This window comes from Kitasatospora sp. NPDC059673 (assembly GCF_042734215.1).
Classification (GTDB): domain Bacteria; phylum Actinomycetota; class Actinomycetes; order Streptomycetales; family Streptomycetaceae; genus Kitasatospora.
The window spans coordinates 1-57,671 of sequence record NZ_JBHWEN010000034.1; the positions used below are offsets into that span (position 1 = coordinate 1).

Below are 57,671 nucleotides of genomic sequence, written 5' to 3' on the forward strand. Positions count from 1 at the left end.
TTACATTCCGAACCCGGAAGCTAAGCCTCACAGCGCCGATGGTACTGCAGGGGGGACCCTGTGGGAGAGTAGGACGCCGCCGAACAATTATTCAGGGAAAGCCCCCCGCCTCACGGCGGGGGGCTTTTTCGCATTTTCGGGTACCGGGCACCAGCCGGCAGGGTGGTGTTAGGTCCACCCGAAAGATGGGTGGCTGGGCCAATGTGCCGGCCTGGGGGTCGGAGAGAGACTGAGAGCGTTCTTGGGGACGGCGATCAACTCTCGGGGAGTAGGCCTTGGCGACGACAGCATGGTTCGACGGTGGGGCCGTCAGGTCCGTTGCGGTGGAGCGGGCGGGTGCGGGGGCGCGGGCCTTCGGGCAGGGCCTGGTGATGGCGGCGGCGGCCGTCGCAGGGCCGGTGGTCCCGGTGTTGGCGGCTGTGTTCACGGCATTGGCTGCGGTGCAGCTGTTCGACGGCGGGCCGTTGGCGCCGTTCGTGGCCGCGCCCAGTGCGATCGTGGTGGGGGCGTCGGCGCTGTACTGGTTCGTGCGGCACGGTGCGGGGTGGACGCGGCAGCGGGTGGAGCGGTCGTCGGGGGAGGCCTGGCGGGTGGCGTATTCGCCGCGGGAGGCGTTGGAGCAGGACGCGCGCGGGTTCTGGTGGACGGGGGTGTCGTACCACCGGAGGCTGGAGGTGGCGCGGCTGGTGCAGCTCGTGCAGTGGGCGGTGCGGGATCGACAGGTGCAGCGGGAGGGGCTGTGGCTGCTGGCGAACCCGGTGGGGGTCGTGGTGCTGCTGGGTGTGCCGATGGTGCTGGTGTGGGGCGGGCTGGTGTTCATGGCCTCGGCTACGGTCGACTCGCGGCACTTCTTCGGGCTCAACAACCACACGGTGAACCTGCTGTTCTCCGCGCTCATCGGCGGCGTCATCGCGGCGGCCGGCCTGCTCGCGATGCCGTGGGCGGTGCGGATGCACAACGAGTTGGCGTGCCGGGTGCTGGGCGGCGGGCCGCAGCAGAGCCGGGCCCAACTGACCGAGCGGGTGGCTCATTTGACGGAGACCCGGGCCGATGCGGTGGACGCCCAGGCGGCGGAGTTGCGGCGGATCGAGCGGGATCTGCACGACGGGGCGCAGGCGCGGCTGGTGGCGATCGGGCTGACGCTGGGGACGATCGAGCACCTGATGACGAGCGATCAGACGGCGGCCCGGGAATTGCTGGCGGAGGCGCGGGAGTCCTCGGCGAAGGCGTTGCAGGAGCTGCGGGATCTGGTCCGGGGCATTCATCCGCCGGTGCTGGCGGAGCGTGGACTGCCCGATGCGGTACGGGAGTTGGCGCTGACGGCGGTGGTGCCGACGGAGGTGACGGTGAGTCTGTCGGGGCGTCCGGAGGCGTCGTTGGAGACGGCGGTGTACTTCAGTGTCAGTGAGCTGCTGGCGAATGCGGCGAAGCACGCGCGGGCCCGGCAGGTGTGGGTGGATGTGCTGCACCGGGCGGGCCGGCTGCGGGTGGTGGTGACGGACGACGGGCACGGGGGTGCGCGGATGGAGACGGGCGGTGGATTGCGGGGGATCGAGAAGCGGTTGGGTACGTTCGACGGAGTGATCTCGCTCGACAGTCCTGCGGGCGGGCCGACCACCATCACGATGGAGCTGCCGTGCGCGTTGTCCTCGCCGAGGATCTCTACCTCCTTCGCCAAGGCCTGACACGGCTGTTGGAGGTCCACGGGTTCACCATTGCGGCCGCTGTGGAGACCGGGCCCGATCTGCTGGCCGCGCTGTTGTCGGAGCGGCCGGACGTCGCGGTGGTGGACGTCCGGCTGCCGCCGACGCTGACGGACGAGGGGCTGCAGGCGGCCTTGGCGGCGCGTCGGGAGATACCGGGGCTGCCGGTGCTGGTGCTGTCGCAGCACGTCCAGCAGTTGTACGCGCGGGAGTTGCTGGCGGACGGCACCGGCGGGGTGGGCTATCTGCTGAAGGACCGGGTGTTCAACGCGGACCAGTTCGTGGACGCGGTGCGTCGGGTGGCGGCCGGTGGAACGGCGATGGACCCGGACGTGATCGGTCGGCTGTTGCAGCACAACGCGGGTTCGGAGCCGTTGCAGCGGCTGTCGCCGCGCGAGCGGGAGGTGCTGGGGCTGATGGCGGAGGGCTGTTCGAACTCGGCGATCGGTGCGCGGCTGACGATCAGTGACGGCGCGGTGGCCAAGCACATCGCCAACATCTTCGGGAAGTTGGAGCTGGTACCGACGGAGGACGGCAACCGCCGGGTGCTGGCCGTGCTGGCGTACCTGAATGGTGCGGCGGAGCGGTCGGCCGCCGGGTAGCGCATCCGGCGGAGTGGTGTGCGCGATGGTGTGGACCAGTGGAGGAGTGGTGCCGGTCCGGCCTGACGGCAGGGGCGAACGGCCGTGCGAGTAGTATCCGGTGGGCCGAGTCTGTCAACGGCGCATCAGTACCGCGTTGTCCCGCGGTCGTGCGCCCCGGGGCGGGGACGTGTACTCGGCGGCTACAGGTCCTACGGCAGCTGCCGAGTCCCAGGGGTTGATCATTCGAATGGCACGTCCTTCCCTTACCCGCGCACACCGTGCTCTGCTGGGCGTGGTGGCCGTCGGCGCGTGTGTGATCTCGGGCATCGGTTTCGCGGGGTCGTACAACTCGGTGCGGGACTTGGCGATCGACAAGGGCTTCGGTGCCTTCGCCTACGCGTTCCCGATAGGCGTCGACGCGGGCATCGTGGTGCTGCTCTCGCTGGACCTGGTGCTGACCTGGCTGCGGATCCCGTTCCCGCTGCTGCGGCAGACGGCGTGGCTGCTGACGGCGGCGACCATCGCGTTCAACGCGGCGGCGTCCTGGGGCGACGCGCTGGGCATGGCGATGCACGCGGTGATCCCGGTGCTGTTCGTGGTGGTGGTCGAGGCGTCCCGGCACGCGGTGGGGCGGATCGCGGCGATCACCGCGGACCGGCACATGGAGTCGGTGCGGCTGATGCGCTGGGTGCTGTCGCCGGTGCCGACGTTCCGGCTGTGGCGGCGGATGAAGCTGTGGGAGCTGCGCTCGTACGACGAGACGGTGCGGCTGGAGCAGAACCGGCTGGTGTACCGCGCGCAGCTGCGGTTCCGGTACGGGCGGGGCTGGCGGCGGTCGGCGCCGTTCCAGGCGCTGCTGCCGTTGAAGCTGGCGAAGTACGGTGTGCCGCTGGACCCGACGATCCTGGACCGGATCGACGGCCCGCTCCAGGTGCACGGCGGCGCGGCGGTCGAGGCCGAGGAGACGGTGCAGGCGGACCGTTCGGTGCCGGCTGCCGGTCAGGTGACGCAGGGTCAGCCGGCGGCGATCGGTGCGGCGGCGCCGGACCAGGGCCAGGCTGCTGCCGCGCCCGCGCCCGCGCCCGCGCCCGCGCCTGCTGCCGCGCCTGCTGCCGCGCAGCCGAAGCCTCAGCCGCAGCAGGCGTCCTCGCAGTCGGCGGTGCCGCCGGTGTCGGCGGCGGTCGCGGTGCCGACGCTGGCGAAGCTGGCCGCGGTGCGGCTGCGGGACCAGCAGGACCCGGAGGCGGCGCAGGCCGCGCCGGTGGTGGACCGGTCCGCGGAGCTGAACGTGTGGACGGCCCGTCCGGTGCGCTCGCACCTGGCGGAGCCCGACCAGGTGCACACGGCGCGGGTGCCGGGCCAGGCGTCGCCGTGGTTCAAGGCCCCGCGTCCGCAGGACGCGGTGGAGCAGGGGCGTCCGCAGTCGGGTTACCAGCCGGCCGACGGGTACCCGGAGCAGGACTACCCGGAGCAGGACTACGCGGACCAGGGTTACGACGAGCAGGGCTACCCAGAGCGGTCCGGCTACGACGAGGGCTACCGTCCGACCGGGGCGGAGCAGGAGCGGGTGGCGGCGAACGGGCGCGGCCCGGTCCGTCCGCAGGGGCCGTACGGGCCGCAGTCCGCGCAGGCGCCGCAGCAGCCGCAGCCGGTTCCGGTGGACCCGAGCGGCCGTCAGCCGGCGCAGGACCAGGAGGCCGAGCCGATCCGGCTGGGCGTCCGACCGCTGCGGCTGGACGCGATGATGGAGGCGGAGACGCTGCCCTTCGACGAGGGTGCGGGCGCGGAGGTTCCGGCGCGCCGTCCGTTCGCAGGCGGGGCGGAGCCGCTGGACGCGGACGAGTGCTTCGCCGCGCTGGTCGGCTACATGGAGGAGAACCAGCGCCACCCCGACGAGCGCCGCTTCGCCGAATACCTGTCGCAGCGCGGCGTCCCGGGTTCGCGCCCGGACGGGGGCGTGGCGGTGAAGGATGTCGCGAAGATCTGGGACCAGCTCCAGGAGCGGTACATGGAGTCGGGCCGGGAGTAATCCGTGCGGTGCCGGCGCCGTCCCAACTCGTCGCCGCACCGCACCTCATGCCATGGCCACCCGCCGGTTCTCCCGGCAGGTGGCCATTGACGCCTCTACGGGGCCGCACTACCTTCGCCGGACCGTTTCGTTGAGCCGTGCGGTGAGTGAAGGAGCCCCGGATGCCGCAGCCCGCTCAGGCCGGACCCGCCCGGCCCGTCTCGTTCTCGGACGCCGCCCGGGCCGACGTGGAGGCGCTACTGGCGCCGGTGGACGCCGAACTGACGCACCGCTACCCGGGCGAGCGGCCCGGCCGGCAGCCCGTCCACACCATGTACGTGCCGGCCGACGCGTACGGGGCGCACACCGTCCGCGAGTGGGGTGCGCAGGCGCTCGACGTGTTCGACCGGCACGCCGGGACGCCCGCCCGGCTGGCGCGGGCACTCGGCGTGGCCGACGACGCGCTGCTCGCGGAGGTGCACGCCCGGGTGCGGGCCAAGCTGGCGCGCGAGCCGATCGAGGACCTGCGGATCGACTTCGAGGACGGCTACGGGCCGCGCCCCGACGCCGAGGAGGACGCCGCGGCGGTGCGGGCGGCGAAACTGGTGGCCGCGACGGTGGCCGACGGCAGCGCACCGCCGTACATCGGCATCCGGGCCAAGTGCCTGGAGGCCGCCGTCCGGGCCCGCGGCATCCGCACCCTGGAGGTGTTCCTCGGCACCCTGCTGGCCGAGGGCGGGCTGCCCGACGGCCTGCAGCTCACCCTGCCGAAGGTCAGCCACGCCGCGCAGGTCACCGCGCTGGCGCGGCTGTTGGCGGATTTCGAACGGCGGGCGGGGCTGCCCGCCGGGCGGCTCGGGTTCGAGATCCAGATCGAGACCACCCAGGCCATTCTCGGCCCGGACGGCCGGGCCACCGTCGCCCTGCTGATCGAGGTCGCCGAGGGCCGGGCCACCGGGCTGCACTACGGCACCTTCGACTACAGCGCCGCCTGCGGAGTCGGCGCGGCGCAGCAGAGCCCGGACCACCCGGTCGCCGACCACGCCAAGGCCGTCATGCAGGTCGCCGCGGCCGGCACCGGCGTCCGGCTCTCCGACGGTTCCACCAACGTGCTCCCCACCGGCCCCGCCGAGCAGGTGCACGCCGCCTGGCGGCTGCACCACGGCCTGGTCCGCCGAGCGCTGACCCGCGCCTACTACCAGGGCTGGGACCTGCACCCCGCCCAACTGCCCACCCGCTACGCCGCCGTGTACGCCTTCCACCGGGAGGGCCTGGACGCGGCGTGTGCCCGGCTCGCCGGGTACCTCGCCAAGTCCGGCGGCGCGGTGCTGGACGAACCCGCCACCGCCCGCGCCCTCAGCGGCCAGCTGCTGCGCGGTCTGGACTGCGGCGCCCTCGACCCCGCCGAGATCACCGCCCGCACCGGCCTGGACCGCGTCGCCCTGCACGCCCTGGCGGGCCGCCGAGCAGGCACGGCCCCGCGTGATCCGGACAGGCCCTAGGCTGGACGGCGAGACCGGTGGTCGCTGTTCGAGGCGGCGCCGGGTGGAGAGCGACAGCGGAGAACACCAGCGTCATGGCCGAGCCGAGCCCGAAGCCGTACCTGACCGTCCGGGGCGATGGCAGCCACGAGTTGGAGATCAAGAAGTCCCGGTTCATCTGCCACCTGGCCCGGGTCGCGGACGAGGATGCGGCGCAGGCGTTCATCGCGGCGATCCGCAAGCAGTACTGGGACGCCCGGCACAACTGCACGGCGTTCGTGGTGGGGGAGGAGCAGCCGCGCGAGCGCTCCAGTGACGACGGGGAGCCGGCCGGGACGGCGGGGGTGCCGATGCTGGAGGTGCTGCGGCGGCGCGGGGTGACCGACACCGTCGCGGTGGTGACCCGGTACTTCGGCGGGATCAAGCTGGGCGCGGGCGGCCTGGTCCGGGCGTACGGGTCGGCGGTGTCGGAGGCGCTGGACGAGATCGGGCTGCTGGAGCGGCGGCCGGTCGCGCTGCTGTCGGTGGCCGCGGACCACACCCGGGCCGGGCGGCTGGAGAACGACCTGCGGGCGGCCGGATACACGGTGGCGGGGCTGGAGTACCTGGCGGACGGGGTGCGGATCGAAGTCGGCGTCCCCGAGCCGGAGGTGACGGAGTTCCACACCTGGCTGGCCGAGGCGACCGGCGGTTCGGCGAGCGCGCAGTCCGCCGGGCGGACCTTCGTCGAGGTCGAGGTCTGAGAGACCGGAGGGTCTGAGGGGTCCGAGAGATCTGAGAGGTCCGAGCGGCCTGCGCGGTCAGGGCGCACGGCGGGGGCTCGAACCGCGGGCGGTTTTCGGCCAATTTCCAGGCCCGGTACGGCCGTCGAGAAGACCGCGGCAACCGCGGGCGGGCAGGTAGCAGAGGCGGCGCGGGCGGAGTTCCGGTTGCCGTCCGATGACACTCGAACGAAGGAAACGGGACGGAAGAAGGAACTTCCGCTCCGGGTCACTTCGTCTCCTAGACAGGACACCACGGTCCGGCACGGCATCGGAAGGAGGACTCGCAGACCGCAGCACCGTACCTCGGGAGGTTCCGCGTATGCCCACCGACCACGCCCAGCCGCCCTATCGGCTGACGGCCGCGACACCCCGCCCGCACCACGACACGATCGCCCTCGTCGACCACCTGCTCGCCGCCTGGCTGAAGGCGGAAGGCCACGACGAGCCCCCGCCCCGCGACCACGGGGCCCCGCCGGAGCGACTACGGCTCGGCGACCGGGTGCTGCTGGACCGCGACGGCGGACCGCTGCCCGGTCGCGGCCCCGAAGCCCGCTACAGCCGCCGCAGGCTGCGCACCCCCGCTCCGCACGGTACCGACCAACTGACCTTCACTCTCGCCGCCGAGGACGCCGACGGCCCGACCCGGCTGCGCGTCGAGGCCGAACACCTGTCCGCCGGGCCCGCGTTGGCCGGTCACGGCCGGGTCCCCGTCCCGGAGCTCGTCCGCCGGCTGCTGCCGCTGCTGGACGCCACCGAGGGCCCGGTGCCGCTGGCGGTCGCCCCGCGGCTGCTCGGGCCGGCCGACCTGGACGACCTGATCGATGAACTGTGCGACCCGGAACGGCAGTTGCCGACCGTGGTGGCCAGCGTGCCGCCCGCCGTGCCGGTCGAGCAGTGGCAGGAACAGGTGCTCGGCCCGCTGCTGCGTCAACTCCCGGGCCTGGCCTCGATGTACGTGCTCGGGCACACCGCGCTGCCGCGGTTCAACCTGGCCCTGGAGTACCACAAGGTGTACGGCGGCGCCGTCCGCACCTTCCTGCCCGAGGTCGACCCGGCGTCCCGCGCCGACGCCGCCCGGCACCCCGTCCTGCCGCGCCAGCGGATCGACGAGAACCTGCGCCGCGCCGCCGCCCTGCTGGCCCGCGAGCCGCGCCGGGTGGCCGCCGAACTCGCGCTCCCCGCCCCGCTGGACGCGGTACCGCAGCTGTGGCTGCCGCCCGAGGCGCGCAAGGCCCCCGAGCGCCCCGCCCACCCGGCGGTCCGGCTGGAACGCTGCCGCCTGCGGGTCGAGCAGCCCCGCCCACCGCGCCGCCCCCGGTGCGGCACCGACCCGGTCAGCTTCGGCGAACTGGTCGACCGTTTCGGCGAGTTCCCGTTGCTGGAGTTCACCGGCGACAGCAAGGAGACCCTCGCCCTGGACGGCCAGGCCGACGGCCCCGGCTGGGCCCGGCTCACCTGGGACGGCCTGACCGCGCTCCAGGAGTACGCGGACGCCGCCGTGCGCGGCGAGGCCGGCGGCGACTTCAAGCAGTGGTGCGAGCACACCCCGCCCGGCTGCCACCGCTTCCCGCCGCGCAAGGCGGTGCGCGGCGAGTCCCGGACCGTCGCCAGCCACGGCAAGTGGAAGCGCCAGCGGATGCTGCCGGTCCCCCCCGTCGTCGACTCCTCCTGCCGCGCCTTCATGGGCGCCCACCTGCGGATCGGCGGCGGTGGCACCGCACCCCGGGTGCACTACCTGGACGACTGTTCCGGCAGTGGCCGGATCTACGTCGGCTACATCGGACTGCACCTGACCAACACCCGCACCAACTGACCCGCCCGACCCGCCCGACCCGCCGCTGACGCGCCGCGCCCGATCCGGCTTCCCGGGGGCCGACCCCGCTTCGCCCCCGTCCGGAGCGGGTGCGGGCGGCTGATCCCGCGTCAACGGTCAGCCAAACCCCAAAGGTTGGCTGACCCGGAGCGCCGGACGGGGGACAATGCTGATCGGGCCCCGCCGACGGCGGCCCTCCGACGTGCGCCGGACGAGCAGGGGGAACGACCGCCGATGCAGCATCCATCCGAGGGCCGCGCCGACGGCACCGCCTCGGTGCTCCAGCCCGGGTTCCTCGCCTCGCTGTTCCGCGAACTCGGCGCCGACGAGGACGAGCCGCCCGTGCCCGCCGTCCCCGCACCCCGTCCCGTCGTCGCAGCGGCACCGGAACCCGCCGCCGTCCCCGAACCCGCCGCCGTCCCCGCGCCGGGCGCCGTTCCCGCGCCGGGCGCCGTTCCCGCGCCGGGTGAGGCAGCCGACCCGGTCGCCGCGCACGGCCGGGCCGCCGCGCTCACCCACCACCGCACCCTCGCCGTGCAGGCCGACCACGAGCGCCTCGCCGACCTGCTGCGCCGGGCCGCCCAGCCGGTTTCCGCGATGGACTTCGAGAGCCAGCTGCGCAGTTACCGCCCCAAGCCGTACCCGGAGGCCGCGCCGGACGCCGAACCCGAGCCCGCCTGGGCCGACTTCGCCCCGCCGGAGCCCGCCGACACCGACCCCGACCAGCCCCGTTCGCGCCGCCTGCTCGACTCCGGCTACCAGCGCGAACTCGCCCAGGCCCGGCTGCGCCACCAGCGCGCGCTGCGCGAGTGGCGCACCCGGCAGGCCGACCTGGCCGACAGCGGCGCGGTCGCCGCCCGGCAGGCCCACGAGGAGGCCGAACAGGCCCGGGCCCGGGCCGTCCAGGAGTACAACGACAGCCTGGAGGAGTGCCGCCGCGCCTACCGGCAGGCCGAACCGGCCGCCGTCGAATCGCTGCTGGAACGTGCCCTGGCCGCCGCCGAGGGCTCCACCCGCGACCTGCCGGCCCCCTGCCACGCGGTGTTCCGGGCGCTCACCCGCACCGCCGTCCTCGACCTCGACCTGCCGCCGCTGGACACCGTCCCCGCGCTGTCCGGCTACCGGCTCGCCGAGGACGGCACCGTCGAGCCGGTCCACCGCCCCGACGCCGACATCCGCGCGGACTACCTGCGGCTGGCCGCCCGCCTCGCGCTGCGCGCACTCCAGGCCGCCGACGCCGTCGACACCGACGACGTGCTGGCCGGTGTCGTGTTGAACGGCTGGCTGCGACTGCCCGGCCGGCCCCCGCGCTGCCTGCTCAGCGTGGACGCCGACCGCGACGCGCTGGCCCGCACCCGGCTGGTCCCCGACTCCGGGCACCTCGGCGACGACGGCGTGTACGCGGACGCCGAGCACGACGAGTCGCTGCTGCGGCTGCGCGCACTGGCCGCCGTGATCACCCCCGACCCGTACGCGGACGAGGCGGTGGTGCCCTGGGGTACCGCCGACGCGGCGGTCCCCGCGCTCGGCGAACTCTCGCCCGGCGAATTCGCCGTGCTGGTCAAGGCGGTGCTCACCGCGGGCGGCCTGGAGGACTGGAGCGTGCGGCTGCGCGGCCCGGCCGGACTGGTCGCCACCGCCGAAGGCCGGCCCGGCAGCCGGCTGCCCGGACGCTGGGTGGTGTGGGCCTCCCGCGGCCCCGCACCCGTCACCGCCGAGGAGATCGCCACCCTGTCCGAGGCCGTCCGCGAGGAGGGCGCCGACCGGGGCCTGCGGATGACCTGCGGTCAGTTCACCGACGAAGCGGTGGACCTGACCAGCGAGGAGCGCCACCAGCGGATCCACCTGGTCGACGGCCAGGGAATCCGCGAACTCGCCCTCACCCACCTGGCGCTGCCACTGGCCGGCTGACGGCCCGCCGGAAACCCCGGCGGGTCCTGTCCGGCGTACTCCCGTTCCGCCGTTCGAGGTGACAGGCTTGGGCCGTGGAGAACGGACACCTCGGCCGCCGGCCCGGCCGGCACCCGGCCGAGAACGCAGAACGGCACACCGCCGAGGCCCGCGAACAGGCGATGGCCGGGATGTACGCCGAGTGCGGCCTGCTGCGCGAACTCGCGGACGCCGCCGGGGTGCGACTCGACGACACCGTCGACTCGCTCACCGCGCTCGACCAACTGCTGCCGCGCTGGCGCGACGACCCGCAGGTCTCCCAGTGGCTGGGCATCGACGCCGGCCTCTACCTCGGCACGGTGATCCGCCGCCGGATCCCCGGCTCGGCCTGGCGGCTCGCCTCCGACGGCCGCCCGCTGATGGTGCTGGCCACCGGCTTCGAGCTCGACGTCACCGCCCTCGGCGCCAGCTGGGCCGAGCAGGGCGCCCCGCAGCTCGCCGCCGTCTACCGGGCCGCCGGGGACGGCTGACGGCCGCTCACCCCGGCGGGTCCGCCGGGCGGCGCGGCGGCGGAGCGGCCCGCACAGTGGTGCCCAGGGCCCGGCGCCGTCCGGCCCGGGCCGGACGACTGGGCAGCCGTGGGCAGCGGTCCGCGCAGCCGTCCGGCCCCTGGCGCGAGTCGGGGGAGGCCGAAACTGACCGCCGTGCTGGTCGCCGCGGGCGCCTTCCTGATGACGCTGATCGGCGGCTTCGTCGCGCAACGCACCGGCGACCGCCGCCACCTGGTGCTCGGCTTCGCCGCCGGACTGATGCTCGGCGTGGTCGCCTTCGACCTGCTCCCCGAGGCGATGGAACAGGCCCCCGAGAAGCTCCACGGCGTGCCCGAGGCGCTGCTGATGTTCGCCACCGGCTTCCTGCTGATCCACGTGGTGGAGCGGGCCGTCGCCATCCACCGCGGCCACGAGGGCGAGTACGCCGCACACAGCCACGCCCACGGACACGGACACGGCCACGGGCCCGGGCACCGGCACCGCGAGCAGGGCGTCGGGCTGGCCGCCGCGTCCGCGCTGGTGCTGCACAGCATGATGGACGGCTTCGCGATCGGCGCCGCCTTCCAGGCCGGCACCACGGTCGGCGCGGTGGTCGCCGTCGCCGTCGTCGCGCACGACTTCGCGGACGGCTTCAACACCTACACGATCACCCGGCTGTACGGGAACAACCGGCGGCGGGCCGTCGCGCTGCTGACCGCCGATGCCGTCGCGCCCGTCACCGGCGCCGCGATCACGCTGCTGTTCACCATCCCCGAGCATCTGCTCGGGCTGTACCTCGGGTTCTTCGCCGGGTTCCTGATGTACCTGGCGACCTCCGACATCCTGCCCGAGGCGCACAGCCCGCACCCCTCGCGCACCACCCTCGTCTGCACCCTGCTGGGCGTCGGGTTCATGTGGCTGGTGGTCGGGCTGACCTGACCTGCGGCTCAGAGCTCCAGGGCGGCCCAGTGTCGGCGCAGCGCGTCCAGGGCGGCGGTGACGGCCGGGCGTCGCGAGGTCTGCGCGCGCCACAGGGCGTACACCCGGCGGAACGGCCGCGGGGTGACGGGGCGGGCAGCGACCCCGGGCGGCAGCGGGCCGCGGCCCAGGCGGGGGACCAGGCCGAGGCCGAGGCCGGCCGCGATCAGCGCGATCTGGCTCTCGAACTCGCCGACCTGGTAGCGCACGTCCGGCTCCTCGCCGATCTCGCGCATGGTGTGCAGCAGCCAGTCGTGGCAGATGTTGCCCGGCGGCACGCTGGTCCAGCGCTGCCCGCGCAGCTCCGTCATCGGGACGGCGTCGAGGGCCGCCAGCGGGTGGGCGGCGGGCAACAGCAGATCGACCGGGTCGGTGCCGAGGTCGAGCCGGTCGATGCCGTCCTGCACCGGCAGTGGCACGGAGACCCAGTCCTGCACCACCGCCAGGTCCACCTCGCCGCGGGCCACCAGCTCGGCCGCCGGGTACGGGTCGCTCTCCAGCAGCCTGACCTCCAACTCGGGGTGGTCGGCGTGGAGTTCGGCGAGCACGCCGGGCAGCAGGCCGCGCGAGGCGGTGGCGAAGGCGGCGACCAGCAGTCGCCCGGTGGCCCGGCCGCGCTGCTCCTCCAGCGTCACCTCGGCCTGCTCGACCAGCGCCAGCACCCGCTGCGCGGTCTCCGCCAACCCGCGTGCGGCGTCCGTGAGTTGGATGCCCCGGCCGTGGCGCTCCAACAGGACGGTGCGGGTCTCGCGTTCGAGTTTGGCGATCTGCTGGGAGATCGCGGACGGGGTGAAGCCGAGCGCCGCGGCGGCGCCGCCGACCGAGCCGTGCACCGCGACCGCGTGCAGGGCGCGCAGGCGTCCCAGATCCATCATGCAGCGATGCTAAACGATGGTCTTGAGAAACTGTCGCTGGTGCTGAACATTCCGCGTGGGCGATCCTCGGAGTCATGCCACCCTCCGCTTCTGCCTCCATGGCGCCCCGTCACATCGCGCTGGCCGTGCTGATCGCCGCCGTCTGGGGCCTGAACTTCGTGCTGATCGAGGTCGGCCTGCACGACTTCCCGCCGCTGCTGTTCTGCGCGCTGCGTTTCACCGTGGTGGCGCTGCCCGCGGTGTTCTTCGTCGGCCCGCCCCGGGTGGCGTGGCGCTGGGTGCTCGGGGTCGGAGTGACGCTCGGCGTGGTGAAGTTCGGGCTGCTGTTCCTCGGCATGCACGCCGGGATGCCGGCCGGACTGTCCTCGCTGGTGCTGCAGGGCCAGGCCGGGTTCACCGCGCTGTTCGCCGCCGCGCTGCTGCGCGAACGGCCCGCCCTGGTGCGGACCGCCGGCCTGGCGCTGGCCTTCGCCGGCATCGCGCTGGCCGCCGTCGACCGCGGCGTGCACGGCCCGGTCGGCGCCTTCGCGCTGCTGATCGGCTCGGCCGCGGCCTGGGGACTGGCCAACGTGCTGACCCGCAAGGCCGCCCCGCCGGACGCACTGCGCTGGATGGTGTGGGTCTCCGCGGTGCCGCCGCTGCCGCTGCTCGGCCTGTCCCTGCTGGTCGAAGGCCCCGCCGCGGACTGGGCCGCGCTGCGCGGCATCAGCTGGGCGGGCGGCGGCGTGGTGCTGTACGTCGGGCTGGTCTCGACGCTGCTCGGCTTCGTCGCCTGGAGCCACCTGCTGCGCCGCTACGACGCCTCGGTGGTCGCCCCGTACTCGCTGCTGGTGCCGATGTTCGGGATGTCCTCGGCGGCGCTGCTGCTGGGGGAGCGGTTCAGCCTGCTGGCGGGGGCGGCGACGGTGCTGGTGATCGCGGGGATCGGGCTGGGGGCGGTGCCCGCTACGGCCTGGGCCCGGTTTCGTACGCCTCCTCGGCGTGACGCAGCGCCCGCAGCAGGGCGTCCTGCTCGGTAGGGCTGACCGGGCCGAAGTACTGCTGGGCGACCTCGTGCCGGACCTGGGAGATCCGCTCCAGCGCGCCGTGCCCGGCGGCGGTCAGGACCAGGCGCACCGCCCGGCGGTCGGCCGGGTCCGGGGTGCGGGCGACCAGGCCGGCCTCCTCCAGGGCGTCGACCACGGTGGTCGCCGAACGCGGCGCGATGTGCAGACGCTCGGCGAGCTCGCTCAGCCGCATGGTCTCGGCGCTCTCGCAGCCGGGCGCGTGGGCGAGCGTGCGCAGCGCCCGGGCCTGGGCCGGGGTGATGCCGTACGGCTCCAGCCGCTGCATGGTCCGTCGGCGGATCCGCTTCATCGCCCGGGTGAGGGCGTCGGCGAGTTCCGCGGCGGTGTCGGCCGGGCCGGGGGAGGTCATGGGCACAGGGTAGCGGTCGGCCCGTCACCGCCCGGAGGGCGGCAGGTTCCATCCCCGAAATATGTTGAGCTTGGCTCAGCAATCGAGTAACTTAGGTCAGCCTAAGTCACTATGCGTCGAGGAGTTCCGCCATGGCCCGCTCCACCGCCCGTGTCACCACCGACCGCCCCGGCCGCTACGCCAAGCAGCTCGCCGCCCACATGGGCCGCAAGGTCCCCGCCGAGTGGTCCGAGGAGACCGGCCGCGGCTCGCTCGTCTTCGGCGCCGGTCGGGCCGAACTCGCCGCCGAGGACGGCGCCTTGCTGCTCGCCGTCGAGGGCGCCGAGGAGAACCTGCCCCAGCTGGAGGACGTGGTCGGCCGCCACCTGGTCCGCTTCGGCACCCGCGACGAGCTGGTGGTCGCCTGGCAGCGCGAGGGCGGCGAGGCCGGCACCGTCCAGCGCCTGACCGGCGAGGAGGGCTGACCGGCCCCGCGCGAGTGCCGCCCGCTCGGCTCTGCCGCGCTGCAGCGTGCGCGCGAGCCGGGGGGCCGTCAATGGTCCGGACCGGACCGCGAACCGACGTGGTGTCAGGCGGGAGCCCTGGGCAGCAGGCGCGGCAGCATCCGGTGCAGGGCGAGCAGCAGCAGGCCCGAGAGGCACCAGCTGGCGATCACGTCCAGCAGCCAGTGGAAGTCGCTCCACACCAGCCCGGCACCCACCCCCAGGCAGAGCGCCGCAGCGGCCCACCCGACCTGCCGGGCCCGCCGCGAGGGCAGCACCCGGGCCAGCAGCAGCGCCGCCGTTCCGTACGCGATCGCCGAGGTCGCGGTGTGTCCCGACGGGTACCAGCCCCACTGGCCCTGGGCGAGCGGCGCACCGAACGGGCCGGGCCGGGCGAACCAGGCCTTGGCCGGCACCACCAGCAGCGGGATCAGCACCGCCGCCAGCGCGGCCACCGGCGCCGGCGTCCACCAGCGCGGCCGGCCGCCGCGCCGGGCCAGCCAGGCCGCCAGGCCCGCACAGCCCAGCAGCACCGGGACGGCCGGCACCCCGCCGCCCAGGTCGGACAGCGCCACACCCAGGTGGTTCAGCGGCGCGGAGTGCAGCGAACGGCGGAGGTGCCGAACCGCGTCCCGCACCGCCGGATCGATCCCCAGCAGCGGGCCGTCCACCGCCACCTGCCAGGAGATCACCACCAGCAGCACCGCGAGTGTCATGGGCAGGACAGCAAAAACAGGCCGCCCCGGAGCAGGGGGGAGAGCTCCGGGGCGGCCAAGGCGATCGCCGCGCCGTGCGGCCCGGGGGGTGTGGGCGGGACGGTCGGTCGATCGGTCCTTTGCGCCCGCCTCAACGGCGGACGACGGTGTGGGCAGTGGTTGAGGTTCGCTGTCCATCTGTGATGACAGTACGTCAAAGCCGGGGCGCGCCAACGGCCGATGGGCTTTCGTGCACAGCATCTTCACCACCGGCGGGGCAACCTCCACCCAGGGGTCGAACAGCAGAACGCGCGGGGGCCGGACAGGATCCGCATCCGTCCGGCCCCCGCGCCGCTCAGGGGGTACTACCTGGGACTCAGACGCCCGCGAAGGCCGACTCCAGGATGTCCAGGCCCTCGTTCAGCAGGTGCTCCGGCATCACCAGCGGCGGCAGGAAGCGCAGCACGTTGCCGTAGGTGCCGGCGGTCAGCACGACCAGGCCCTCGGCGTGGCACGCCTTCGCGATGGCCGCGGTGGCCTCCGCGTTCGGCTCCTTGCCGCCCGGCTTCACCAGCTCGACGGCGATCATCGCGCCGCGGCCGCGGACCTCACCGATGATCTCGAACTTCTCCTGCATCGCCCGCAGACGGCCCAGCATGATCTCACCGATCCGCTGCGCCTTGCCGTTGAGGTCCTGCTCCTTCATGGTCTCGATGGCGCCCAGCGCGGCCGCACAGGCCACCGGGTTACCACCGTAGGTGCCACCCAGGCCACCGGTCTGCGCGGCGTCCATGATCTCGGCGCGGCCGGTCAGCGCCGACAGCGGCAGACCACCGGCGATGCCCTTGGCGGTGGTGATCAGGTCCGGGACGATGCCCTCGTCCTCGCACGCGAACCACTGGCCGGTGCGGCAGAAGCCGGTCTGGATCTCGTCCGCGACGAACACGATGCCGTTGGCCTTCGCGAACTCCACGATCGCCGGCAGGAAGCCCTTGGCCGGCTCGATGAAGCCGCCCTCGCCCTGGATCGGCTCGATGATGATCGCGGCGACGTTCTCGGCACCGATCTGCTTGTTGATCGTGTCGATGACCTGCTTGGCGGCCTCGGTCGCGGCGTTCTCCGGGCCCGTCAGCCAGCGGTACGGGTAGGCCACCGGCACGCGGTAGACCTCGGGGGCGAACGGACCGAAGCCCTGCTTGTACGGCATGTTCTTCGCCGTCAGCGCCAGGGTCAGGTTGGTGCGGCCGTGGTAACCGTGGTCGAACACCACGATCGCCTGACGCTTGGTGTAGGCGCGGGCGATCTTCACCGCGTTCTCCACGGCCTCGGAGCCGGAGTTGAACAGCGCGGTCTTCTTCGCGTGGTCGCCCGGGGTCAGCTCGTTCAGCTGCTCGGCCACCGCCACGTAACCCTCGTACGGGGTCACCATGAAGCAGGTGTGGGTGAACGCGGCCAGCTGCTCGGTGGTCTTCTCCACCACAGCGGCGGCGCTGTTGCCCACGTTGGTGACGGCGATGCCCGAACCGAAGTCGATCAGGCTGTTGCCGTCCACGTCCTCCAGCACACCGCCACCGGCACGCGACACGTACACCGGCAGCGTGGTGCCCACACCCGCGGCCACCGCGCCGAGCTTGCGAGACTGCAGCTCCTGCGACTTCGGGCCGGGGATCGCGGTGACCAGGCGGCGCTCCTGCGGGAGCGGCGTTGCAGCGCTCATCTGTGTTCTCCAAGTTCTCAAGGCGCGGTAATCGCAGGCTACGGCGGGCCCCGTTCGGCGGGCATGCGCCACTCGGTACTGCTGCGCTGTACGAATTGTCCTGCGCGGCCAGTGGCCGAAGATCGGCTCCCGCCCCCACTCCCTCCACTAGATTGGCCCCGGGTGTGTGGGTGGGACGGCGGAGCGGGTAGGGCACCGCCGGCAACGTAGGAGGGCCCCGAAGTGGAACAGAACGACGCGCGAACCCAATACACCCACCCCCACCTCCCGCCACCCCGCGCCCCCTTCCACCTCCCCACCTGGGCCACCGCCCCCCGCCCCCAGGCCCCGCCCGGCATCTACCGGCAGCACCACACGCCCTACGACCCCAGGACCGCCACCGAGAACGAGACCCCGGTGGGGCCGCTGCTGCTGCGGGCGGCGTTGAACGTTGCCGTCGGACTCTTCGTCTACCTCGAAGGCGTCTCCCTGATCCAGGGGCTGCTGACCACCCTCGGCCTCACCAACACCAGCTCCTTCGTCGTCTCCCTCCTGGTCGCCGCCGCCGTGAACGTGGCGGTGATCATCCTGGTGCTGATGGTCTTCGGCCGGATGGGGCGCTGGGGCGAGGTGTGGCGGCGCTGGGTCGCCCCGGTTCTCTCCCGCACCGTCACCGACGTCCCGCCCGAGCCCGAGGCGGCGCCCGTGGTGGACGTGTGGGCCGAGCTGCGGCCGGCCGGGGAGGTGGTGCGGCGGCTGGAGAGCGAGCCGGTGGGGGACGTGGACTACGTGCGGCTGCACCAGGCCTGGCGGAGTGTCGGAGCCGACCCGGCCGGCCGGCAGGAGTTCGCCGCGCAGGTGGGCAGCCGCGGCGCGGCCGCCTGCGCGCACCCGTCCGAGCAGCGCGACCTGCCCGGTGGGCGGGCCGCGCGGCACGATCTGCTGGTGCGCCAGGTGCGGCTGGGTACCGCGCAGGACGTGCCGAAGAACCCGGCCACGCACCGCAACGCGGGCTTCGCGCTGGACCCGGCGCTGCTCGGCACCTCGCTGCTCGCGGTCGGCCCGGCCGGCACCGGCAAGACGGCGGTGCTGGCCCGTCCGGTGGCGGAGGCGCTGTGCCTGCAGGCGCTGGCGGGGGCGGCCTGCGCGGTGGTGGTCGGGGCGGCCGACGCGGACCTCGGCCCGGACGACTGGTACGACGTGGTGATCGCCCCCGGCGACCCGTCCGCCCCGTACGGCCTGGACCTGTACGGTGCCGCGCCGAACCCGGACGAGGCGGCGGCGCGGCTGGCCGACGCGCTGCTGCCGGACGAGCTGGCGTCGCGGGCGGAGAGCGCCCGTACGTCGATGCAGCAGGTGGTCGGGCCGTTCCGGGCGGCGTACGGCCGCTACCCCGGGGTGCGGGAGCTGCGCGGGCTGCTGGCCGGTGACCGGGACGGCTGGGCGGAGCTCGCGGAGCAGTTGCAGAAGTCGGGCCGGCGGCCGGAGTTCGAGGCGGACCTGCAGCAGCGGGAGCGGATGCACGGCCGGGTGGACGACCCGGGCGCGCTGCTCGCGGACCGGCTGGCGCTGTTGGACCGCCCCGCGCTGGCCGCCGGCTTCTCCGGCAGTCCGGGCGCCAAGCCGGCGTTCGCGATGCGCGCCCTGGAGCACCCGCTGCGGGTGCGGGTGAAGCTGCCGGAGCGCAGTCACCCCGAGGCCGCCCGGATGCTGTCGCGGCTGCTGCTCGGCCAGTTCACCCAGGCCGCCGCCGACCGGGCCGACCGGGAGCTGTTCGCCGGGCTGGTGCTGGACGACGCCACCGCCGCCGTGGACGCGCAGACGATCCGCGGCATCCAGCGGCTGCGCGGCGCGAACGCCGGTGTGGTGCTGCTGCTGCGCACGCTGTCGGACCTGCCGGAGGCGCTGCGCGCGCCGCTGTTCGGCGCGGTCGGCAACCGGATGGCCTTCCCCGGCATCGCGCCCTGGGACGGCCGGCTGTTCTCCGAGGCCTGGGGCACCCACCTGGTCCGGGAGACCGCCGTCACCCATACGCCGGACACCTCCGGCGGCACGATGCGCCGGGCCGGCCGGCTGGTGCGCAAGGCGCTGTCCGGGACGACCGCACAGACCGAGTCGGTCACCACCCGGGACGTCGAGCGGCACCGCTGGTCGCCGTCCGACCTGGCGCACGCGCTGCCGTCCGGGCACGCGGTGATCTCGCTGACCTCGGTGACGGGGGAGCAGGTGCCGCCGCTGCTGGTCGACCTCCGGCATTGAGACGCGGGGACTCCGAGGGGCCGGTCGCAGTGCGGTCAGTATTGGGTTACGGAAGGTACGGACCGGCGGATTTCGGCACTCCGGCTTGTCCGGAGCGTCCATAATGGGGGGAGAACCCTCACTCGCCCGGCCGCAACGGCGCGACCAGGTCGAACCACCGAAGGTGCCATGCCCCCCACACTCGCCTCCGTCGTCCGTACCAGCGCGCTCCACCTGACGGTCCTGGCCGGCGCGGACCACCTGGAACGCCCGGTCCGCTGGGTGCACACCAGCGAGCTGGACGACCCCACCCCGTTCCTCGAGGGCGGCGAGCTGCTCCTCACCACCGGCATCAAGCTCGGCAAGAGCTCCGCCGGGCTGCAGGCCTACGTGCACCGGCTGGCGGATGCCGGCGTGGTCGGGCTCGGGCTGGGGGTCGGCCTCTCGCACACCGAGGTGCCGCAGGCCCTGGTGGACGCGGCGGCGCAGCGCGGGCTGCCGCTGCTGCGGGTGCCCGAGGCGACGCCGTTCATCGCGATCTCCAAGGCCGTCTCCGCCGCCCTCGCCGCCGAGCAGTACGAGGCCGTCACCACCAGTTTCGAGGCGCAGGAGGAGCTGACCCGGGCCGCGCTCGGCAAGGACGGCACCACCGCGATCGTCCGTCGGCTGGCCGCCCGGCTGGGCGGCTGGGCCGCGCTGTACGACGGGTCCGGCGCGCTGTCCGCGGTCGCCCCGGACTGGGCCGCCCGCCGGGCCGGCCGGCTGGCCGCCGAGGTGGACCGGCTGCGCCGCCGCCCCGCGCCGTCCAGCGCCGCGCTGCAGGGCCGGGCCGGCACCATCGACACCGCCGACGAGGACTACGTGGTGGTGCAGTCGCTGGGCGCGGACCGCCGCCCGCGCGGCTTCCTCGCGGTCGGCACCGAGGACCGCATCACCCCGACCGAGCGGTACGTGCTGAACGCCGCCGTCGCGCTGCTCACCCTCACCCTGGAGCGTTCCCGCGAGCTGCGGCAGGCCGAGGAGAAGATGGGCGCGGCGCTGCTGCGGATGGTGCTGGCCGGCGAGGTCGGCACCGCCCGGCAGGTCGCCGCGGGGCTGTTCGGCGGCCTGCCCGAGGGCACCGTCCGGGTGTTGGTGGCCGCCGCCGGGCCCGGCCCCGAGGCTGCGGAGGCGCTCGGCGAGCTCGGTGACCGCGCCGAGCAGGCCGGCGGCAAGGTCGGCGAGAAGCTGCTGGTGGCCCGCGAGGACGGCGCCCACGGGCCGCGCCTGATGGTGCTCGCCATCGACAACGGCTCGGTCCACCGGGCCTGCCTCGGCGCCGTCGAGGAGCACGAGAGTCTGGCGCTGGGCGTCTCCGCCCCCGCCGCCCTGGAGGACGCCGGCACCGCGCACGCCCAGGCCGAGCGCGCCCTGGCGGTCGCCCAGCGCGGCGGCCGCCGCACCGTGGACCACGAGGAGGTCGGCGCCGGCTCGCTGCTCCCGCTGCTCGGCGAGGAGGCCGTCACCGCGTTCGCCGAGGGCCTGCTGCGCCCGCTGCGCGAGCACGACCGCACCGCCCGGGGCGACCTGGTGGCCTCGCTGCGGGCCTGGCTGTCCCGGCACGGCCAGTGGGACGCCGCCGCCGCCGACCTCGGCGTGCACCGGCACACGCTGCGCTACCGGATGCGCCGGGTCGAGGAGCTGCTGGGCCGCTCGCTGGACGACACGGACGTCCGGATGGAGCTGTGGCTGGCGCTGCGGGCGGGCGAGGACTGAGCCCCGCCCCGGACGGGCCTGTCCTGTCCGTAGAAAACGAACGGGTGCTTTCCACCCGTCCGTCCAATCGGAAAGCCGCGCCCCTCCGCCTACCGTGAACAGGAAAGCGAAGTCTTCGAGGGAAGGGGCCGGTGCGACCGTGACCACCACGTACGAGTTCTGGCTGGCCGGGCAGCGGGCGAGTGGCGAGACGGACTTCGAGGTCCGTCACCCGCACGACAACAGCCTGGTGGCGAAGGTCAGCGTGCCGACCGACGCGCAGGTGGAGGAGGCCGTCGCGGCCGCCGCCGCCGCGGTTCCGGTGTTCACCGCGACCCCCGCGCACGTCCGCGCGGCCGCGCTGGACCACGTCGCCAAGCGGCTGACGGAGCGCACCGAGGAGATCGCCCAGCTGATCACCGCCGAGAACGGCAAGCCGATCAAGTGGGCGCGCGGCGAGATGGGCCGTGCCGTGTCGGTGTTCCGCTGGGCCGCCGAGGAGGCCCGCCGCACCAACGGCGAGACCATGCGCCTGGACACCGACCCGGGCGGCACCGGCCGCTACGCGCTGGTGCGCCGCTTCCCGCGCGGTGTGGTGCTGGGCATCGCGCCGTTCAACTTCCCGCTGAACCTGGTGGCCCACAAGCTGGCCCCGGCGATCGCGGTCGGCGCGCCGATCATCCTGAAGCCCGCTCCGGCCACCCCGCTCTCCGCCATGGTGCTGGGCGAGATCCTGGCCGAGACGGACCTGCCGGCGGGCTCCTGGAGCATCCTGCCGGTCGAGAACGCGAAGATGCCCGCGCTGGTGCAGGACAAGCGCCTGCCGGTGATCTCGTTCACCGGTTCGGACAAGGTCGGCTACCAGATCATGGACTCGGTGCCGCGCAAGCACGTCACCCTGGAGCTCGGCGGCAACGCCGCGGCCGTGGTGCTGGCGGACTGGAGCTCCGAGGCGGACCTGGACTGGGCCGCGAGCCGGATCGCGCTGTTCGCGAACTACCAGGGCGGCCAGTCCTGCATCTCGGTGCAGCGGGTGATCGCCGACGCGACCGTCTACGACCGCCTGGTCGAGAAGGTCGTCGCCAAGGTGCAGGCGCAGGTCACCGGTGACCCGCGCGACGAGGCCACCGACGTGGGCCCGCTGGTGGACGAGAACGCCGCCAAGCGCGTCGAGTCCTGGGTCGAGGACGCCGTCGCCAAGGGCGCCAAGGTGCTCACCGGCGGCAAGCGGGACGGCGCGGCCTTCGCGCCGACCGTGCTCGCCGAGCTGCCCGAGAACGCCATCCTGGCGAAGTCCGAGGTGTTCGGCCCGGTGCTGTCGCTGCACAAGGTGTCCTCCACCGAGGAGGCCTTCGCGATGGTCAACGACTCCGACTTCGGCCTGCAGGCGGGTGTCTTCACGCACGACGTGCAGACCGCCTTCCGCGCCCACCGCGAGCTGGAGGTCGGCGGCGTGGTGATCGGCGACGCGCCGTCCTACCGTGCCGACCAGATGCCGTACGGCGGCGTGAAGGCCTCCGGCGTGGGCCGCGAGGGCGTCCGCTACGCGATGGACGACTTCACTGTCGAGAAGGTCCTGGTGCTGACCGGCCTGGACCTCTGAGCATCCCTCCTGACGCCCCGTCACCGCACCAGCGGTGGCGGGGCGTCGGCCTGCCTTGACACCCCCCGAGGCCGGGCGTAGTCCGGGAGGCAGGAAGGAAGGAGGTCCCGTCATGCTGGGCGATCTCATTGGTGAGGAACAGGGCCGGATCACCGGTCAGCGGGTGCTGGCGAGCGAGCACGGGCTGCCGCCCACGGTGGAGTCCTCGTTCGCGGCGAGCGGCACCCTGCTCGGCGTCCAGGTCCGGGACCTGGGCACCTACACGTCGCGGCTGCGCGCCGACGGCACCCTGGAGGGCGGCGGTCAGGGCGTGCTGATGGGCCCGGGCGGGGCGCACGCGAGCTGGCACGGCCAAGGCGTCGGCACGTTCACCGAGAGCGGCGGCAACAGCTTCCGCGGCTCGATCGTCTACGAGACCGACTCGCCGGAATTCGCCGCGCTGCGCGGTGTCGCGGGCGTGTTCGAGTGGGAGACCTCGGCGGACGGCGAGGCCGTCGGGAAGCTCTGGGCATGGCGGTGACCACGGCGTAGCACAGGACACAATGGGGGGCATGAACTCGCTTGCCCATCCGCAGCTGCGCTTCACCCCGACCGTCGCCGACCCGGACGGGCCGCGGGAGTTGGTCATTCTCGGTTCGACCGGTTCGATCGGCACCCAGGCCATCGACGTGGTGCTCCGCAACCCCGACCGGTTCAAGGTGGTCGCGCTGTCCGCGGCCGGCGGCCGGGTGGAGCTGCTCGCCGAGCAGGCCGTCGCGCTGGGCGTGCACACCGTCGCGGTGGCCGACCCGGCCGCCGAGCGGCCGCTGCGCGAGGCCCTGGCGGCCAAGGCGCAGGGCGCCCCGCTGCCGCAGGTGCTGGTGGGCCCGGACGCGGCGACCGAGCTGGCCGCGACGGAGTGCCACTCGGTGCTGAACGGCATCACCGGCTCGATCGGTCTGGCGCCGACGCTGGCCGCGCTGCGGGCCGGCCGGGTGCTGGTGCTGGCCAACAAGGAGTCGCTGATCGTCGGCGGCCCGCTGGTGAAGGCGGTGGCGCGGCCCGGCCAGATCGTGCCGGTGGACTCCGAGCACGCCGCGCTGTTCCAGGCGCTGGCCGGCGGCACCCGCCCGGAGGTCCGCAAGCTGGTGGTGACCGCCAGCGGCGGCCCGTTCCGCAACCGCACCCGCGAGCAGCTGGGCGGCGTCACGCCGTCCGACGCGCTGGCGCACCCGACCTGGGCGATGGGCCCGGTGGTGACGATCAACTCGGCGACCCTGGTGAACAAGGGCCTCGAGGTGATCGAGGCGCACCTGCTGTACGACGTGCCGTTCGACCGGATCGAGGTGGTGGTCCACCCGCAGTCGGTCGTTCATTCGATGGTGGAATTCGTCGACGGTTCGACGCTGGCCCAGGCCAGCCCGCCGGACATGCGGATGCCGATCGCGCTGGGCCTCGGCTGGCCCGAGCGGGTGCCGGACGCCGCCCCCGGCTGCGACTGGACCAAGGCCGCGACCTGGGAGTTCTTCCCGCTGGACAACCAGGCCTTCCCGGCCGTCGAACTGGCCCGCGAGGTCGGTACGCTCGGCGGGACCGCCCCGGCGGTCTTCAACGCCGCCAATGAGGAATGTGTGGACGCTTTCCTGAAGGGCGCGCTCCCTTTCACCGGAATCGTGGACACTGTGGCGAAGGTGGTCGCCGAACACGGCACCCCCGACTCGGGAACTTCCCTCACGGTGGAGGACGTACTCCACGCGGAGCGGTGGGCCCGGACCCGGGCCCGCGAACTGGCGGCCGGCTAAGCGGTAGGACGACGGAGGCGACGCGGTGGACAAGCTGATGTGGGTGCTGGGCGTCCTGATCTTCGTGGTCGGGTTGTTGTTCTCGATCGCCTGGCACGAGCTCGGCCACCTCTCCACCGCGAAGCTGTTCGGCATCCGGGTGCCGCAGTACATGGTCGGCTTCGGCAAGACCATCTGGTCGACCAAACGCGGCGAGACCGAGTACGGCCTGAAGGCGATCCCGTTCGGCGGCTACATCCGGATGATCGGCATGTTCCCGCCCGGCGCCGACGGCCGGATAACGAAACGTTCCAGCTCGCCCTGGCGCTCGATGATCGAGGACGCCCGCTCGGCCTCGTACGAGGAGGTCCAGCCCGGCGACGAGACCCGGCTGTTCTACACCCGCAAGCCGTGGAAGCGCGTCATCGTGATGTTCGCCGGCCCGGGCATGAACCTGATCCTGTCGATCGGCCTGTTCCTGACGCTGTTCATGGGCATCGGCATCCAGCAGTCGGTGCCCACCGTGCGGTCGGTCAGCGACTGCGTGGTGCCGGTCAGCGCGAAGACCGACACCTGCAAGCCCGAGGACCCGAAGTCCCCGGCCAACCTGGCGGGCCTGCGGGCCGGTGACACCGTGCTGACCTTCGGCGGGGTGCCGATCCACGACTACCCGCAGCTGTCCGGCCTGATCCGCGACTCGGCGGGCAAGCAGGTCGCCATCGAGGTCCGGCACAAGGACGGCAGCCCCGGCACGCTGACCGCCGACATCACCACCAACACGCTGCAGGCGCAGGAGAAGGACGGCACCCCGATCAAGGGACAGACCGTCACCGCCGGCTTCCTCGGCATCACCCCCGCCACCGGCGTGCACCACCTGTCGCTGGGCGAGAGCGTCGACCAGATGGACTCGATGGCCCGGCACAGCGTCGAGTCGCTGGCCCAGCTGCCCGGCAAGATCCCCGGCCTGTGGCACGCCGTGGTCGACGGCACCCCGCGCGACACCGACTCGCCGATCGGCATGGTCGGCGCCGCCCGGCTGGGCGGCGACGTGTTCGCGATGGACCTGCCCGCCACCCAGCAACTCGCCTTCTTCGTCCAACTGCTGGCCGGCATCAACCTGATGCTGTTCCTGTTCAACATGCTGCCGCTGCTCCCGCTGGACGGCGGCCACATCGCCGGCGCCCTGTGGGAGTCGCTGCGCCGCGGCGTCGCCCGGGTGCTGCGCCGCCCCGACCCCGGACCCTTCGACGTGGCCCGGCTGATGCCGCTGGCCTACGTGGTCGCCGGGGTGTTCATCTGCTTCACCGTCCTGGTGATGGCCGCCGACATCGTCAACCCGGTGCGCCTCAACTAGTCGCACGCCATCACGGCCGAGTGTGCTCCGCCACCCGGCCGTGCCGTACCGTTGGACGCCGGGCGCGCCGGATGCGGCGCGCGTCGGCTCACCGAATTTCTGCAGAGGAAACACTGCGCACATGACCGCGATCTCGCTCGGTATCCCCTCCCTGCCGCTCAAGCCGCTGGCCAAGCGCCGGTACTCACGGCAGATCATGGTCGGCAACGTCCCGGTGGGCGGCGACGCGCCGGTCTCGGTGCAGTCGATGACCACCACGCTGACCTCGGACGTCAACGCGACGCTCCAGCAGATCGCCCAGCTGACCGCCTCGGGCTGCCAGATCGTCCGGGTCGCGGTCCCCTCGCAGGACGACGCCGACGCGCTGCCGATCATCGCCAAGAAGTCGCAGATCCCGGTGATCGCCGACATCCACTTCCAGCCCAAGTACGTGTTCGCCGCGATCGACGCCGGCTGCGCCGCGGTGCGCGTCAACCCCGGCAACATCAAGGCGTTCGACGACAAGGTCGGCGAGATCGCCAAGGCCGCCAGGGACGCGGGCGTGCCGATCCGGATCGGCGTCAACGCCGGCTCGCTGGACAAGCGCCTGCTGGAGAAGTACGGCCGGGCCACCCCCGAGGCGCTGGTGGAGTCCGCGCTGTGGGAGTGCTCGCTGTTCGAGGAGCACGACTTCCGCGACATCAAGATCTCGGTCAAGCACAACGACCCGGTCGTGATGATCAACGCCTACCGGCAGCTCGCCGCGGCCTGCGACTACCCGCTGCACCTGGGCGTCACCGAGGCCGGCCCGGCCTTCCAGGGCACCATCAAGTCCGCGGTGGCGTTCGGCGCGCTGCTCGCCGAGGGCATCGGCGACACGATCCGGGTCTCGCTGTCCGCCCCGCCGGCCGAGGAGATCAAGGTCGGCAACCAGATCCTGGAGTCGCTGGGCCTGCGTGAGCGCGGCCTGGAGATCGTCTCCTGCCCGTCCTGCGGCCGCGCCCAGGTGGACGTCTACAAGCTCGCCGAGGAGGTCACCGCCGGCCTGGAGGGCATGGAGGTGCCGCTGCGGGTGGCCGTCATGGGCTGCGTGGTCAACGGCCCCGGCGAGGCCCGCGAGGCCGACCTGGGCGTCGCCTCCGGCAACGGCAAGGGCCAGATCTTCGTCAAGGGCGAGGTGATCAAGACCGTGCCCGAGTCGAAGATCGTCGAGACCCTGATCGAGGAGGCCATGAAGCTGGCCGAGCAGATGCAGGAGGAGGGTGTCGAATCCGGCGCCCCCGTCGTCGTGGCCGCCGAGTGACGGTCTGAAGTCCCCGGCGGGACCGCCCACTTCGGCGGTCCCGCCCCCTGCGAGAGGTACCTCCCGTGCTCGATCGAGGTGTGATGCTGCCCGGCCCGTTCCAGGTCGCCCGGGCGCTGGCCGCAACCCGCGTGCTGGAGACGCCCGACCTCGACGAGGCGCTGGAGATCCTGCACCGCGACCCCGTCGCCAACGCCTTCGTCGCCACCCGGGTGGAAGCCGTCGGTCTCGACCCGTGGCGGCTCGGCGGCGAGATGTGGGGCTGGTACGGGGCCGACGGACGGCTCGACGCGCTCTGCTACGCCGGCGCCAACCTGGTCCCGGTCAACGCCGGCCCGGAGGCCGTCCGCGCGTTCGCCGAGCGGGCCCGCCGACAGGGCCGCCGCTGCTCCTCGATCGTCGGCCCGGGCGACGCCGTCTCCGCCCTGTGGGCCCTGCTGGAACGCTCCTGGGGCCCGGCCCGCGACGTACGCGGCCACCAACCGCTGATGGCCACCTCCACGCCCGTCACCGGGGTCGAACCCGACCCGCTGGTGCGCCGGGTGCACCGCGGCGAGATCGAGGCGCTGATCCCCGCCTGCGTCGCGATGTTCACCGAGGAGGTCGGGATCTCCCCGCTGGCCGGCGACGGCGGCCTGCTCTACCAGGCCCGGGTCGCCGAACTGGTCTCCTCCGGACGGTCGTTCGCCCGCTTCGACGAGGACGGCAAGGTCGTCTTCAAGGCCGAGATCGGCGCCGTCACGGCCGGTGCCTGCCAGATCCAGGGCGTCTGGGTGGCTCCCGAGCACCGCGGCAAGCGGCTGTCGGAGAGCGGCATGGCCGCGGTCGTCAACACCGCCCTCGCCGAGGTCGCCCCGGTGGTGTCGCTGTACGTCAACGACTTCAACCTCCGGGCCCGCGCCGCCTATCGCCGGGTCGGCTTCCGCGAGGTCGGCGCGTTCATGAGCGTGCTGTTCTGACGCTGCCGCTTCCGACGGTGCGGCATCCGACGGTGCGGCATCCGACGGCGCGTCAGGGGCGTGCGGGGTCGCGCAGCGGCAGGTACGCACCCATCACCGCGTACGGCCGGGCCGTGTTCGGGAAGCGCACCGCCGGCGCCAAGTCCCGGTAGCCGAGCGAGCGGTAGAGCCGGCGCGCCGGGGTCTCCGCGTCGATCGCCGACAGGATCGAACGGTCCAGACCGGAGCGCTCGCACAGCGTGCGGATCAGCCGGGTACCCACGCCCAGGCCCTGACACTCCGGCAGCACATGCAGCTCGGTCACCGCGAACACCCCGTCCAGCCAGTCCGCGAGGCCGCGCGCCGCCAGGTACGGCTCGATCACCGTCGACCACCAGTGGGTGCGCTGGTTGGGCATCCCGTAGCCGAAACCGACCAGCCGGCCCTGCGCCATCGCACCCAGCGCGATCACCCCCGGCTGCAACGCGTGCCGGCCGATGATCGGCAGCCGCACCGCCACCTCCTGCGGACCCAGCCCGAACGCGACCGCCTGGACCTCCAGCACGGCAGGCGCCCACGCCGCCAGGTCAATGGCCTCGATCGTCACCCCGGTGAGCTGCTCCATGAAGCGGGACGTTACTACTTGCGTCCCGGGCGGTGGCGCGCGCCGTCCTCACAGCCAAGCCGCGAACTCCAGATGGAGCTCCGCGCCCGCCACCTCGCCCCGGGCGAGCGCCGCCAGCGCGATGTCCACGGCCCGCAGCAGCGCCCAGGCCCGCACCCGGTCGGCGGGCAGCTCCACCGCCTCCGACAGCTGCGCCAGGCGCCGGCGGGCCGCGCCCCGAGGACCGGGCGCGGCCGCCAGGGTCTCCACCCGGTCCAGCACCAGCCGGGCCAGGTCGTACGCCCGGTCACCCACCACCGGACGCGGCCCGACGGCCAGCCACGGTGCCCGGTCGGCGGCCAGCACCCGCCCGTGGTGGAAGTCCCCGTGCAGCAGCCACCCGCCGCCGTCCGAGGCCAGCGCCACCGCCTCCAGCGCCTCGTCCACCAGCGGAGCGGCCTCCACCGCACCCGGCAGGGCCCGCCGCTCGGCGATCCGCGAGGACAGCCGCTCGGCATGCTCGGCGAGTGCCGTGAACGCGTGCCCGGCGGGCGGCTCCACCCACAGGCGACGCAGCAGGCTGGTGGCCTCCAGCGTCGCCTTCGCCTCCGCGAGCGAGCGCAGCGGGATCTCGCCGTGCAGCCGCTCCAGCAGCAGCATCCGGTCCGCCTCCGCCTCGGCGAGCAGCAGCACCGCCCCGCGCCCGGCCCACACCCGCAGCGCCGCCGCCTCGGCCGCCGGGTCGGCGGCCGGCCGCAGCGCCTTCACCGCCACCGGCGTCCGGTCCTCGGCCCGGTACGCGTACCCGACCACGCCGCCCCGCCCGCCGGGCTGCGCCACCCGCTCCAGCACCAGCCCCCAGTCGGCCAGCCGCTCCGCGAACCGCGACGGCAACGCGGCCAGCCACTCCGCCTCGCCCGGATCACCCCCGGCCCGGACCGACTCGGCCAGACGCTCGGGGACGGTGAACTGCGCGGGCTGTGCGGACATACCGTCCATCATCGCGCAGCGTCCGGCCCGGGGTGCTAGCCGGCGGCCGGGGTGGGGTCGGTGGGGGTGAGGCCGGGGAGGGCGGGGAGGTCGGCGCCCCAGTGGGCGGCGCGGAGGGCGGATTCGCGCAGGGCGGTGGCGGCCCGGGGGCGGAGGGTGGTGGTGGCGCAGAGGTCGGCGTAGGCGGCGGTGAGTTGGGTTTCCAGGTGGGCGGCGAGCTGGGTGGCGGTGGTGGCGTCCTTGACCGGGAACGGGAGCCGGTAGCCGGGTGCGGCGGCGGTGGGGGAGACGCCGCCGGTGGTGAGCAGCCGCTGCCAGGCGTCCCGGCGGGCCTGGTGGGCGGCGTAGGCGGCGCGTCCGTCCTCGCGTTGCGGGCCGATCGGCAGGAAGGCGCCCACCACGCCGTAGCCGTACACGGCGGCGTGTTCGGCGGCGAGCGCGGACTGGAGGGCGGCGGCGTCGGCCGCGGGCAGGGCGGCCGGTGAGGTGGACGGGGACGGGGAGGCGTCCTCGGTGAGGGGGCCGGTGTCGCCGAGGGCGGCGGCGTGCGCGGCGCCGGAGGCGGCGACCGAGGCGAGGGTCCTGGCCAGCGCGGGGGAGGCGGCGGTCAGGTCGGCCAGCCGCAGGCCCGCGGTGCGGCGTTCGGATGCGGCCAGGTCGGCGACGCTGCGGGCCGTGCCGGTACCGGCGGCGGTGGGGGAGGGGGAGGGCAGTGACTGGGCGAGTGCCTCGCGGTGCTGGAGCACGTCCTCGCGCAGGTCGCCGAGCCGGTCGGCGTCGGCGGGGCTCGCCGCGAGCACGGCGGCGTAGTCGGCGAGCAGTGTGTCGGTGGCGGCGAGCTGGCGCAGCCGCAGCGGCCGGTCGGCGTCCTCGGCGGCCTTGCCGGGGGTGTGCTCGTGCTCGTCGGTGCAGCCGCAGAGGAGGTGGAGCCCGCCGAGCGCCCCGAGCGTGAGGAAGGACCGCCGTGTGGGCGCGGGCATCGGCACTCCAGCGTGGTCGTGGGGCCGGACGCCCCCGTCGGGAGGGATCATTCCCGAGCCGGGCGTTCCCGGCGAGAGCTTGGACAGTAACGCGTGGTTGTGACGTTCCTCGCAGCGAGGCGGCCCCGGCCCGGGTCGGAATCGGCGGTTCGGGGGTTGACCGGATAGGCTTCGCGGTGAGTTAGCACCTCCGACAACAGCAGACGCGGCCGAGGAGTCACCCGGATGAGCACCACCCCCACTGACCGGCTGCGCACATTGCTGGAGCCGCTGGCCGCCGAGTCCGGGCTGGACCTCGAAGAGGTCAAGGTGACCCAGGCCGGCAGCCGCCGCCAGGTGCAGATCGACGTGGACGCCGACGGCGGCGTCGACCTGGACGCGATCGCCGAGTTCTCCCGCCTGGTCGGCCAGGCGCTGGACGAGTCGGACCTGATGGGTGACGCCCCGTACCTGCTGGAGGTCGGCTCGCCGGGTGCGGAGCGCCCGCTGAGCGAGCCGCGGCACTGGCGCCGGGCGACCGGCCGGCTGGCGGCGATCAAGCTGGTGGACGGCGCGGAACTGACCGCGCGGGTGCTGGAGAGCGACGAGGACGGCGCACTGGTCGAGGTGCAGCCGGTGAAGGGGCGCGGCCGCCCCAAGGAGCGCCGACTGGAGTTCGCGGAGATCGCGCGGGCCCGGGTGCAGGTCGAGTTCAACCGCAAGGACGAGGAACTGCTCGACGCCGCCGCCGACATCGCGGACACGGACGAAGAGGAAGAGGAGGCGTAATCGTGGACATCGACATGAGTGCCCTGCGCGGGCTGGTCACCGAGAAGGGCGTGCCGTTCGACCTGCTGGTCGAGTCGATCGAGTCGGCCCTCCTCATCGCGTACCACCGCACCGAGGGCTCGCGCCGCCGGGCGCGGGTGGAGCTGAACCGCAAGACCGGCCACGTGACGGTGTGGGCCCTGGAGGACGCCGCCGAGCTGGACGAGGGCGTGGAGCCCAAGGAGTTCGACGACACCCCGAGCGGGTTCGGCCGGATCGCCGCGTCCACCGCCAAGCAGGTCATCCTGCAGCGGCTGCGGGACGCCGCGGACGACCAGACCTTCGGCGAGTACGCCGGTAAGGAGGGCGACATCGTCACCGGTGTCGTCCAGCAGGGCAACGACCCGAAGAACATCCTGGTCGACATCGGCAAGCTGGAGGCCATCCTGCCGCCGCAGGAGCAGGTCCCGGGCGAGGACTACCGGCACGGCACCCGGCTGAAGTGCTACGTGGTGGGCGTGCGGCGCGGTGTGCGCGGTCCGTCGGTCACCCTGTCGCGGACCCACCCGAACCTGGTGAAGCGGCTGTTCGCGCTGGAGGTTCCGGAGATCGCGGACGGCTCGGTGGAGATCGCGGCGATCGCCCGCGAGGCCGGCCACCGCACCAAGATCGCGGTGTGGTCGCGCAGGCAGGGCCTGAACGCGAAGGGTGCCTGCATCGGCCCGAACGGCCTGCGGGTGCGCGGCGTGATGGCCGAGCTGCACGGCGAGAAGATCGACATCGTCGACTGGTCGGAGGACCCGGCCGAGATGGTCGCCGCCGCGCTGTCGCCCGCGCGGGTGACCAAGGTGGAGATCGTCGACCTGGCCCAGCGTTCGGCCCGGGTGATCGTGCCGGACTACCAGCTGTCGCTGGCGATCGGCAAGGAGGGGCAGAACGCCCGCCTGGCCGCCCGGCTCACCGGCTGGCGGATCGACATCCGTCCGGACACCGAGGCCCCGGCCGGGGAATCCTCGGACCGGTAAGAACGTTGTTGCTAGCCTCCGGAGATCTACTCGGCGGCGGCGAGTCCCTTCGGAGGGGTAGACTTGAACGTGTCTGGCCGGACGCATGTCCGCGCATGCCCTGAACGCACCTGCGTGGGCTGCCGCAAGCGGGCGGCCAAGCACGAGCTGCTGCGTGTCGTGGCGGGCGAGGGCGAGTGCGTCCCCGATCCTCGCGGCACACTGCCGGGCCGGGGCGCGTATCTGCACCCCGTACCGACCTGCCTCGACCTCGCGGTCCGTCGCCGCGCGTTCCCGAGGGCCCTCCGGGTCCAGGGCACGCTCGAACCCGGCGCCCTGCGGGAGTACGTCGGGACAGGAGCAAGTCCGGCCGACGGTCAGTCGGCCCGCTGACGGGCCTCGCGCCCGGCAACACGCACCAGCGCACGGCAGTGGGTACGCCGCCGTGCGCCCAGTCAGGTACCTCGCGAGATGGAAGTAGGTCGAGATTGCGATGAGCACTCGATGAGTACGCGATGAGTACGCCCATGAAGTAGCGACAGTCCGGCGGACGAATACCCCGGACGTATAGACAGGAGCGAAGTGGCTAAGGTCCGGGTATACGAACTCGCCAAGGAGCTTGGCTTGGAGAGCAAGGCCGTCATGGCCAAGCTCACCGAGCTGGGTGAGTTCGTGCGTTCGGCGTCCTCGACGATCGAGGCGCCGGTCGTGCGCAAGTTGACTGACGCTTTGGGAGCGACCCCGCCGTCCGGCGGCGCGTCCTCCGCGAAGCCTGGCCCGCGGAAGCCCGCGGCGCCCCAGCCGTCCGGCGGTGCCGGTTCGGCCGCACCCAAGCCGGGTGCCCCCACCCCCGGCCCGCGTCCGACCGCGACGCCGGGTCCCCGTCCCACTCCCGCGCCCGCCGCGGGCTCGGCCGCGCCGAAGCCCGCCGGGGCGCCGACCCCGGGTCCGCGCCCGGCGGCCCGTCCGGCCGCGCCGGCCGCGCCCGCCCCGGCGGCCGAGTTCTCCTCCCCGGCTCCGGCCGGTGAGGCTCCGGCGCGTCCGGCCGCCCCGCGGCCGGCCCCGGCCAACCCCGCGGCCCGTCCGGGCCCGCGTCCGGCCGGCCCGCGTCCGGGCAACAACCCCTTCACCTCCGGTGGCGCTTCGGGCATGGCCCGTCCGTCCGCCCCGCGTCCGGGTGGTCCGGCCGGCGAGCGTGGCCAGCGTCCGGGTGCTCCCGGTGCCGGTGCTCCGCGTCCGGGTGGTCCGGCCGGTGAGCGCGGTCCGCGCCCCAGCGGCGCCCCGCGTCCCGGTGGTCCGGGTGCTGGTGCTCCGCGTCCGGGCGCCCCGGCCGGTGAGCGCGGTCCCCGTCCCGGTGGCGCTCCGCGTCCCGGTGCTCCGGGTGCCGGTGCCCCCCGTCCCGACGGCATGCCGCGTCCGGCCGCTCCGCGCCCGGGTGCGCCGAGCCCGTCCGGGATGCCCCGTCCGAACCCCGGCATGATGCCGCAGCGTCCGGGCCCGCGTCCGGGTCCGGGTGCCGGTGCGCGTCCGGGTGGTCCCGGTGCGCGTCCGGGTGCCCCGGGTGGCGCCCGTCCGGGCTTCCAGGGCCGTCCGGCCGGTCCGGGCTCGCGTCCGGCCGGTGGCGGCTTCGGTGGTCCCCGTCCGGGTGGCGCCGGTGGTGGCGGCGGCTTCGGTGGCGGCGGTGCCCGTCCCGGTGGCTTCGGCGGTCGTCCCGGTGGCCCGGGTGCCCGTGGTGGCACGCAGGGTGCGTTCGGTCGCGGCCCCGGTGGCCGTCCGGCGCGTGGCCGGAAGTCGAAGCGCGCGAAGCGCCAGGAGTACGAGGCCATGCAGGCCCCGTCCGTCGGCGGTGTGATGCTGCCGCGCGGCAACGGTTCGACCGTTCGCCTGTCGCGCGGTGCGTCGCTGACGGACTTCGCGGAGAAGATCAACGCCAACCCGGCCGCGCTCGTCTCCGTCATGTTCAACCTCGGTGAGATGGTCACCGCCACCCAGTCGGTCTCCGACGCCACGCTGCAGCTGCTGGCGGACGAGATGGGCTTCGTGCTGGAGATCGTCAGCCGGGAGGACGAGGACCGCGAGCTGCTGGAGTCGTTCGACATCGACTTCGGCGCGGACGAGGGCGACGAGGAGCAGCTGGCTCCGCGTCCGCCGGTCGTGACCGTCATGGGTCACGTCGACCACGGTAAGACCCGACTGCTGGACGCGATCCGCAAGACCAACGTGGTCGCGGGCGAGGCCGGCGGCATCACCCAGCACATCGGTGCCTACCAGGTGGTCACCGAGGTGAACGGCGAGCAGCGTCCGATCACCTTCCTCGACACCCCGGGTCACGAGGCGTTCTCCGCCATGCGTGCCCGTGGTGCCAAGTCCACCGACATCGCGATCCTGGTGGTCGCGGCCAACGACGGTGTCATGCCGCAGACGGTCGAGGCGCTCAACCACGCCAAGGCCGCCGGTGTGCCGATCGTGGTCGCCGTCAACAAGATCGACGTCGAGGGTGCCGACCCGACCAAGGTCCGCGGCCAGCTGACCGAGTTCGGTCTGGTGGCCGAGGAGTACGGCGGCGACACCATGTTCGTCGACATCTCCGCCCGCCAGGGCCTCAACATCGAGGAACTGCTGGAGGCCGTGGTCCTGACCGCGGACGCCTCGCTCGACCTGCGCGCCAACCCCGAGCAGGACGCCCAGGGCATCGCGATCGAAGCCCACCTGGACAAGGGCCGCGGCGCCATGGCGACGCTGCTCGTCCAGCGTGGCACCCTGCGGGTCGGCGACTCGATCGTGGTCGGCGACTCCTACGGCCGCGTCCGCGCGATGCTGGACGAGAACGGCAACAGCCTCTCCGAGGCCGGCCCGTCCCGTCCGGTGCTGCTGCTCGGTCTGACCTCGGTGCCCCGCGCCGGCGACAGCTTCATCGTCGTCGACGAGGACCGCACCGCCCGTCAGATCGCCGAGAAGCGCGCCGCCCGCGACCGCAACGCCTCGATGGCCCAGCGCCGCGTCCGCGTGTCGCTGGAGGGCTTCGAGGCCGCGCTGGCCGCCGGCAACATCGAGAAGCTCAACCTCATCATCAAGGGTGACGTCTCCGGTTCGGTCGAGGCCCTGGAAGACGCCCTCGTCAAGCTGGACGTGGGCGAAGAGGTCGAGCTGCGCGTGCTGCACCGCGGTGTGGGTGCCATCACCGAGTCCGACGTGGACCTGGCGATGGGCTCGGACGCCATCATCATCGGCTTCAACGTGCGCGCCGAGGGGCGTGCCCGTACCGCGGCCGAGCGCGAGGGCGTCGACATCCGGTACTACTCGGTCATCTACCAGGCGATCGAGGAGATCGAGGCCGCGCTCAAGGGCCTGCTCAAGCCCGAGTACGAGGAGGTGCGCCTCGGCTCCGCGGAGATCCGCGAGGTGTTCCGCTCCTCCAAGTTCGGCAACATCGCCGGTGTCCTGGTGCGCGAAGGCATCATCCGCCGCAACACCAAGGCCCGCCTGCTGCGCGACGGCAAGGTCGTGGCGGAGAACCTCAACATCGAGGGTCTGCGCCGCTTCAAGGACGACGCGACCGAGGTCCGCGAGGGCTTCGAGGCCGGTGTCACGCTGGGCTCGTTCAACGACATCAAGATCGACGATGTCATCGAGACCTACGAGATGCGCGAGAAGCCGCGCGCGTAACGGCTGCTGACCGGGGTCGGCCGACGGGGTGCAGTTATCCCGTTGGCCGGCCCCGGCCGCGCTGTTAGGGTCCTGGCTGTCGGGAATCCTTCGAGGCCCCCAGGCCGGCCAGGCCTGTCACTTCATGTACGTAGGAACTCTCACCTTCGACCTGCTCCTCGGCGACGTGCACTCGCTGAAGGAGAAACGGTCGATCGTGCGGCCCATCGTGGCCGAACTGCAGCGCAAGTACAGCGTGTGCGCCGCAGAGGTCGGGAACCAGGATCTGCACCGCAGGGCCGAGATCGGCTGTGCGGTGGTGTCCGGCGACGCCGGGTACGTCAACGAGATCCTGGACAGCTGTGAGCGGCTGGTCGCCGGCCGCCCCGAGGTGATGCTGCTCTCCGCGAGGAGGCGGCACCACCACGACGGCGACGAATGACCTGCGGGCGTCACCACCGTCACACCCGCATCGGAACCGGAGCGCCCACAAGGCTGGGCGCGGGCGGGTACGTTGGGGAGAGGGCCCCACCGGGTCGAGGTCATGACCCGGGTACCGCGCCTATTGCACGAGGAGGCAAGGCAACGTGACCGACACCGCAAGGGCGCGCAAGCTCGCCGACCGCATTCAGGTGGTCGTGGCGGAGACCCTGCAGCGCCGGATCAAGGACCCGCGACTCGGGTACGTCACCATCACCGACGCCCGGGTGACGGGCGACCTGCGCGAGGCCACCGTCTTCTACACCGTCTACGGTGACGAGACCGAGCGGGAGTCCAGCGCGGCCGCGCTGGAGAGCGCCAAGGGCATCCTGCGCTCCGAGGTCGGCAAGCAGACCGGGGTGCGGTTCACGCCGACCCTGACCTTCGTCGCCGACGCCCTGCCGGACAACGCCCGGAACATCGACGACCTGCTGGACAAGGCCCGGGTCTCCGACGCCGCCGTCCGCACCGCCGCCGCCGGGGCCACCTACGCCGGCGACGCCGACCCGTACAAGTCGGCCCGCGACGACGACGAGGACGAGTGACCACGGCCGGGAAGCCGGCCGAGTCCGGCGCCCCGGGGGCGGTCTCCACTGTTGAGGTGGAGACCGCCCTCGCGGTGCTTCCGGGCCCTCGCAGCGGGGCGTCGCCCGAACCCGGGGCGCAGCCGCCGGACGGTCCGTTCGCGCAGGAGTGGGCGCGGACCCTCGAACTGATCGCGGGCGCCGACGAGATCGACCTGATCTGCCACATCTGCCCCGACGGCGACGCGCTGGGTTCCGCGCTGGCCGCCGCGCTGGCCCTGCGCGGCCTCGGCAAGCGGGTGCGGGTGTCGTTCGGCGAGGACCCGCAGATCATCCCCGAGTCGCTGTCCTTCCTGCCCGGGCAGGAACTGATCGTCCCGGCCGCCGCGATCCCCGACGCGCCCGCGCTGGTCCTGGCCTTCGACGCCGCCTCCGAGGACCGGCTCGGCCTGCTGCGCGACAAGGCGTTCGCCGCCGCCGGCCTGGTGGTCTTCGACCACCACGCCTCCAACCCGGGCTTCGGCGACGTCCGGCTGATCGACCCGTCCGCGCCCGCCACCGCCGCGCTGGTGGACGAACTGCTGCGCCGGCTGCGGGTCCCGCTGGACCAGCCGATCGCGACCTGCCTGTACACCGGCATCGCCACCGACACCGGCTCGTTCAAGTACCGGGCCACCACGCCCGCCACCCACGAGATGGCCGGGCGGATGCTGGCCACCGGGATCCGGCACGACCTGATCTCCCGTCAACTGTGGGACACCACCTCCTTCGGCTTCCTGAAAGTGCTCGCCGGGGCGCTGGAGCGCGCCGTGTTCGAGCCCGAGCAGGCCGGCGGGCACGGCCTGGTGTGGACCTGGGTGCCGTACCAGGACCTGGCGCTGTTCGGCGTCACCGTGGAGGAGATCGAGGGACTGATCGACGTGCTGCGCAAGCCCGCCGAGGCGGACGTCGCGCTGGTGCTCAAGCAGGACCCGGACGGCACCCTGCGCGGCTCCTGCCGCTCCCGGGGCGCGGTCGACGTGGCCGCGGCGTGCGCCCGGCTGGACGGCGGCGGGCACGTCTTCGCGGCCGGGTTCTCCGCCCGGGCCGGGGTGCCGGAGACCGTGGAGCGGTTCCGGGTGGCACTGGCGGAGGAGAGCGGGCGTTAGGCTCGTCCGGTTCGGTGGACGGGCTTCGACCGGCCGCGAAGGCGGCTGCGAAGGCGGCCGCGCAGGAATGCGCGCAGATTTTGAAACGATGATGAAGCGATGAAGCGTAAAGGGACGGGCCCCGACGGGCTGGTCATCGTCGACAAGCCGGAGGGCATCACCTCGCACGGCGTGGTCGCCAAGCTCCGTTGGCTGGCCGGCACCCGCAAGGTCGGTCACGCCGGCACCCTCGACCCGATGGCCACCGGCGTGCTGGTGATCGGCGTCGAGCGGGCCACCCGGCTGCTCGGGCACCTGATGCTCACCGCCAAGACCTACGACGCCACGATCCGGCTCGGGCAGACCACCGTCACCGACGACCGGGAGGGCGAGGTCACCGGCTCCGCCCCGGCGGACGGGGTGACGCGGGAGGCGATCGACGCCGAGATCGCCAAGCTCACCGGCGAGATCATGCAGGTGCCGTCCAAGGTCAGCGCCATCAAGATCGACGGCAAGCGCTCGTACGCGCGGGTCCGCGAGGGCGAGGACTTCGAACTCGCCGCCCGGCCGACCACCGTGCACTCCTTCACCGTGCACGGGATGCGCCCCGCCGTCGCCGAGGACGGCACGCCGGTGCTCGACCTCGATGTGACGGTGGAGTGCTCCTCCGGCACCTACATTCGCGCGCTGGCCCGCGACCTGGGCGCCGCGCTCGGCGTCGGCGGCCACCTGACCATGCTGCGCCGCACCAAGGTCGGCCCGTACGCGGTCGAATCCGCGCACACGCTGGAGCAGTTGGAGGAGAAGCTGGAGGTCCTGCCGATCGCCGACGCGGCCGCTGCCGCGTTCCCGCGCTGGGACATCGACGCCGAGCAGGCCAAGCTGCTCTCCAACGGCATGCGGCTGCCCGCCCCCGGTCTCGGCGTGGACGGCCCGATCGCGGTCTTCGACCCGGACGGCCGCTTCCTGGCGCTGGTCGAGGAGCACGCCGGCAAGGCCAAGCCGGTTGCGGTGTTCGTCGGCTGACGCGGCGTCAACTGGCTTGAGTGGCCCCGGTGGAGAGCACTCCGCCGGGGCCGCTCGGCGTCTCAGCGGAGCGCCAGGTGCCAGTCGTTGCTGTGCAGGAAGCGCCCCGAGCGCCGGGGGTACTCGAAGGCGCACGGGCCGGCGTCGGTGAAGCCGAGGCGGGCGCAGAGGGCGTTGGAGGGGGCGTTGTCGGTGGCCGGGAAGGCGTGCAGGGTGCCGGGGGCGGTGAGGTCCGCGGCGGTCACCTCGCGCAGGGCGGCCAGCATCAGGCGGGCGGCGGCGAGGGCGATGCCGCGGCCCTGGAACCCGGGCAGGACGTTCCAGCCGGTCTCGTAGATCTCCTCGCCCTGCCAGCCGCGGCGGTGGTAGGCGATCGAACCGGCGGGTTCGCCGTCCGCCAGGACCGCGAACATCACGCCGCCCAGGGCGGGGAGTTCGAGGTAGCGACGGTGGCGGTGCAGCAGCTGCTCCGGGCTCTCCGGGCCACCGACGTGCCGGCGCATCACCGGGGTGTTGATGCGCTCCAGCAGGGCGAAGTGGGAGCCGGTCCAGGGGGCGAGGCGGACGTCCATGCCGGGATGGTGGCAGACCGGGAGCCGCCCGGCCCACGGGTTTTCGGCGGGCGGGAGCGGGGCCGGCCGGGCGGTGCGCGGCGTGTCGCGGGGGGCGCGCGAAGTGAACGGGTGTGGTGAGCGGGGCGCGCGGGGTGCTGTGGGGCTGGTGGGGGGCAAGCTGACCGGCGGCCGGTGGAGCGGCCGGTGGGAGCGAGAGGCGCGGCGGCGGGAGGACTGGCGGGATGGGCGAGGGCGCGAGCCCCGGTTTTGCGGGAGACCCGGCGCACGGGCTGCTGCGGATCCGGGACGTGCAGGGCCGGCTGTGCGGCCTCGGGTTCGTCGCCGACCGGCAGGGCACGGTGGTGACGGCGCACGAGGTGGTGGCGGGCCTGCCCCGGCTGGTGCTGCACACCCCGGGCGGGCAGTCCCGGGTGCTCGGGCCGGACAGCGTCGACCTGCTGCCGGAGCACGGGCTGGCACTGCTGCGCACCACCGCCGTCGGCGGGGTGCCCGGCCGCGCGCTGCCGATCGGGCGGGGCGAGACCGGCGGCCCCGTCGTGGTGCCGCACCAGCGCCGGGAGGACGGCGTGCCCGTGCTGGCCCGCGGCGCCCTGCTCGGCCGGGAGAACGGCCGCTGCGGGGACGGCGCGCAGACCCGGACGGTACCGGGCGTGCTGCTGCTCGACCTCGCGGTGACGCCGGTGGCCGGCGCGCCCGTGCTGGACCCCGGCACCGGAGCCGTGCTGGGCGTCGTCGCGCCCCGGGTGCGCACCGCCGCCGGGTCCGGGGTGGCGGCCGTCCCGCTGTCCCTGCCAGGCCCGCCCGGCGGCGGCCCGCTCGGGCTGCTGCTGGCCCGCAACGCCTCCGGCGTGCCCGCGTTCGGCCGCGCCCTCAACCTGGCCGGCGGACTGCGCCTGACGGCCGCCCAGCTGGACGCCGCCACCGCCGGGCCCGGCCGGATCACCGAACTCGCCGCCGACCGGGTGGACCGGCCCGACGGCCTGAGCGGCGAGGAACCGCAGGACACCCTGACCGTGCTGCTCGGCCACGCCGGCAGCGGGCGCACCACCGAACTCGCCGCGCTCGCCGTCCGCCGGGCCGGCGCCGCCGAACCCCTGCCCACGCTGTGGCTGCGCGGCGCCGACCTGGCCCCCGGCGACCACACCCTCGGCGACACCCTGCACCGCCGACTCGCCACCGCCGCACGGCAGTTGGGCGTCCCCGAGGTCGGCCCGGCGGAACTCGCCGAACGGTGCGCGGACAGCGGCCGCCCGCTGCTCGTGGTGCTGGACGGGCCCGAGGAGGCGCCGCGCGAGCTCACCGTGCCCTGGCTGGCCACCGGCCTGGAATGGCTGCGCACCCACCACGCCCGCGCCCTGGTCGCCTGCCGCCCGGACGCCTGGGAGCAGCTCGGCCCCTGGCGGGCCACCGCCCGGGCGCTCTGGCTGGGCCCGCTCACCGACGACGCGGCGGCCCGGGCCGGGCGCCGCTACGGGCTGCCCGAGGCCTTCCTCGGCCCCGCCGACCGCGGCCACCCACTGGCGCTGCGCCTGGCCGGCGACCTGCGCGGCGCGGGCGCGCTCGGGCCGGTCGCCGACCGCACCGAACTCTTCGACGGCTGGCTGGACCTGGCCTGCCTGACCGTCGCCCGCCGGGTCGCGCTCACCCCCGGCGGCCAGCGCCGCCACCGGCGCGGCGGCCCCGTCCCGCCCGGCGAGGACGCCCGGCAGGTGCGGCGGCTGGCCGCCGTCGCCGCCGGCCGACTGCACGAGGCCGCCCGGCTGATGCTCGGCGCGGGCGACGGGGCGCTGCCCGCCGAGGAGTTCGAGCGGCTGTTCCCGGCCGTCGGCGGCTGGGCGCGGGCCGTCCACGAGGAACGCCTGCTGGTCCCGGCGGGCACCGGGTGCCGGGCCGGCCACGAGGAGTGGGGGGAGTGGCTGCAGAGCCTGCACCTGGACCTGGACGCGGCCCTGCGGCTGCTGCTGGCGGAGGGCGAGGCGAACGAAGCCGGCGTCAGTGCCGGCGAGTTGACCGATCGAAAGGTGCTTCCGCCCGCGGCGACCTCCCCAGTGGCGGGCCGTCAGGGCGCGGTCGGCCGGGCCCGGGTCGGCGTGGTGGTGGGGGCACTGCGCCGGGTCGGTGCGGCGCGCGGCGCGGGGGCGCTGGACGGGTGGCTGCACCGGATCCGGCTGGCGCTGGAGCGCGCCGAGCCCGGCGGCGACCCGGACTGGTGGGCGGGCCGGCTGCTGGCCGACGGCATCGCCGCCAGCCCCGAGCCGGGCGCCCACCGGGAGCTGCTGGAACTGTTGGTCGAGCGGGCCGGGTGGGACGAGCGCTTCGGCCCGGCGTTCTGGGCCGGCCTGCCGCTGCCCGCCGCCGACCGGGTCGCGCTGCTCGGACGCCTGGCCGCCGACCCGGACGGCGAGCCGGAGGCGGTGCGGGAGAGCGTCGCGGAGCTGCTCGCCGCCGACCCGCACACCGTGCTGCCGCTGCTGTGCGGCTGGTACGAGCACGCCGGGCCGGGCGCCGCCGAGCTCGCCGACGCGCTGCTGTTCGAGCACCGGACGCTGGCCCTGGACGAGTTGACGGAGGCCCTGGTCGCCGCCGCGCACCCGCGCGCCGACGCGCTGCTCGGGCGGCTCGCCGAGCGCGAGCCGTCCGCGCTGTGCCGGGCGGTCGACCGGTGGGCCCACGACCCGCGCCCCGAACGGCACGTCGCGGCCGCCGTGCACGCCCTGCGCACCGTCCCGCACGCGGGCGGCTCGGGGGCGCAGCTGCTGCGGCTGGCCGCCCGCGCCCTGCTGGACCGGGAGGAGGAGCCGGCGCTGCACGGCGCGGCGCTGGCGCTGCTGGTGCGCGACCCGCAGGCCCGGGCCGAACACCTGCCGGCGGCGCTGGCCGCGTACCGGGCGGGCGACCCGTTCCTGACCGAGGAGGTGCTGGGCGAACTCGTCGAGGAGTACCCGGCCCAGGTGCTGTCCGCCGTCCGGGACCGGCTGAAGCTGCCCGGGGCGCGGGCCGGCGACGGGCTGCGGGTGCTCGACCGGGCGGCGGACCCGGCGGTGGTGCGCTCCGGGGTGCTGCTCGCGGCCGAGTTGCTGCGCGAACGGCCCGAGCGGGCCGGGCAGATCGCCGACCACCTGGACCGGTTGCTGGACGCCGGACGGGACGCCCGCCCGCTGCTGCCGGCGGTGCTCGCCGCCGGCCCCCCGGAGCGGGCCCGCTTCGCGCCGGTGCTGGCCGCCCCCGGGAAGGGCCGTGCGGGGCTGCTGGACGCCCTGCTGGCCGCCGAGCGGGACCCTGGGGTGCTGGGCGCCGTACTGGAGGCGCTGGCGGCCCGGCACGCCGGCCATCCGGCGTCCCGGGTGCGCGAGTTGCTGCACCGGATCGCCGACCGCTGGCCCGGGGCGGACGCCGTCCTGGTGCGCTGCGCGGCCCGCTGGGCCGGTTTCGCCCGGCTGCTGGCCGACTGGCCCGCGGAGGCCGCGCCCTCGCCCGCGGGGCCCCGGCTGACCAGGATGCGGACACTCGTCGCCGCCGGCCGGGACCCGCAGCACGCCGCCGCGGAGGCCGAACGGCAGGTGGACCGGACCGGCGGCCGTCTGACCGGTCACACCGGGGGCCTTCCGGTACCTGGGCAGGGTCGGTCGCATGGCACGCTATAGGAGTTCGGTTTCGGTCTTTCGAGTGCACCGGGTGTGCACACCGTAGGAACAAGGAGCGGTCAGGTGCAGCGCTGGCACGGCCTGGAGGAGATCCCAGGGGACTGGGGGCGCAGCGTCGTCACCATCGGATCGTTCGACGGGGTCCACCGCGGACACCAGCTGATCATCAATCGGGTGGTCGAGCTGGCCGGGGAGCTGGGGGCGAGGTCGGTCGTCGTCACCTTCGACCCGCACCCCAGCGAGGTGGTCCGCCCGGGCAGCCACCCGCCGCTGCTCGCCCCGCAGCACCGGCGGGCCGAACTGATCGAGCAACTCGGCGTGGACGCCGTGCTGGTGCTGCCGTTCACCGCCGAGTTCTCCCAGGAGTCGCCGGAGTACTTCGTGCGCTCGGTGCTGGTCGACGCGCTGCGCGCGAAGGCCGTGGTCGAAGGCCCCAACTTCCGCTTCGGGCACCGCGCGGCGGGCAATGTGGAACTGCTCGCCGAGCTCGGCCGGGCCGACGACTTCGCGGTCGAGGTGCTCGACCTGCAGGTGCGCGGCGCCGCCGGCGACGGCGAGCCGTTCTCGTCCAGCCTGTGCCGCCGCCTGGTCGCGGCCGGCGACATGGCGGGCGTCGCCGAGGTCCTCGGCCGCCCGCACCGGGTCGAGGGCGTGGTCGTCCGGGGCGCCCAGCGCGGCCGCGAACTCGGCTACCCCACCGCCAACGTGGACACCGTCCCGTACTCGGCGATCCCCACCGACGGCGTGTACGCGGGCTGGCTGATCGCCGACGACGAGACCATGCCCGCCGCGATCTCGGTCGGCACCAACCCGACCTTCGACGGCACCACCCGCACCGTCGAGGCCTACGCCATCGACCGGGTCGGCCTCGACCTGTACGGCAAGCACGTCGCCGTCGACTTCCTCGCCTGGCTGCGCGGCATGGAGAAGTTCGACTCCATCGACGCCCTGCTGGAGCGGATGGCCGAGGACGTCAAGCGCGCCCGGGACCTCACCGAGCGCCCCTGACCGGCGCCCACGCGAAAGCCCCCCGCGAAGAACTCCTCGCGGGGGGCTTTCCGATGTGCGCTCAGCCGTGCTGCGGCGGCGGGTACCCGTAGCCCGGCGGCGGGGCCTCCTGCGGCGGCGGGTAGCCGTAGCCGGGCACCGGCGGACCCTGCGGCGGGTAACCGCCGGGCTGCTGCTGCGGGTACGGCTGCTGCGGCGGCTGCTGCTGCCACGGCTGCCCGGGCGCCGGGTAGCCGCCCTGCTGCGGCGGGTACTGCTGCGGGTACGGCTGCTGCTGCGGCGGGACGCCCTGCTGCTGGCCCTGCCAGCCGCCCTGCTGCTGTTGCTGCTGTGCCTGCCAGCCGCCCTGCTGCTGGGCCCGCGCGATGTCCTCGCCGACCAGCGCCGCCAGCTCGAAGTAGGCGTCCCGGACCTTGGGCCGCATCATCGCCAGGTTGACCTCGGCGCCGGCCGCGAGGCTCTCGTCGAACGGCACCACCACGACGCCGCGGCAGCGGGTCTGGAAGTGCGCCACGATGTCCTCGATCTTGATCATCTTGCTGGTCTCGCGCACCCCGGAGACCACCGTGATCGACCGCTGCACCAGATCCGCGTAGCCGTGCGCGGACAGCCAGTCCAGCGTGGTGGAGGCGCTGGACGCGCCGTCCACGCTGGGCGTGGCGACCACGATCAGCTGGTCCGCCAGGTCCAGCACACCGCGCATCGCCGAGTACAGCAGACCGGTGCCCGAGTCGGTCAGGATGATCGGGTAGTGCTGCCCGAGCACCTGGATGACCTGGCGGTAGTCCGAGTCGTCGAAGGTGGTGGAGACCGCCGGGTCCACGTCGTTGGCGACGATCTCCAGGCCCGAGTTCGGGTCCTGCGAGGTGAACTGACGGATGTCCATGTAGCTGCGCACGTGCGGGATCGCCGTCACCAGGTCGCGGATGGTCGCCCCGGTCTGCCGCTTGATGCGGCGGCCCAGGGTGCCCGCGTCCGGGTTCGCGTCGATCGCGATGACCTTGTCCTGCCGCTCACTGGCCAGCGTCGCGCCCAGCGAGGTGGTGGTCGTGGTCTTGCCGACGCCGCCCTTGAGGCTGATCACCGCGATCCGGTAGCAGGTCATCACCGGATGCCGGATCAGCTCCAGCTTCTGCTGCTTGCCGGCCTGCGCCGACTTGCCGCCGAACTGGAACCGCGACTGCTTCTGCACCTTCGGCTGACCGCGCAGCAGCCGGTCCGAGGAGAGCTCCACCGCCGCCGTGTAGCCCAGCGCGGCGCCGTGCGCCGCCTGCTGCGGACCCGGCTGCTGGAACTGGGCCGGCGCCTGCGGAGCGTTCGGGCCCGAATGCTGCTGGTACGCCGGACCCGGTCCGGCCTGCGGTCCGGCCTGCGGCCAGCCGCCCGCCCGCGGATCCACCGGCGGCTGCCCGCCCCACTGCTGCGGCTGGCCCTGCTGCGGGTACGGCTGCTGCTGCTGGACGGGCGGCTGCTGGCCCTGCTGCGGGTAAGGCTGCTGCTGCGGCGGCTGGTTGGGCCACTGCTGCTGCGGCGGCTGCTGCACCGGCGGCTGCTGGCCCCACTGCTGCGGCTGGCCCTGCTGCGGGTACGGCGGCGGCTGCTGCTGGACGGGCGGCTGCGGGGCCTCCTGCACCGGCGCCGCCGCCGCGAGCTCCACCGGCGGAGCGACGGGCACGCCCTGCCCGTCGGTGGCCGGCCCGGCGTGCTGCTCGGCGCCCGGCGCGGGCGGCTGCGGAGCGGCCACCGGCGCACCGGCCACCGGCGCACCGGCCACCGGCGCACCGGCCACCGGCGCACCCGCCACCGGCTCGGCCGGCGGAACCTGCGCCTGCACGGGCTGCGGCTGTACGGGCTGCTGCGGCTGCTCGGACGCTACCGGAGGCTGCGGCGCAGCCTGCTGGACCTCGGGCTGCACCGGCTGCGGCGGCTGCTGGACCGGCGGTTGCTGCACCGGCTGCTGCTGGGCAGGCTGCTGCTGGGCAGGCGGCTGGGCCGGCCCGGGAGCGGCGCTCTGGGTGTACCAGGACGGAGCGGTGTAGTCCGGGGCATCGGGCCAGTCATCGTCGTCCTCGGCCGCGTTGTCGCCGACGTAGACGCCGTCCCGATCGCTGCTCACTGGGGCTCCCTCGTTCTCGCCGACATCACTTCGGCGGTTGCCTTCGGGCAACAAGACTAGGCCGTGCGGACCGGTCCGCTGAAGGCGGAGGCCGATCTGACGGCAGATCGGAGCGGGGCGGCCGACCGGTCCGTCCCTCGGGGAACACCGTCCCCTTCGGACGCACCGGCCGGCCGGCCCGCGCGACGCGGCCCGCCCGGCCGCGCCGCTTCAGTCCATGCGGCGCGGGCCGCCCAGCACCTGGGTCTCGGCCTCGCCCGGATTGGTCATCACGTACTGACGGCGCATCCGGGTCGCCCACAGGGTGATGTGGTCGGGCATCGTCGGCAGCGTGTTCACATCGCCCGGCGACAGCGACAGCAGACGGCCCACCAGCTCCGACTCCTGCGGCGAGATCCGCTGCAGGCCCACCAGGTCGGCGGCATTCAGCACCCGGGACGCGTTCGGGCCCAGGTACGGCAGCACCGTCAGCGTGGTCTGCCACGGAGAGGCCGACAGCCGACTGCGCGAGGGCCGCGCACCCAGGTCCCGAACCACCAGGACGGGTGACGCCACCGACGCGCCCTGCGCCCCCAGACGACCCACCTGGTGGATCGTCACACACGGCTGCCCGCCGCCCGCGGCCTGCGCCATCGGCGCCCACGCCTGCGGACGGCCGGTCTCCACCGCGACCCGGGCACCGGTGGCGGCGGCGCGCAGCGCGATCAGCTGCGCCGTCCACATGCCGCCGACCAGCACCACGTCGTACTGCGTCGGCCGGAACAGGCCGATCACGGCGGGCCGTTGCTGCTGGTCCAGGCCGATCACCACGCCGTCGTCGCCGACCGGGAAGGCCAGCGCCGCCAGGTCGTCGACGGTCAGCACGTGCTTCTCCCGGCGCGGACCGCGCAGGCCGTAGCCGGGACGGACCCGCACCCGGTTCTGCTCCGCGGGCTGCGGGGCCTGGCCGCCATAGGTCTGATAGGCCATCAGGAAGTCCCTCCCAGGGGCAGCGTGGCGAGCAGGCCCGGGCCGTGCTCCTGGTCGAGACGGGTCAGCGCGGTGCCGGCGTGCTGGGCGCGGGACTCCACCAGGCGGCCCACCTGGGCGACCTCGCTCTCGCTGCGCCCGGTCAGCCGGACGTGCCCGCTGAGCGCCACCGAGCCGCCCATCGCGCGGGTCGCGGTGATCGAGAAGGTGGAGGCGAACGCCGGGGTGCTGGTCAGCTGGTTGACCAGGTCGGGGGCGGCGACCCGGCCGCCGCCCGCGTTCGGACGGGACAGCTCCGGCCACTTGGAGATCCAGTAGGTGGCGTGCCAGCGGTCGTCGATCCGGCAGAACTTCGCGGACTCCTGGGCCCGCCGCACGCCGACCCCGCCGCCGCCGGAGCCCTGACGGCCCGCCACCGCCACCGGGTTGGCGCACACCGAGATGGCCAGCGCGGCGATCAGCTCACGCTCGTCCAGGACGGTCGCGGTGAAGCCGGCGCTGTTCAGCCGCCCGGCGAGCTGGTCGGTGACCCGCTGGAGCGCCTTGCGGGCGCCCTCCTCGCCGCCGCCGCGGGCCAGCACGGCGGTGGAGGCGTGCTCCGGGTCGAGCTTGATGGCGATCCACGTCAACCGCAGCGCAGGAGTGTTCACTCCTCCGGGAGCCTGCTGGTAGGCGCGCGCGGCCAGCGAGTGCTCCGGCAGGTGCGGCGCGGGCGCCGGCTGGGTGTGCTGGATCAGCTGCACCGACTCCAGCGGAATGTCGTCGACCTGCAGGACCGAACAGATCAGGTCCAGCGGCAGCGAGGACTCGGGGGTCCGGCCCGGGCGCAGCGGCTGGTCCTTGGACTGCACCAGCAGCACCGAGGTGAAGAAGGTGCCGTCGCCGACCATGCCGGTCTCGCGGCGCAGCGGCCGCCCGTCACCGAGGTCGGTCTCGATGGCGTGGGTGCAGGTGCGCAGCGCCGGTTCCAGCTCCATCATCGGCGCCAGCGCCGGGTCGGTGCCGGGCGGCGGGACGTTGTACTTCGCTTCCTTGCGACGGGAGTTGAACGCGGAGCGGACCCCCATCGCCTCGCCCATGGTGCGGCCGCCGAGGCGCAGCACCGCCACCACGACGAGGATCACCGCGGGCACCGCGAGAACCGCGGCCATCAGCTTGCTGATCGACCAGCCGACCGCCACCAGGGCGACGGCGACCTCGAGTTGGACGATTTGCTTGAGTTCCAGGCGGCGGGCGAGCAGCCCGGGCCTGGGCAGCAGCCGCAGGCCGACCGGCCCGGTGGGCGCCGCGGCCGGAGCGGTACGCGCCCGCCGGCCGCCCTGGGCGTCCGGCCTCCGGCCGTGCGTGCTGGAGCGTCGTCGTGCTGGAGCGGACTGGCTTGGCATCCCCCGAATTGCCCTCTCTGCTTCAGATGTGCCGTCAGATCCCCGTGCGGCTGCGGCCATCAGGGCCGGGCCGCGGGCCGGGTCGACGGCCCGGATGGCGGACCGTCGGAGCCTACCCGTTACCGTACTCACCGTCTGCTGTCGCATCGTAGAGGGTTGACCGCTCCGGACGCCCGTCGGGTGGCAGACTCGCGCACAGCACAAACGCGTTGACACCCGCAGGTCGGGTCACACAGGGGAGACGGGGACGAGCATGGCATCACGCCGGGACGAGCTGAACGCCTACACCTTCGCCCGCAAGCGGATGGTGGGGGCTTTCCTGCAGCCGGGGGGCGGCGGCAATGACGAGGACGCGCCGCGTCCGATCCGTGCGATTCTGCCGAGCTTCGTGATCGGGGCCGTGGTCGTCGCCGGCTTCGGCATGTGGGGCGTCATCAAGCCCAGCGCGCCGCCGAACTGGGACAACGGCAAGTACATCCTGCAGGGCAAGACGTCCACCACCCGGTACGTGATCCTGACGGACCAGAAGAGCGGCAAGCCGATGCTGCACCAGGTGCTGAACATGTCCTCGGCCCGCCTGGTGCTGTCCGAGGGCGCCACCGTGCAGACGGTCGCCGACGACGTGCTGGACAAGTACCCGCGGCGCGGTCCCGCCATCGGCATCCCGTACGCGCCGGACAAGTTGCCGAAGAGCGACGACGCGGGCAGCGCGAAGCTGTGGTCGGTGTGCGACAAGCAGGGCAAGGACAACCTGTCGTCCTCGGTCGCCCAGTCGGTGTTCATCGCGGCCGGGGCGGACGCCAAGACCCTTCAGGCGGAGCGGAAGCTCGGTGACGGTCAGGCGCTGTTCGTTCAGGGGCCGGACGAGCAGGGCACCACGGGGTCGAAGTTCCTGGTCGACGGCAACGGGTTGAAGCACGCGGTCGGCCGGGAGGACACCAGCGACACCGACAAGGCCGCCATGGTGACGGCCCTGTTCGGCCCGGACGCGAAGCCCCAGCGCGTCACCAAGGAATGGCTGGCGACCCTGGAGTACGGCGAGCCGGTGAAGTTCTTCCGGTTCGACAACGTCATCGCCAAGCAGTCCCAGTCCTCCACCGTGGACCTGTCGCAGGCCCCGGAGAAGAAGGTCGGCCGGGTGCTGAAGTTCGAGGACAAGTACTACGCGGTCGGCCCGGACAAGCTGTACCAGGTCAGCGAGTTCCAGGCGAACCTGATCCGCCTCGACCCGAACACGCAGGCCGCGGCGTACGGCGGCGCGACGCCGACCATCGCGGAGCTCGGCGCGGGCGACTACAGCAAGCTCCAGCCGACGATCTCCAAGAAGTGGCTGGACGACGCCAAGGACCTGCCCACCCGCAAGTCCCCGGCGGTCAACCTCGGCGACAAGGACGCCCGCACGGTGGTCTGCTCGACCTTCAACGGCTACGAGGGCGACCAGATCAAGCGCTCGGTGTGGGCCGGAACCACCTACCCGGCGGACATCAGCTCGGACGCGGCCAGCGCGCACGTGACGCCCGGTCACGGTCTGCTGTACCGCTCGCTGGACGGCCGCAGCAAGCCGAGCGACGGCGGCACCGGCACCGGCTACCTGATCACCGACTCCGGCCTGCGCTACACGCTGCCCGCCAACAACGACGGCGGCAACGGCACGGCGAGCCCCAGTGCGAACCCGCAGGGCGGCGACAAGAAGGGCACCAACGAGGCGCAGGCGCGGCTGGGCTTCAAGTCCGTCAACCCGCAGTTCGTGCCCGACTTCTGGTCGAAGCTGGTGCCGGCCGGTCCGGTGCTCAACACCAACACTGCACTTCAGCCTCAGAACGCCTGACGAATCGTCAACGCCGGTGCGGGAGTTCAGTGTCATGGTCTGGTAACTACCTGCGACCCGGTGTTGGGCCGAGGGCACTTGGCCGTTACAGTGCTACAGAGCACCACACCACGTGGTGCCCGTGCGGGCGTTCGCCACAGGGGCGCCCGGACGGAAGTCTGTCTCATGGGGGACGGTGGATCATGGCAGGTCAGTTCACGATGACCGCGGAGGAAATGACCTCCTTCGCGAACCGCATCGGCGAGGTCAACCAGCAGGTGCAGGCCGAGATCGGTCGCCTGAACAACCTGGTCTCCGAGATCTCCTCGGGCTGGCAGGGCGCGGCCGCGACTGCGTACAAGCAGATGCAGGAGCGGACCAACGACGACGCCAACGCGCTCAACAAGGTGCTCGACGAGATCCGTCAGGCGATCGAGGCGACCACCAAGGCGTACTCGATGACCGAAGAAGAGCAGCGTGCTGCCGTCGGTGGCATCGGCTGACGCCGAGCCGGTAACCGTCACACCGCGCCCTTACGGGGGCGCGCCGTGCATCCATCGACAAGGAGACAAGCATGTCCATTCTCGTCAATTTCCAGACCCTGCAGAACGCCAGCTCCGAGGTGCGCCAGACCGCTTCCCGCATCCAGTCGCAGCTTGACGACCTGAAGTCGGGCGTCACCCGCGTCGCCTCCTCCTGGCAGGGTGCGGCCCAGGAGGGCTACCAGGCCCGCCAGGCGCAGTGGGACGCCAAGGCTGCCGACCTGCAGCAGGTGCTCGGCCAGATCGCGACCGCGCTGGACAACGCGGCGCAGAGCTACCAGCAGACCGAGAACCAGAACCAGTCGCTCTGGTCCTGACTGTTCCCTCTCGGGACTCTGCGCGGTAAGCGCTCTTCACAAGGGCGGGCGTCCCACGGGGCGCCCGCCCTTCGCGCGTTGCACGGGGCACGCGCCGAACACGGGTGGAAGCAATGAGGGGTGGACTTCAGGTGTCGTCAGGATCGTTGCGCCGGGCCGGCGCGGTGCTGCTGGTGCTCGGGGTGGTCGGCACCACGGCCGCCGGCCCCGCCTACGCCGAGCCCTCGCCCGCGGCCTCCGGGGGAGCCGGGTTCCGAGCGCCGGTGGCGATCGCGGCGGCCGGTGACTGCGCCCAGAAGGACGTCGAAGCGGTGCCCTGGTCGCTCCAGCGGGTCTTCCTGGACGAGCTGTGGGGCGTGGACAAGAACGGCAAGGCCCAGCACACCGGGGACGGCATCAGGGTCGCGGTGATCGACACCGGCGTGGACGTCAGCAACCCGCAACTGGGCGCCCCCGGCAAGGTGATCGACGGCGGCGACCTGCTCGGCGATTCGCAGCCGGCCGGTCAGCCGAAGCCGGAGGGCGGAGCCACCTCCGACAAGGTCGGGCACGGCACCAAGGTCGCAGGCATCATCGCCGCCGATCCGAGGCCCGGGGTCGGCTTCGTCGGCCTGGCCAAGGACGCGAAGATCATTTCGATCCGGCAGAACGATGCCGAGGGCCACGGCAGTGTGACCACGCTGATCGAGGCCATCAAGAAAGCGATGCAACTGAAGGCCGACGTCATCAACATCTCGCAGGACGTCCGGGTCGAGGTGGACCCGACCAAGCCCTCCGACGCGCCGGCGTTCGCCGAGGACCGTCAGTTGGAGGCGGTACTGAAGCAGGCCGACGAGGACGGGATCGTGGTGGTCGCGTCCTCCGGCAATGACGGCGCCGAAGGCCCCACCTACCCGGCCAAGTACGACACCGTGCTGTCCGTGGGCGCGTCCGACCGCAACAACGAGCGGGCCACGTTCTCGCAGTACGGCGACTTCGTCAAGGTGGTCGCGCCGGGCGTGGACATGCTCTCCACCGTCCCCGGGGGCGGACAGTGCACCGACAACGGCACCAGCTTCTCCGCGCCCTACGTCTCCGGCCTTGCCGCGGTGCTCAAGGGGATGCACAAGGACTGGACCCCCAAGCAGATCCGCACGGTGATCGAGCAGACTGCCCAGCGCACCGAGCACGGCCGCAACAAGTGGATCGGCTGGGGCGTGGTCGACCCGGTCAAGGCGGTCTCGTTCACGGGTACGCCCGAGTCGTCCCCGACCCCGGACGCCCCGACCAAGCTGGACACCGTTCCGCTGGTCGCGCAGCCGGCCGGCCTGGAGGAGACGCAGGCGGACCGGGACCGGCGGACCGGGACCTTCGTGCTCGGGGCGGGTGGCCTGCTGGTGGCGGGCCTGGCCGGCGGTGCGATCGTCGCCCGTGACATGGGCCGGCGCCGCCGCCACTGACCGTTCGGAACGACGTGAGGGGCCGTCCCCGGACAGGGGTCGGCCCCGCCGGTCGGGGGAAACCGGCGGGGCCGAGAGGGAGCGGTCCGCGGGGGGTCAGACCCGCTCGTCCTCGGGAAGGGTGATCACCCAGCGGGTCTCCTGACGGGGCCGCAGGTAGAACGCCCAGTACAGGCCGGCGGCGGCGGTGATGCCCAGAGTCCAGTAGAGGCCGGGGCCGTTGAGCTGGTAGAGCGTGTAGCCGAGGGCACCGATGACCAGGATCGGCAGCGCGGGCCACAGCGGCTGGCGCCAGGCGGGGGCGTGCTTGTGCTCGCCGCGGCGGGAGAACAGCGAGCCGACGGCGACCAGCAGGTACAGCGCGGCGACCGCGACACCGGTGATCTCGATCAGCAGGGACTGCGGCACGAAGCAGAGCACCGCGCCGGGGACGCCGACGGCCAGGGTGGAGACCCACGGGGCGCTGAACTTGTTGAGGGTGCCGAAGGCGTCGTTCACCGGCTGCGGCCAGGCCTTGTCGCGGCCGGAGGCGAACAGCACCCGGGAGTTCTGGATGACCATCACGATGCCGGCGTTGATGATCGCCAGCGCGATGCAGAGGCTGATGAAGGTGCCGACGCCGGTGTTGCTCCAGCCGATCACCAGCTGGGAGATGTTGCCCTCGGTCAGCGCGGTCAGGTCCGGCGCGCCCATGGTGATGGCGGCGACCGGGATGACGATGATGGCGACCGACAGGCCCAGCGTCCACAGCACGGTGCGGGCGACGTTCTTGCGCGGGTCCTCCAGCTCCTCGGAGAGGTAGATCGCGGTGGAGAAGCCCTGGGTGACGAACAGCGCGGTGCCCATCATGGCGATGATCACCGAGAGGCCCACGCCGGAGGTGGCACCGGCCGCGTCGGCGATGGTGCCGTGCAGCATGGTGTCCGCGCCGCGCTGGGTGTGGGTGAAGCCGAGGAAGGACACCACGGCGCAGGCGATGACCTCCAGCACCAGGAAGATGCCGGTGATCCAGGCGTTGGCGCGCAGGTCGAGCAGACCGGCGATGGTGGCCGCGATCATCACCACGGCGCCGGCGATCTTCGGGTCGACGTGGATGATCGGTTCCAGGTACTCGGCGGTGCCCATCGCGATGATCGACGGCACGATCATCACCACGATCAGCGACTGGACGAAGACCAGCCAGCCCGCGAACTTGCCCGCCAGAGTGCCGACCATGGCGTACTCGCCGCCCGCCGAGGGCACCAGGGTGCCGAGCTCGGAGTAGCAGAACGCCACCGCGATGCAGATCACCGTGCCGATGACGATGGCCATCAGGGTGTAGGTGCCGAGGCCCTGGAACAGCTCGGGGACGAGCACGAAGAGCGAGGACGCCGGGGTCACGCAGGAGAGCGTGAGCAGCGTGCCGCCCACGACGCCGAGCGATCGGGCGAGCTTCTTCGGGGCCTCCGTGCCGGTGGCGGCACCCGGGGCGGGGGCGGCTGCCTGCGGAGGGAGCGTGTCGGTCATGGGGCATCCGATCGGCTGTCGGCGGTCACTGGGGGAGGGAGCGGTATCGCCTCCGAAACACGTTCTCGCGGGTCTGGTTCTCCATCGCTCCCGATGCGCCAGGTTGCCTGGGTGAATTGGCCCCGTCAACGCGGGATCAGCTGCGGAATCCGTTGTCGTAAGCCGGGTTTTCCTACGGAACGCAGCCGAGTGGCCGGTTGGCTGCTTGTTTCCATTGAGGTAACTCCGATGAACCGCGCTTGAATCGAAGGTGAAGTGATCTGCGCAACTCAGATTCAAAGGCGCTGCGCCGGGGTGGCTGATGGCCCGAAATCCCAGGCGGTTCGGCCTTCGGAGTACGGGAACCGAAGGAGGTGGCGAAAAATCAGAAGATAACGTTATGGCACCGTTCGGACCTTGGGATGCCAAAGGGCCGGATCCCTTTCGGAACCCGGCCCCCTTGGTCACACTGCGTGACTCTCGCCCGTCGGCTACTGCAGGGTCGGCAGCCAACCGGTCTGCACCGTCTGGCCCGCCTGGATCCGGCGGGAGACGAACACACCACGGCCCTGCGGCAGCGGCTGCGGCTTGACCGTGCCCAGCAGCGCGCCCTCGCCCTTGTCACCGGAGAGGATCAGGCCCTGGCCGCCCAGCTCGCGCATGCGCTGCATCACCGGCTCGAACAGCGAACGGCCGGCGCCACCCGCGCTGCGGGCGACGATCAGACGCAGACCGATGTCGCGGGCGAACGGCAGGAACTCCGCCAGCGGCGCCATCGGGTTGCCCGACTGGGTGGCGACCAGCTCGTAGTCGTCCACGATCACGAACATGTCCTTGCCCTGGTACCAGCTGCGGTTGCGCAGCTGCTCCGGGGTGACGTCCGGACCGGGCAGACGACGCGAGCAGGCGCCGCGCAGCATCTCCACGATCGCCGACATGGCGGGCGCGGCGGCCGCGTACTCCACCAGGTACTCCGGCGGCACCACGCCCAGCAGCGAGCGGCGGAAGTCGCCGACCACGATGCCGGCCTGGTCCGGGGTGTACCGCTCGGTGATCTGCTTGATCAGCATGCGCAGCATCGCCGACTTGCCGGACTCGCTCTCGCCGAAGATGACGAACAGCGGGTCGTTCTCGAAGTTGACGAACACCGGCGCCAGCTCGACCTCGTCGACACCGAACGCGACACCCAGCTCGGGGTGCTCGAAGCCCTTGGGCAGCGAGTTGCCGTCCAGCACCGCCGGCAGCATGCGCACCTGCGGGGCGCGCGGGCCGGTCCAGGCCGCGTTGATCTGGCTGACCATGTCGGCGACACCGTCCACCAGGTCCTCGGTGGTGCCGGCGCCGTCGATGCGCGGCAGACCGGACAGGAAGTGCAACTGCTCGTGGGTCAGACCGCGGCCCGGGATCGACGGCACGTTCGCGGCGACCTTGCGGTTGATCTCCGACTCCATGGAGTCACCGAGCTTCAGCTCGACGCGGTTCTGCAGCTGGTCCTTCAGCGCCGGGCGGACCTCGGCGTAACGGGCCGCCGTGATCACCACGTGGACGCCGTAACCGAGACCTCGCTGGGCGATGTCCGCGATGACCGGCTCCAGGACCTCGAATTCCTGCTTGAAGATCAGCCAGCCGTCGATGAACAGGAACACGTCGCCGAACTGCTCGTCCGGCAGCTGCCCGTTGGCCCGGCGGGTGCGGTAGGTGGCGATGGTGTCGATGCCCTGGGAGCGGAACAGCTCCTCACGGCGGTTGAGCACCCCGTGCACCTCGCTGATCATGCGGCGGACCTTCTCGACGTCCAGTCGGCCCGCGACGCCGCCGACGTGCGGCAGGTCGGCCAGCGAGCCGAAACCGCCACCACCGAAGTCGAGCAGGTAGAACTGCGTCTCCACCGGGGTGTGGGTGACCGAGAAGCCCGCCACGATGGTGCGCACCATGGTGGACTTGCCGGACTGCGGACCGCCGACGATCAGGCCGTGGCCGGCCGCGCCCGAGTAGTTCAGGTACATCACGTCGCGGCGCTGGTCGCGCGGCTTGTCGACGATGCCGACCGGGACGATCAGGTTGCCCTGGTGGATGGACGCCGGGGTCAGACCGCGCTCCGGGCTGACCTGCAGCGGCTCCAGCAGGGTGTCCACCGACGGCGGCGCCTCCAGCGGGGGCAGCCACACCTGGTGGGCCGGCGGGCCCTGGCCGATCATGCGCTGGACGAACACGTCGAGCATGGTGTCCAGCAGCGCGTCGTCCTTCTCCTCCTCCTCCGACGGGTCGGGAAGGACCTCCTCCACCTCGGGCTCGATGATCTCGACCTCGGCGGCGGTGAACAGCACCGGCTGGGCGGTGACCACCCGGCCGCCGACCGCGCGCTGCTGGCCCGGCGGACGGTACTTGCCGGACACGTACGCGGCCCGGAAGCGCTCCATCACGTCGGAGCCGAACTTGAGGTAGCCCACGCCGGGGATCGGCGGCAGGTGGTAGGCGTCCGGCACACCGATCGCGGCCCGCGACTCGGCGGCCGAGAAGGTGCGCAGACCCAGCCGGTAGGACAGGAAGGTGTCCAGACCGCGGAGCTTGCCCTCCTCCAGTCGCTGCGAGGCCAGCAGCATGTGCATACCGAGCGAACGGCCGATCCGGCCGATCTGGATGAACAGGTCGATGAAGTCCGGCTTCGCGGTGAGCAGTTCGGAGAACTCATCGATGATCATCAGCAGCGAGGGCAGCGGGTCGAGCGGCGCGCCCGCGGTACGGGCCCGCTCGTACTCGTTGATGTTCGCGTAGTTGCCCGCCGCGCGCAGCAGCTCCTGGCGGCGGTTCATCTCACCCTCGATCGCGTCGCGCATGCGGTCGATCAGGGTGGCTTCGCCCTCCAGGTTGGTGATCACGGCCGCGGTGTGCGGCATCTCCGCCATACCGGCGAAGGTCGCACCACCCTTGAAGTCGGCGAGGACCAGGTTCAGCACCTCGGACGAGTGGGTGACCGCCAGCGCCAGCACGATGGTGCGCAGCACCTCGGACTTGCCGGAACCGGTCGCGCCGACGCACATGCCGTGCGGGCCCATGCCCTCCAGCGAGGCTTCCTTGATGTCCAGCCAGACGTACTCGCCGTTGCTGCCGACGCCCAGCGGGACGCGCAGCTTCTCGCGGATCGGCTTGGGACGCCAGTGCCGGGCCGGGTCGAAGGAGCCCGGGTCGCCGGTGTGCATCATCTCGGTGAAGTCCATCGACACCAGCGACGGGTCGCTGTCGTCGCCGCCCGCGGACGCCCGGAACGGCGCCAGCTGCCGCGACAGCGCCTCGGCCTGCCACCCCGACAGGGTGTCCGGCTTGCCGGGGTAGCTGGCGCCGGAGGCGGCCTCCAGCAGCAGCTCGTGCTTGCCGACGGTGATCACCAGGTGGCCGTTCGGCTCGTCCAGGTCACCCGGGACGACCTCGATCA

At 73.3% G+C, this 57,671-nt stretch carries 46 protein-coding genes and 1 rRNA gene (1 of these 47 running past the window's edge); 34 read left to right on the top strand and 13 right to left on the bottom strand.

Annotation, left to right across the window (positions count from 1 at the left end; translation table 11 throughout):
* The 10 genes from rrf to ACFV18_RS29495 all read left to right on the top strand — a co-directional run.
* A 5S ribosomal RNA gene (rrf, locus tag ACFV18_RS29450) occupies positions 1-85 on the top strand; the annotation flags it as partial.
* A 190-nt stretch (positions 86-275) separates the two neighbouring features.
* Positions 276-1,685: a sensor histidine kinase gene (locus ACFV18_RS29455; protein ID WP_380488283.1), complete on the top strand. Its 1,410-nt coding sequence runs from the start codon at positions 276-278 to the stop codon at positions 1,683-1,685.
* A complete protein-coding gene (locus tag ACFV18_RS29460; protein ID WP_380488284.1) occupies positions 1,637-2,305 on the top strand; it encodes a response regulator in 669 nt (222 codons plus the stop codon). Before ACFV18_RS29455 ends, ACFV18_RS29460 begins: the two co-directional genes overlap by 49 nt.
* A gap of 229 nt (positions 2,306-2,534) precedes the next feature.
* Positions 2,535-4,316 carry a DUF2637 domain-containing protein gene (locus ACFV18_RS29465; RefSeq protein WP_380488285.1) on the top strand — a complete coding sequence of 594 codons (1,782 nt, stop codon included), beginning with the start codon at positions 2,535-2,537 and terminating at the stop codon, positions 4,314-4,316.
* Between the two features lie 161 nt (positions 4,317-4,477).
* The gene (locus ACFV18_RS29470; RefSeq protein WP_380488286.1) at positions 4,478-5,797 is read left to right on the top strand and encodes a DUF6986 family protein; all 1,320 of its coding nucleotides are present in this window, start codon (positions 4,478-4,480) and stop codon (positions 5,795-5,797) included.
* Positions 5,798-5,871: 74 nt separating this feature from the next.
* The gene (locus ACFV18_RS29475) at positions 5,872-6,519 is read left to right on the top strand and encodes a YigZ family protein (RefSeq protein ID WP_380488287.1); all 648 of its coding nucleotides are present in this window, start codon (positions 5,872-5,874) and stop codon (positions 6,517-6,519) included.
* Between the two features lie 340 nt (positions 6,520-6,859).
* Positions 6,860-8,353, top strand: coding sequence for a hypothetical protein (locus ACFV18_RS29480; protein WP_380488288.1), 1,494 nt, complete (start codon positions 6,860-6,862; stop codon positions 8,351-8,353).
* A gap of 234 nt (positions 8,354-8,587) precedes the next feature.
* Positions 8,588-10,264 (top strand): restriction endonuclease, encoded by a 1,677-nt coding sequence (locus ACFV18_RS29485; protein ID WP_380488289.1) that lies wholly within the window; start codon positions 8,588-8,590, stop codon positions 10,262-10,264.
* A gap of 74 nt (positions 10,265-10,338) precedes the next feature.
* Entirely contained in the window at positions 10,339-10,773 is a 435-nt protein-coding gene (locus ACFV18_RS29490) for a DUF6278 family protein (protein ID WP_380488290.1), read from the top strand.
* Between the two features lie 201 nt (positions 10,774-10,974).
* A complete protein-coding gene (locus ACFV18_RS29495) occupies positions 10,975-11,712 on the top strand; it encodes a ZIP family metal transporter (protein ID WP_380488335.1) in 738 nt (245 codons plus the stop codon).
* A gap of 8 nt (positions 11,713-11,720) precedes the next feature.
* On the opposite strand, the gene ACFV18_RS29500 is transcribed toward ACFV18_RS29495, so the two are convergent.
* On the bottom strand, positions 11,721-12,626 hold the full coding sequence (locus ACFV18_RS29500) for a LysR family transcriptional regulator (protein WP_380488291.1): 906 nt from the start codon (positions 12,624-12,626) through the stop codon (positions 11,721-11,723).
* 98 nt (positions 12,627-12,724) lie between these two features.
* On the opposite strand from ACFV18_RS29500, the gene ACFV18_RS29505 reads away from it, so the two are divergent.
* Positions 12,725-13,645, top strand: coding sequence for an EamA family transporter (locus tag ACFV18_RS29505; RefSeq protein ID WP_380488292.1), 921 nt, complete (start codon positions 12,725-12,727; stop codon positions 13,643-13,645).
* On the opposite strand, the gene ACFV18_RS29510 is transcribed toward ACFV18_RS29505, so the two are convergent.
* The gene (locus ACFV18_RS29510; RefSeq protein ID WP_380488293.1) at positions 13,572-14,042 is read right to left on the bottom strand and encodes a MarR family winged helix-turn-helix transcriptional regulator; all 471 of its coding nucleotides are present in this window, start codon (positions 14,040-14,042) and stop codon (positions 13,572-13,574) included. The two genes, ACFV18_RS29505 and ACFV18_RS29510, sit on opposite strands and share 74 nt — an antisense overlap.
* Positions 14,043-14,173: 131 nt before the next feature.
* On the opposite strand from ACFV18_RS29510, the gene ACFV18_RS29515 reads away from it, so the two are divergent.
* The gene (locus tag ACFV18_RS29515) at positions 14,174-14,506 is read left to right on the top strand and encodes a DUF2218 domain-containing protein (protein WP_380488294.1); all 333 of its coding nucleotides are present in this window, start codon (positions 14,174-14,176) and stop codon (positions 14,504-14,506) included.
* Positions 14,507-14,610: 104 nt separating this feature from the next.
* Here the strand turns inward: ACFV18_RS29515 and ACFV18_RS29520 are convergent, their stop codons facing one another.
* Both ACFV18_RS29520 and gabT read right to left on the bottom strand, forming a co-directional pair.
* On the bottom strand, positions 14,611-15,240 hold the full coding sequence (locus ACFV18_RS29520) for a phosphatase PAP2 family protein (RefSeq protein ID WP_380488295.1): 630 nt from the start codon (positions 15,238-15,240) through the stop codon (positions 14,611-14,613).
* A gap of 355 nt (positions 15,241-15,595) precedes the next feature.
* Positions 15,596-16,936 (bottom strand): 4-aminobutyrate--2-oxoglutarate transaminase, encoded by a 1,341-nt coding sequence (gene gabT / locus ACFV18_RS29525; RefSeq protein WP_380488296.1) that lies wholly within the window; start codon positions 16,934-16,936, stop codon positions 15,596-15,598.
* A 222-nt stretch (positions 16,937-17,158) separates the two neighbouring features.
* Here gabT and ACFV18_RS29530 point away from each other — a divergent pair, with 222 nt between their 5' ends.
* From ACFV18_RS29530 to ACFV18_RS29565, 8 genes are all read left to right on the top strand, one after another.
* Entirely contained in the window at positions 17,159-19,174 is a 2,016-nt protein-coding gene (locus ACFV18_RS29530) for an ATP-binding protein (protein WP_380488297.1), read from the top strand.
* 168 nt (positions 19,175-19,342) lie between these two features.
* Positions 19,343-20,908, top strand: coding sequence for a PucR family transcriptional regulator (locus ACFV18_RS29535; RefSeq protein WP_380488298.1), 1,566 nt, complete (start codon positions 19,343-19,345; stop codon positions 20,906-20,908).
* Between the two features lie 139 nt (positions 20,909-21,047).
* The gene (locus ACFV18_RS29540) at positions 21,048-22,490 is read left to right on the top strand and encodes an aldehyde dehydrogenase family protein (protein ID WP_380488299.1); all 1,443 of its coding nucleotides are present in this window, start codon (positions 21,048-21,050) and stop codon (positions 22,488-22,490) included.
* A gap of 112 nt (positions 22,491-22,602) precedes the next feature.
* Positions 22,603-23,010, top strand: coding sequence for a hypothetical protein (locus ACFV18_RS29545; protein WP_380488300.1), 408 nt, complete (start codon positions 22,603-22,605; stop codon positions 23,008-23,010).
* A 31-nt stretch (positions 23,011-23,041) separates the two neighbouring features.
* Positions 23,042-24,271 (top strand): 1-deoxy-D-xylulose-5-phosphate reductoisomerase, encoded by a 1,230-nt coding sequence (dxr, locus tag ACFV18_RS29550; protein ID WP_380488301.1) that lies wholly within the window; start codon positions 23,042-23,044, stop codon positions 24,269-24,271.
* A gap of 25 nt (positions 24,272-24,296) precedes the next feature.
* Positions 24,297-25,604: a M50 family metallopeptidase gene (locus tag ACFV18_RS29555; protein ID WP_380488302.1), complete on the top strand. Its 1,308-nt coding sequence runs from the start codon at positions 24,297-24,299 to the stop codon at positions 25,602-25,604.
* A 121-nt stretch (positions 25,605-25,725) separates the two neighbouring features.
* Entirely contained in the window at positions 25,726-26,886 is a 1,161-nt protein-coding gene (gene ispG / locus ACFV18_RS29560; protein WP_380488303.1) for a flavodoxin-dependent (E)-4-hydroxy-3-methylbut-2-enyl-diphosphate synthase, read from the top strand.
* A gap of 83 nt (positions 26,887-26,969) precedes the next feature.
* Positions 26,970-27,845, top strand: a complete 876-nt coding sequence (locus ACFV18_RS29565; protein WP_380488336.1) for a GNAT family N-acetyltransferase — start codon at positions 26,970-26,972, stop codon at positions 27,843-27,845.
* 52 nt (positions 27,846-27,897) lie between these two features.
* Here the strand turns inward: ACFV18_RS29565 and ACFV18_RS29570 are convergent, their stop codons facing one another.
* Genes ACFV18_RS29570 through ACFV18_RS29580 form a run of 3 tightly spaced genes read right to left on the bottom strand, consistent with a single transcriptional unit; the run spans position 27,898 to position 30,398 of the window.
* Positions 27,898-28,449 (bottom strand): GNAT family N-acetyltransferase, encoded by a 552-nt coding sequence (locus ACFV18_RS29570; RefSeq protein ID WP_380488304.1) that lies wholly within the window; start codon positions 28,447-28,449, stop codon positions 27,898-27,900.
* 48 nt (positions 28,450-28,497) lie between these two features.
* The gene (locus ACFV18_RS29575; RefSeq protein WP_380488305.1) at positions 28,498-29,418 is read right to left on the bottom strand and encodes an aminoglycoside phosphotransferase family protein; all 921 of its coding nucleotides are present in this window, start codon (positions 29,416-29,418) and stop codon (positions 28,498-28,500) included.
* A gap of 35 nt (positions 29,419-29,453) precedes the next feature.
* Entirely contained in the window at positions 29,454-30,398 is a 945-nt protein-coding gene (locus ACFV18_RS29580; RefSeq protein ID WP_380488306.1) for a ferritin-like domain-containing protein, read from the bottom strand.
* Positions 30,399-30,623: 225 nt separating this feature from the next.
* Here ACFV18_RS29580 and rimP point away from each other — a divergent pair, with 225 nt between their 5' ends.
* The 8 genes from rimP (at position 30,624) to truB (ending at position 38,951) form a co-directional block, all read left to right on the top strand.
* The gene (gene rimP / locus ACFV18_RS29585) at positions 30,624-31,166 is read left to right on the top strand and encodes a ribosome maturation factor RimP (protein WP_380488307.1); all 543 of its coding nucleotides are present in this window, start codon (positions 30,624-30,626) and stop codon (positions 31,164-31,166) included.
* Positions 31,167-31,168: 2 nt separating this feature from the next.
* Positions 31,169-32,170, top strand: a complete 1,002-nt coding sequence (nusA, locus tag ACFV18_RS29590) for a transcription termination factor NusA (protein WP_380488308.1) — start codon at positions 31,169-31,171, stop codon at positions 32,168-32,170.
* Between the two features lie 69 nt (positions 32,171-32,239).
* Positions 32,240-32,542, top strand: a complete 303-nt coding sequence (locus ACFV18_RS29595) for a YlxR family protein (protein ID WP_380488309.1) — start codon at positions 32,240-32,242, stop codon at positions 32,540-32,542.
* Positions 32,543-32,731: 189 nt separating this feature from the next.
* Positions 32,732-35,815, top strand: coding sequence for a translation initiation factor IF-2 (gene infB / locus ACFV18_RS29600; protein WP_380488310.1), 3,084 nt, complete (start codon positions 32,732-32,734; stop codon positions 35,813-35,815).
* A gap of 124 nt (positions 35,816-35,939) precedes the next feature.
* Complete coding sequence (locus ACFV18_RS29605) at positions 35,940-36,236, top strand: DUF503 domain-containing protein (protein ID WP_380488311.1); 297 nt, start codon at positions 35,940-35,942, stop codon at positions 36,234-36,236.
* Positions 36,237-36,381: 145 nt separating this feature from the next.
* On the top strand, positions 36,382-36,819 hold the full coding sequence (gene rbfA / locus ACFV18_RS29610) for a 30S ribosome-binding factor RbfA (protein ID WP_380488312.1): 438 nt from the start codon (positions 36,382-36,384) through the stop codon (positions 36,817-36,819).
* Positions 36,816-37,946 (top strand): bifunctional oligoribonuclease/PAP phosphatase NrnA, encoded by a 1,131-nt coding sequence (locus ACFV18_RS29615; RefSeq protein ID WP_380488313.1) that lies wholly within the window; start codon positions 36,816-36,818, stop codon positions 37,944-37,946. Before rbfA ends, ACFV18_RS29615 begins: the two co-directional genes overlap by 4 nt.
* 99 nt (positions 37,947-38,045) lie before the next feature.
* Positions 38,046-38,951, top strand: coding sequence for a tRNA pseudouridine(55) synthase TruB (truB, locus tag ACFV18_RS29620; protein WP_380488314.1), 906 nt, complete (start codon positions 38,046-38,048; stop codon positions 38,949-38,951).
* Between the two features lie 62 nt (positions 38,952-39,013).
* Here the strand turns inward: truB and ACFV18_RS29625 are convergent, their stop codons facing one another.
* Positions 39,014-39,523: a GNAT family N-acetyltransferase gene (locus tag ACFV18_RS29625; RefSeq protein ID WP_380488315.1), complete on the bottom strand. Its 510-nt coding sequence runs from the start codon at positions 39,521-39,523 to the stop codon at positions 39,014-39,016.
* A 224-nt stretch (positions 39,524-39,747) separates the two neighbouring features.
* Between ACFV18_RS29625 and ACFV18_RS29630 the strand changes: the two genes are divergently transcribed.
* Both ACFV18_RS29630 and ACFV18_RS29635 read left to right on the top strand, forming a co-directional pair.
* Positions 39,748-43,170 carry a serine protease gene (locus ACFV18_RS29630; RefSeq protein WP_380488316.1) on the top strand — a complete coding sequence of 1,141 codons (3,423 nt, stop codon included), beginning with the start codon at positions 39,748-39,750 and terminating at the stop codon, positions 43,168-43,170.
* 63 nt (positions 43,171-43,233) lie between these two features.
* Positions 43,234-44,178 carry a bifunctional riboflavin kinase/FAD synthetase gene (locus ACFV18_RS29635; RefSeq protein WP_380488317.1) on the top strand — a complete coding sequence of 315 codons (945 nt, stop codon included), beginning with the start codon at positions 43,234-43,236 and terminating at the stop codon, positions 44,176-44,178.
* Positions 44,179-44,239: 61 nt separating this feature from the next.
* On the opposite strand, the gene ACFV18_RS29640 is transcribed toward ACFV18_RS29635, so the two are convergent.
* The 3 genes from ACFV18_RS29640 to eccE all read right to left on the bottom strand — a co-directional run bounded on the left by ACFV18_RS29640 (position 44,240) and on the right by eccE (position 48,648).
* A complete protein-coding gene (locus ACFV18_RS29640; RefSeq protein ID WP_380488318.1) occupies positions 44,240-46,294 on the bottom strand; it encodes a MinD/ParA family protein in 2,055 nt (684 codons plus the stop codon).
* 210 nt (positions 46,295-46,504) lie between these two features.
* On the bottom strand, positions 46,505-47,263 hold the full coding sequence (locus ACFV18_RS29645; RefSeq protein ID WP_380488319.1) for a hypothetical protein: 759 nt from the start codon (positions 47,261-47,263) through the stop codon (positions 46,505-46,507).
* On the bottom strand, positions 47,263-48,648 hold the full coding sequence (gene eccE, locus ACFV18_RS29650; protein WP_380488320.1) for a type VII secretion protein EccE: 1,386 nt from the start codon (positions 48,646-48,648) through the stop codon (positions 47,263-47,265). Before eccE ends, ACFV18_RS29645 begins: the two co-directional genes overlap by 1 nt.
* Positions 48,649-48,901: 253 nt before the next feature.
* Between eccE and eccB the strand changes: the two genes are divergently transcribed.
* The 4 genes from eccB (at position 48,902) to mycP (ending at position 52,753) form a co-directional block, all read left to right on the top strand.
* Complete coding sequence (gene eccB / locus ACFV18_RS29655; RefSeq protein ID WP_380488321.1) at positions 48,902-50,476, top strand: type VII secretion protein EccB; 1,575 nt, start codon at positions 48,902-48,904, stop codon at positions 50,474-50,476.
* Positions 50,477-50,658: 182 nt separating this feature from the next.
* Positions 50,659-50,958 (top strand): WXG100 family type VII secretion target, encoded by a 300-nt coding sequence (locus tag ACFV18_RS29660; protein ID WP_380488322.1) that lies wholly within the window; start codon positions 50,659-50,661, stop codon positions 50,956-50,958.
* 71 nt (positions 50,959-51,029) lie between these two features.
* Positions 51,030-51,314, top strand: a complete 285-nt coding sequence (locus ACFV18_RS29665) for a WXG100 family type VII secretion target (RefSeq protein ID WP_380488323.1) — start codon at positions 51,030-51,032, stop codon at positions 51,312-51,314.
* A 131-nt stretch (positions 51,315-51,445) separates the two neighbouring features.
* A complete protein-coding gene (gene mycP / locus ACFV18_RS29670) occupies positions 51,446-52,753 on the top strand; it encodes a type VII secretion-associated serine protease mycosin (RefSeq protein WP_380488324.1) in 1,308 nt (435 codons plus the stop codon).
* A 96-nt stretch (positions 52,754-52,849) separates the two neighbouring features.
* Here mycP and ACFV18_RS29675 read toward each other — a convergent pair whose 3' ends face one another.
* A complete protein-coding gene (locus ACFV18_RS29675) occupies positions 52,850-54,259 on the bottom strand; it encodes an APC family permease (RefSeq protein ID WP_380488325.1) in 1,410 nt (469 codons plus the stop codon).
* 470 nt (positions 54,260-54,729) lie between these two features.
* Positions 54,730-57,671, bottom strand: partial view of a type VII secretion protein EccCa gene (eccCa, locus tag ACFV18_RS29680; protein ID WP_380488326.1) — the 3' portion only. The gene runs 1,018 nt beyond the window's last position; only the last 2,942 of its 3,960 coding nucleotides appear in the window; its start codon lies beyond the right edge, outside the window — the gene reads right to left on this strand; it ends in the stop codon at positions 54,730-54,732.

Bases quoted from the DNA above. Each gene is read 5' to 3' on its own strand.
- dxr (WP_380488301.1), top strand. From the start codon at position 23,042: ATGAACTCGCTTGCCCATCCGCAGCTGCGCTTCACCCCGACCGTCGCC.
- ACFV18_RS29495 (WP_380488335.1), top strand. From the start codon at position 10,975: ATGACGCTGATCGGCGGCTTCGTCGCGCAACGCACCGGCGACCGCCGC.
- gabT (WP_380488296.1), bottom strand. From the start codon at position 16,936: ATGAGCGCTGCAACGCCGCTCCCGCAGGAGCGCCGCCTGGTCACCGCG.
- ACFV18_RS29565 (WP_380488336.1), top strand. From the start codon at position 26,970: ATGCTGCCCGGCCCGTTCCAGGTCGCCCGGGCGCTGGCCGCAACCCGC.
- ACFV18_RS29630 (WP_380488316.1), top strand. From the start codon at position 39,748: ATGGGCGAGGGCGCGAGCCCCGGTTTTGCGGGAGACCCGGCGCACGGG.
- ACFV18_RS29465 (WP_380488285.1), top strand. From the start codon at position 2,535: ATGGCACGTCCTTCCCTTACCCGCGCACACCGTGCTCTGCTGGGCGTG.
- ACFV18_RS29475 (WP_380488287.1), top strand. From the start codon at position 5,872: ATGGCCGAGCCGAGCCCGAAGCCGTACCTGACCGTCCGGGGCGATGGC.
- ACFV18_RS29480 (WP_380488288.1), top strand. From the start codon at position 6,860: ATGCCCACCGACCACGCCCAGCCGCCCTATCGGCTGACGGCCGCGACA.
- ACFV18_RS29570 (WP_380488304.1), bottom strand. From the start codon at position 28,449: ATGGAGCAGCTCACCGGGGTGACGATCGAGGCCATTGACCTGGCGGCG.
- ispG (WP_380488303.1), top strand. From the start codon at position 25,726: ATGACCGCGATCTCGCTCGGTATCCCCTCCCTGCCGCTCAAGCCGCTG.
- ACFV18_RS29535 (WP_380488298.1), top strand. From the start codon at position 19,343: ATGCCCCCCACACTCGCCTCCGTCGTCCGTACCAGCGCGCTCCACCTG.
- ACFV18_RS29520 (WP_380488295.1), bottom strand. From the start codon at position 15,240: ATGACACTCGCGGTGCTGCTGGTGGTGATCTCCTGGCAGGTGGCGGTG.
- ACFV18_RS29485 (WP_380488289.1), top strand. From the start codon at position 8,588: ATGCAGCATCCATCCGAGGGCCGCGCCGACGGCACCGCCTCGGTGCTC.
- ACFV18_RS29575 (WP_380488305.1), bottom strand. From the start codon at position 29,418: ATGTCCGCACAGCCCGCGCAGTTCACCGTCCCCGAGCGTCTGGCCGAG.
- ACFV18_RS29675 (WP_380488325.1), bottom strand. From the start codon at position 54,259: ATGACCGACACGCTCCCTCCGCAGGCAGCCGCCCCCGCCCCGGGTGCC.
- eccE (WP_380488320.1), bottom strand. From the start codon at position 48,648: ATGCCAAGCCAGTCCGCTCCAGCACGACGACGCTCCAGCACGCACGGC.
- ACFV18_RS29580 (WP_380488306.1), bottom strand. From the start codon at position 30,398: ATGCCCGCGCCCACACGGCGGTCCTTCCTCACGCTCGGGGCGCTCGGC.
- ACFV18_RS29660 (WP_380488322.1), top strand. From the start codon at position 50,659: ATGGCAGGTCAGTTCACGATGACCGCGGAGGAAATGACCTCCTTCGCG.
- truB (WP_380488314.1), top strand. From the start codon at position 38,046: ATGAAGCGTAAAGGGACGGGCCCCGACGGGCTGGTCATCGTCGACAAG.
- ACFV18_RS29505 (WP_380488292.1), top strand. From the start codon at position 12,725: ATGGCGCCCCGTCACATCGCGCTGGCCGTGCTGATCGCCGCCGTCTGG.
- ACFV18_RS29510 (WP_380488293.1), bottom strand. From the start codon at position 14,042: ATGACCTCCCCCGGCCCGGCCGACACCGCCGCGGAACTCGCCGACGCC.
- ACFV18_RS29515 (WP_380488294.1), top strand. From the start codon at position 14,174: ATGGCCCGCTCCACCGCCCGTGTCACCACCGACCGCCCCGGCCGCTAC.
- ACFV18_RS29605 (WP_380488311.1), top strand. From the start codon at position 35,940: ATGTACGTAGGAACTCTCACCTTCGACCTGCTCCTCGGCGACGTGCAC.
- rimP (WP_380488307.1), top strand. From the start codon at position 30,624: ATGAGCACCACCCCCACTGACCGGCTGCGCACATTGCTGGAGCCGCTG.
- ACFV18_RS29665 (WP_380488323.1), top strand. From the start codon at position 51,030: ATGTCCATTCTCGTCAATTTCCAGACCCTGCAGAACGCCAGCTCCGAG.
- ACFV18_RS29645 (WP_380488319.1), bottom strand. From the start codon at position 47,263: ATGGCCTATCAGACCTATGGCGGCCAGGCCCCGCAGCCCGCGGAGCAG.
- ACFV18_RS29470 (WP_380488286.1), top strand. From the start codon at position 4,478: ATGCCGCAGCCCGCTCAGGCCGGACCCGCCCGGCCCGTCTCGTTCTCG.
- eccB (WP_380488321.1), top strand. From the start codon at position 48,902: ATGGCATCACGCCGGGACGAGCTGAACGCCTACACCTTCGCCCGCAAG.
- ACFV18_RS29625 (WP_380488315.1), bottom strand. From the start codon at position 39,523: ATGGACGTCCGCCTCGCCCCCTGGACCGGCTCCCACTTCGCCCTGCTG.
- ACFV18_RS29500 (WP_380488291.1), bottom strand. From the start codon at position 12,626: ATGATGGATCTGGGACGCCTGCGCGCCCTGCACGCGGTCGCGGTGCAC.
- ACFV18_RS29545 (WP_380488300.1), top strand. From the start codon at position 22,603: ATGCTGGGCGATCTCATTGGTGAGGAACAGGGCCGGATCACCGGTCAG.